We start from the raw sequence: 51111 nt of genomic DNA, 5'->3' as shown, positions 1-51111 counted from the left end.
TATAGCTAAACCATCTATTGAGGGACATTGCTGTTTATGCAGCTTAAATGGATAAAGTCGAGCTAAGGGCAAAAGAGCAAAAATCGTGTCACATGTTAGCTAACGGATAATTCTTTTAGCTAATTTTTGCTTTTTCGCTGTTTTTGATTTTACTCCACTCATTCAACCGTCACCCCTTCCAACTCTTCATCCGTCAAATCATACAAATCCCTTAACTGCTGCAATTTCTCCTCACTAGCTTGCCAAAAGCCCCTACCATGAGCCTCTAACATCCTGCCCACAATATTGCGAAAGGCTTCTGGATTAGCTTGACACAATTTTTTCGCCATCTCTACATCCAAAGCGTAAGTATCTGCTGCTTGGTCGTATACCCAATCATCAGTAAAATCCACAGTACCGCCCCAACCAATCAACGCTGTCATCCTTTGGGAAATTTCATAAGCACCCCCCGAACCTTGATTCGCCATCGCATCCGCCCATTTGGGATTTAATAACTTCGTGCGGTATTCCATCCGTAGCAAATCATCCAAATTCCGGGGTGTGGTGTCCTTGGAGAAACTTTCCACAAAACTAGCAGTTACCTTCTTCCCTCCTTGTTTTTCCGCCGCCTGCTTCAATCCCCCCGTATTGGCATAATATTCTTGGATATCCGTCAAACCATATTCCACGGAATCAATTTCCTGGACAATGCGATCGCTAGTTTGCAATAATTGTTTCAATACTTGCGGGCGTGCCTGACCCTTATCTTGCTTCCCATAACTGAAAACATTGCGACTTTCCCAAGTATTCGCCAACTCATCCCGAGATTCCCAATTTCCATCCACAACTTGGTCATTTACCAAAGAACCAAAATCACCCGCAGGATTAGAAAACAACCTCGCCGCCACATTCTCCACACCTTGGGACTTTAACGCCAAAGCGTGTTTGCGAATAAAATTCTCCTCTTCCGGCTCCTCCGCATCCGCCGCTCGTTGAAACAAATCATCCAACAACTCAATAATATTCACAAACGTATCGCGGAAAATTCCCGATAAGTTCCCCAACACATCAATCCGGGGATGTTCCACCTCACTGACGGGCTTCAACTCATAACGGACAATTCTTCCCGTCCCTTCCTTTACAGGTTCAGCCCCCACCAACTCCAACAGAATTCCTAGGGACTCACCCTTAGTCTTAATCGCATCCAAACCCCATAACAACACCGCCACCGTTTCCGGATATGTGCCATGCTCCTGTAAATGCTGCTGAATAATCTGCTTACCAATCTCCCTTCCCCGCTCATAAGCCCCTGCAGAAGGCATTCTATAGGGATCTAAAGCATGAATATTTCTGCCCGTAGGTAAAACTCCGGCTCCATCTCGTAATAAATCACCACCAGGAGCCGGGGGAATATACTCCCCATTCAAACCCCGTAACAGATTTGTCAATTCATCCGTACTCTGCATCAATAAATCTCTAATGACTCCCTCCTCTTCTCTCCTCTTCCTCTGCTTTTTCCTCTTCTTCCCCAAAATAAGCCTGCAAATATGAACTCATCTCCTCATCATCTGGGGCTGAACCTAAAACATGTAACCCGGAAGAAAACAATCGATTCTCCAACACCTGCAAATACTCATATACCTCCACCAAATAATCATCAAAAGCATGATTACTAAACATCCGCACATTCTCCGGACTAAAAGCAATCCCTAGCTTCCTCCCTTCCGCAAATGGACAATCAGCATCCAAACCTGTATCCACAATTTTCTTGCAAATCCCCTCCTTCAACAGATAATTCTTCTGGGTATCCTCCCGATATTCAGCAATCAAATCCCGTAGCGCCACCAACTCCTTATACAACCCCGCCCGTCCATAGGGAGGTACATTGTGAGAAATCAACAACCCATAACCACGACGCTTCGCCAAAATCGACTCAGACGGATTATTTGCTGCATATATATACAGGTTTGGTAAATCACCCAGTAAAATATCTGACCAAGAATAACCAGTATTTCCCAGAGGCGAACCGGGCAACCATTCCACCGTCCCATGCATCCCAAAATGCACCACAGCATCCGCCTCAAATTCATTCTGTAACCACTTATAGAAAGCAGCATATTGGGGATGGGGAGTCATGTCCCGTTCAAACATTAACCGCATGGGATCACCTTGTATACCTAAAGGTGGCTGTACCCCAATCCAAATATTTCCCAACTCCACACCACCAACATGAAATTCATTCCCGTAAGTCTTAATCCCACTCCCTGTCAAGGACTTCCACTGCTTCTCAATCCGGGATACTTGCAGATACCCCAACCACTTCTCTAGTTGACGCACATTCACAGTAGTTAGAGAATTTTCCTCATCCAGAGGTTCCCAGACATAGGAAGAAGAACTTTGCCCTTCTAAGTTTTGGGGTGAGATATCCTCATCCGCCTCTTTTACCCAGCGAATTAACTCTTCCCCATCTTCCGGTAACTCCCCAACGTCATAACCCTCAGCCTTTAAAGCCTCCAGGAAATTCATCAAACTACGAGGTACATTTAACAACGCCGCCGTCCCCACCGCACCATATCCAGGGGGAAACCCATACAAAATCACAGCAATCTTCCTCTGGGATGATGGTTTCCGCCGCAACTTAATCCAACTTTGTACCCTGCCAATTAACCGTTGTACCCTTTCTGGAACCAAATAAATATCCTCTCCCACCAAACCACCGAGAGGAACCGTATCAATTGCCCCATCCAACTCTGGTAAAGCGTATAAAACTACACTCTGCAAACCGCCAATTCCTTGGCGCGTCCAGGAGTAAATATCTTGAATTAATAGAGGTGCAGCGACGATATAAGGGACATTTTTCGCTGTCAGAATGCGTTTTGCTACTTCTACCTGTCTCCCGGCTTCCATAGAGCCTGCTGGGCCACCTACTAAAGGAAAACCGATGGTAGAGACAATCCCATCCACTTTTACTGCTGCTGGAGACAAAGAAGCAATTTCCACATTACCATCTTGACGTTGCTGGGTTTCATATTCAGTAGTCATCCAATCCCGCACAGCCACATGTCCTTCCACTCCATTGATAAAAATCGGTAGGGGAATTAAGTCAGCTTTTTCAAAATAGTGAATTAGTTGATTGATATATGGCTGTTTGGTAATTACGTGCTTGCGGTAGAGAATAATACCGACTACAGGGAGATGGGAAGAATTTGTGATTCTTGGTTGATACCACTCTAAATATTCTTTTGGCGATGTAAAATACCCTTGATAATCGGGATGCAGTAATCCCATATTCGGGGTTTCTACGGGTGGGGGAATGTCTCCAACCTGCAACCCCAAGTACTTTTCCCCTATTATCCAAAATAGGGCAGCGACATTATCAAAACCACCAGCATTCCAATAACCATAAATAATTAACCAATTACGTAAATCTTGAACCTTGCCAATGGGGATAAATTTTAATAACTTTGGCCCTACCTTTAAAAAACTCAAATAACCAGCAAGTTTATCTTCCTCCCTGCCATTACTGAACTTATCAAGTATAAATTTAACTGGTTTGGGCATTCCCTTGGGTTTATCCCCGATGGCAAAAGCACCCAACTTAGTCAAACTCATCAACTCCAAAGCCGACTCAAACACCAGACGGATAGGAATTTGAGAAATGCGATCGCGTAACCAAACCACTTGGTCATAATCAAACAGCAAACTACCAAAAAACACATCTGCACCATCTAGGGCGGCTTCCACCTCACTCTGGTGGCTGGTAATGGCGCGATCGCTAAACACCCGCACGTCTAAATTTTGACACCGGGTGGTTGCCAAGGAGGCGGCTTTCCTGTATAAATCAGCGTTGAAGGATTCAAACCCAGCAATCAAGACAATGCGTTTCATGCCCTTATTTTAAAAATATTTCTTTACTTCCATTTTAAAGGAATGTCACAAATGAATGATGATTACTGTTATTTATACAATCTAGTACATTCATATACTGAATTTATTCATGTATTCAGCAAACAATATCCCCTAGTCTGTTAAATCAGAAACATTCGTCAAAAATAACTGAGGTATAAATAATGGAATTAATGAAATTTGGCATTGACATCGGACATAATTCTTCCCCAGATATTGGAGCCCAAGGCATAAAGTTTGAAGACAATTTAACTTTAGATGTAGGGAATCGAGTTATGACCAAACTCAAAGCTTTAAACCATCAGGTGATAAACTGTAAACCACAAAGATCCAGGTCAATTACCGATTCTCTTTCTACTAGATGTAATATCGCTAATGCCAATAGAGTTGATGTATTTGTCTCTATTCATTTTAATGCTTTTAATGGTTTGGCAAACGGTACAGAAGTATATGCAATCAGTGATAATGCCAGGAAAAAAGGTCAGCCAGTCCTTGATGAAATCACCAAGTTAGGATTTTTTAGACGTGGTTTAAAAAATGGCTCCCATTTGTATGTCCTCAAAAATACCAATATGCCCGCCATTCTTGTAGAATGTTGCTTTTGTGATGCTCGTAAGGATATGAAGCTTTTTGATCCAGAAACAATGGCAAATGCAATTGTCAAAGGATTAGCTGGTAAATTACCTGATGAGAATGAGCCTATTATTCATATACCTGATGAAGAAGATAATCCTAGCACAGCCGTATTGCGATTACAAAAGGCTTTAAATCGATTGAAAATTCCCGGTAAAAATGGACGATCCTTAGTAGAAGATGGGATTATTGGTGCACAAACAAAAACAGCTGTACAAAATTTACAAAGAATTACAGCAATTCAACAAACAGGAATTGCTGGAGATACAACTTGGAAAGGAATTAACCAAATTTTATCAAAAAGAGTCCTCAGAAGAAATCATGCTGGAGGAATAGCAGTTAGATATATACAATATCGTCTCGGTGCTGAGAATGATAGTATTTATGGTCCACAAACAGAAGGCTTAGTCAAACGATTTCAACAACAAAATGGCTTAGTTGCTGATGGCATTATTGGTAATATGACTTGGACTAAATTCATTGGTTAATTGAGAAGTGAGCGTGAATTTATCGTTATTTTTGCAAGTGCGGGGAATGCATCATGGCTTTTAATGTGAGTGCTTTACGATTGCCACTAATTAGAAGAGGTTCTAATAATCCTTTTGTATTAGCTTGGCAAAGATTTTTACGGGATCAAAAATTACCAGTGGGTACTCCTGATGGGGACTTTGGCTGGAATACATATCGCGCCACTCGCACCTACCAACAAAACAATAATTTGGGTGCTGATGGTGTTGTTGGTAACAATACTTATAATGTAGCTCTCCAACAAGGACTTTTATCTTTACTTCCCAACATCAGTAGTAACAGTTTACTCAGTTATCTGAGATTTGGTGAAACAGAGGTTAAAGATATCCAACGCAGTTTAAACCAGATAGCACAATTACCCCCTCCCTTGACTGTAGATGGAGATTTTGGTCCTAGAAGTAGTAAAGGATTGGCAGAGGCGTATAAAAAGCGGGATGTGCGTCTACGTGGGGAATTAGAAGATGCCCTGAGTGATAATACTAAGAAAAAATTAGGGTCTGATTTGACTCCCGCGTTGGATATCTTTAATGACTATGCAAAAAAACAGAGATTTCGCCTGAGTGGAGAACATTGGCATAAACAGTTCCCCACAAGCATCTCTATTTCTTCCTTAACTCCTTCATTCCGTTGGCGGGTACAAGCTTTTGAAAAAGCACTACGGGATGCGGGTTGTAAAATTATAGTGACTACGACTGTCCGCCCCCGACAACGGGCTCACTTAATGCATTATGCAGCTAAAATAGACCGCAGACAAATTTCCCCTTGGCGCGTACCCCGTCTGAGGGGATTAGATATTGACTGGGTGCATTACACTAATGCGGGTTCCTTACGAGCTGCTCAGGATATGGTGGATGCTTATGGGCTTGGTGGTAATCCTGTATCCTTGCGTTCTAACCATATTGTAGGTAAGGCTGTGGATTGGATTATTACCTGGGAAGGGACAATTCAAGTCAAAGATGCTAGGGGTAGAATGATTCGTGTTAGTAGTCCTCAAGTGGGAGCATTTAATCGGCAATTGTGGAATGTAGGTAGATCCTATGGAGTCCTGAAGTTAGCTACAGATCCACCCCATTGGTCATTTAATGGCTATTAGGTTATCTAATTTTGGATTTTAGATTTTAGATTTTAGATTGTGGATTTCTCTTTATCTCCCTATCTCCTCATCTCCTCTGCATCCCGAATAGATTGATTATTTTTTATTTGGAAGTCCCTTACAGTCCTTCTGGAGTTTTATTTTTATAACTGAAAGAAGGACTAAATACATGGTAAAAATGCAGTAAAATCACGATTATTTTTTGCTCACAATGGGCAAACTTCGTCATATAGCACTACGCATATATTTTGAGACATTGTTGCAGTTCCAAACCCATGCTCAGTAAACTTATTATTTATGATTTATTACTTATTACTTGCGTGTATCCCTATAATCCTGTATGACTAAAAATATTTCTTCGTATTTTTAACAATGCCACTAAAACATATTAACAACGCCTGAATTAATGATTTTTGCGATAAATTGATATTTAACATTCCACCTGAGTTGGGATTGCAGCATAGCTACAAATTTGAGAATTGAAACAGTGACATAAATTACTGTAAATCCATGAGCAGGTCTTATATATTGACAATAACTACAGTGTGAATCTCTGAAATCCAGTGCTGGCTATATCACAGAATATCTGTAAATTAGCTAGCATTTGTGATCTACATTTTTACTGCAAATGAAAATATTTGAAGATTGACATTGGCAACAATTGCTAGATTCTATTTGATTCACAATTCATTTTGTGATCAGATTGTATCTTAATTTTGTTTTTATATACAATTGTCAACTAATTAATTTTTGGTGAATACCCCTCTGCAAAACTGTAGTTGGTAACCAGCAGTTTAGTGAGGGCTACCATCGTGATGTCAAGAAATTAACCATCAGTAAAATATTTAATTTTTTGCAATATTTCTATGATATGAGTTTAATTCTTTTCTGATGACTCAAATTTATTCAATACTAGCAACACCTGAATTAATTAACGATGACTCAAACTCTTGATTCACTGCCATTGGAGTATGGTCAACGAATCTTATGCGTTTACTCCAACCTTAGCAATCAAATCCTCATTGCTCGAATTTCTAACATTCCTGGTTGGTACTTTGAGCGAGTGGTATTCCCTGGAGAACAGCTACTATTTGAAGCTTTACCAGAAGCTGATTTGGAAATTCATATAGGTCAGAAGAATGAAGTTATTTTAGCAGAAAAACTTCCCTGTGCTCAATTGCAAGTTACTTGATCATTACAGGGTAATGTCATGTCCGCCTGATTACTTATGATATTGCCATCCATGCAAAAATAACCCAAACTCTTTCTCCCCCTGCTCCCCGCCCCCTGCTCTCCTGCATTCCAAGTGATTGATTATTTTTTTATTTGGAAGTCCTTTATGCTTGGGTATAATTCCTTCACAAAAATACATAATGAAGTAAGATTAGGTAATCATACTTTTGTATTTTAATCCGAAGGGTTCCCAGCAACTTATGCAACTTCCGCTTCGTGCATCCCAATTCCCATCAGCACCTTTACTGTTAATTGCACCCTTTTTCTTCTGGGGTACAGCAATGGTGGCAATGAAAGGAGTGATACCCCACACAACACCACTTTTTATGGCGGGAGTACGCTTGTTGCCAGCAGGAGTGTTGATTTTGATCGTAGCAGCATTTATGGGTAGACCACAGCCCCAAGGATGGAAAGCTTGGCTGTGGATTACCCTATTTGCTTTGGTCGATGGAACCTTATTTCAAGGCTTTCTCGGAGAAGGATTAGTCAAAACAGGTGCTGGTTTGGGTTCGGTGATGATTGATTCTCAACCCTTAGCAGTTGCTTTAATGTCTTGGTGGTTATTTCAGGAGAAGATTGGTTTATGGGGATGGCTAGGTTTGTTGCTGGGGGTAACTGGTATTAGTCTGATTGGCTTACCTGATGAATGGATTTTCAATAGTATTTCCGGTTTTATTCCCTTCCTCTCTCACTCATCTACGAATGATATACCCGTCTCCTTTTTCGCAACGGGTGAATGGTTGATGCTACTAGCGGCATTAAGTATGGCGCTAGGAACCATCTTAATTAAGTTTGTCTGTCGCTATGCCGATCCGGTCACTGCCACGGGATGGCATATGATTATTGGGGGTTTACCATTGTGGGGACTTTCATTCTTCACAGAAAGTGATCCTGTTGTTAATCTGATCCCTGCTGATTGGATTGCCCTAGGTTATGCTACCGTATTTGGCAGTGCGATCGCCTACGGCTTATTTTTCTATTTTGCTTCTGCGGGGAATCTGACTAGTCTTAGTTCTCTCACCTTTCTCACCCCTGTATTTGCTTTAATATTTGGTCATTTGTTGCTCAATGAAGTTCTTAGCCCCTTGCAGTGGATAGGGGTAGCTATCACCCTCATCAGTATTTATTTAATTAATCAGCGAGAAAAATTAGCTGGTGCTAGTCAGCAAGTGGTTGAGGTGGATACAAATACAACTCCACAGCCAGCAATATTGGCAACTTCCGAACGGGGTTTACAAACTGTAAATTTAACAGTCAGAGAATCGGAACCAGAAGTTTTGCCCTAAATTCTACGGAAGTCAACTAAGATACATGTAAAATAAGTTAACAGTCTGCAACAAAGCTACATTAGGGTGTATTGATAGCTATTTTTTCTAATTAAAATTTATTTGTGTACCTTGTTCACTGATTTCTTTACTGGGGAAAACCTTTTGTATGAAGCTTTGCACCCATCCTATTCCCATCTTTATCTATTTAACTAGCTGGATATTTTACCCAATTCCAGCCAGTGCATTTTTTTATGGTGTTACCCATAGTAATTTATTTGCTCAAAGTATTTCTGCGAATATTCTTTACCTTGGTAGTCAAGGCAAAGATGTAGAACAATTACAAATACAGTTGCAAAATTTGGGGTACTACAGTGGTGCGATCGATGGTAAATATGGTGTAGCTACGAGAAATGCTGTATCTAAATTTCAACAAAAACAAAATTTATCAGCAGATGGTAGTGTAGGTAATGCCACCAGAAAGCAATTGCAAGTACAGGTAAAAAAAGCTAGTAGCTTACTTACCACCGCAAACCCAAAATTAACCAAAAATCCACCCCAATCATCGGGTAATAATTTTGTGTGGTGGTCATTAATGGGGGTAGGTTTTTTAGGTAGTATTGGTGCATTCTTGTATTGTGTCCAATGGTTTTCTCAGAAAAGAAAGTTACACCATACAGATATTGACCAAACTGATAGTATCCATAATCAACAGTTGCTAAAACCATCAGTTACAACATTGGATTCTGCGGTAGAAAATCAAGCATTGTCAGTAACTACACCAAAAGAATTACAACTCTCGTCTCCCCAAACCCAGTTATTACCATCACAACCAACCTCCCAGTTAGCAAAAGTAAATATTGTGGACGAGTTAGTCACAGACTTAGGTAGTCAAGATGGGAGTCAACGACGCAAAGCAATCTGGAATTTAGGACAGCATGGAGATTCGCGAGCAATTCAACCCTTAGTTGACTTAATGGTAAATGTTGATTCCCAACAACGTAGTTTAATCTTGGCTGCTTTGGCAGAAATTAGTACCCGTAATCTCAAACCCATAAATCGGGCTTTAGCTATATCCTTACAAGATGAAAGTCCCCAAGTGCGACAAAACGCTATCCGGGACTTGACCCAGGTGTATGACATAATGGCTCAAGTAAGTCAGATGCTTTACCACGCTACGGAAGATGCTGATGGGGAAGTACAAGCCACAGCTAAATATGCTTTAGAAAAAATGAATCGGATGCGCTGTTTGCCGAATAATTTCTCTGCTTCATCACCCAAGTCGCTGGAATCAGAAATAAATTGAAGAGTATGATTTGAGACTCCCTAACCTCCATACCAGATTAGGGGCTTTTTATCAATTCAAATCATGCCTTGTTTAACAAAGGAAACCCTAACTGTTCTCTTTGTTCTACATACATATGGGCTACCTTTCTGGCTAAATGACGAATTCTACCAATATACCGCGTCCTCTCTGTGACAGAAATCACACCCCTTGCATCTAATAAGTTAAAAGCGTGGGAGCATTTAATTACATAATCCAAGCTGGGTAATACCAGACCTTTCTCTGTTAATTGTTTAGCTTCTTCCTCATACAGATTAAATAGTGTTAACAACATTTCTGGATTAGAAGCCTCAAAGTTGTAAGTACACTGTTCAATTTCACCTTGGAGATGTACATCTCCATAATTCAAATTGTCCGTCCATTGAATTTTTGTCATCGCCTCCACACCCTGGAGATACATTGCCAACCGTTCTAATCCATAGGTAATCTCAATGGATACTGGACGACAATCAATCCCACCACACTGCTGGAAATAGGTAAATTGGGTCACTTCCATTCCATCTAGCCATACTTCCCAACCAGTACCCCAAGCGCCAACTGTGGCATCTTCCCAATTATCTTCCACAAATCGCACATCGTGGTCTTCTGGACGAATACCTAAAGCCAGCAAGGAATCTAAATAAATTTCTTGAACATTATCTGGTGAGGGTTTAATCAAAACTTGATACTGATAATAATGTTGAAAGCGACTAGGATTTTCACCATAGCGCCCATCGGTGGGACGACGGCAAGGTTCTACATAGGCAACAGACCATGGTTCGGGTCCTAATGCTCTTAAAAAGGTATGTGGGTTTTTAGTGCCAGCTCCCTTTTCCATATCATAGGATTGGGCAATTAAACAACCGCGCTGACTCCAGAATTGATTTAATACAGCTATGACTGACTGAAAATTCACAATCAACTTTCCTTAACAACTATCAATTATATGACTACGGGTTTCGGTAGTCCTCTAGAGCAATCATCAATCCTGTGGGAGGTGTGGGGAGTGATGGAGTGAGAGAGTGATGGAGTGATGGAGTGATGGTTGATGGTTGCTAGTTGCTAGTTGCTAGTTGATGCTTGATATTTAGTTATTTCATCTCCCCACACTTCCCACACTTCTTTCACTCCTTCCCTCTTTCCCTCTTTCCCTCTTCCCCTCTTTCTCTCTTTCTCTCTTTCCCTCTAAAATTGTTGGACAGATTGTTGTGCTTCTCTGTATAAATGGTGGGCAATGCGAAACATTTCTAGTCCTGCGTGTAGGTAACTTTCATCGTAACTGAGGGGAAAATACTCCAACTCATTTAAACCGTCATTAATTTGATTGAGACAATAGTAAAAATGGGCTGCGGTTCTGGCTAGGCTGGGGGGATTGGGTAGGGAACGAAATGTGAATTGAGCCTGTTTAATTTTTTCTCGGCAATTTTGCAGATAATCCTGAAATTCTTCTAATAGTTGATCATCAAATGGATCAGCAGACAATTCGTTAATTTGTTGTTTCAGGGAATTGAGAATGGGGCTGAGGAGGCTATTTAAAGGGTGATAAACAAGACGTAACCATTCTTCAATTTTTTCATCAGTAGTTTTACCAGTACGTCTTTTAGTTTGGTGTTTTTTTTGAACTTCTACTGTACGCTCTTGCCTAGAAGAATAGCTAGAAGCATAGGATTTGTGGTACTGATAATGAATTTGTCGATCATAAGATTTGCGAGTGCTAGCATCCCCTAACACTTCATAGGCCGCATTAATACGGATAATATCCTCCCGATCCACAGTTTCCTGGTTACTGTCAGGATGATACTGTTTTACCAAGCGGCGATAGGCTTGTTTAATCTCCGCTTGGCTGGCATTGGGACTGACGTTTAAAGTTTGGTAATGATTAGAATCTGCCATGATTCTAATTTACCTTTAGTTGACCCCAGCTGTAACCTTGGGTTCTAAATCTTGAAACAAGGGTGTGCTTAAATATCTTTCTCCAAAGCTTGGTTGAATCATCACAATTAAGCGTCCTTGATTTTCTGGACGTTGGGCAATGCGAATAGCTGCACATAGGGCTGCACCAGTAGAAATACCTGATAGTAAGCCTTCTTCCTTGGCTAAACGACGACCATAAGCGATCGCTTCTTCGTCGGTAACACTAATTACATCATCGATTAATTCTACTTTCATCACTTGCGGAATAAATCCAGCACCAATACCTTGAATTTTATGGGGTCCTGGTTTGCCTCCGGATAATACTGGGCTGTTGGCTGGTTCCACTGCGATCGCTTTAAACCCTGGTTTGCGAGCTTTTAATACTTCTGCTACCCCAGTAATTGTACCTCCAGTACCGACCCCTGCCACAATCATATCTACTTTTCCGTCAGTATCCTCCCAAATTTCCTCGGCGGTGGTTTGCCGATGAATTTCAGCATTGGCAGGGTTGCGAAACTGTTGCAACATATAGGTATGTGCCGTCTTATCTACTATTTCTTGGGCACGGCGAATTGCTCCACTCATCCCTTCACTCCCAGGAGTCAGTTCTAATTCTGCCCCATAAGCCCGTAACATTGCCCTTCGTTCACTGCTCATGGTTTCTGGCATAGTTAAAACTAATCGATATCCCTTAGCAGCAGCAGCCATTGCTAGGGCGATACCCGTATTCCCAGAAGTTGGTTCTACTAATATGGTTTTCCCCGGAGTAATTAACCCTTCTTTCTCCGCAGCTTGAATCATATTTACCCCAATTCTGTCTTTGACTGAAGCGGCTGGATTCATACTTTCTAACTTGACCACTATCTGGGCTACACAACCTTCAGCTTGGGGAATCCGGTTTAATTGTACCAAGGGTGTACGACCAACAAGTTCTGTGATGTTATGGGCAATTTGCATAATTAATTCTCAATTCAAATTACTATCAAAAGTTTGCTGATTATATTAAATACTTACAGAATTTGGCGCAAAACCAACGAAAAGTCAGGGGCTTGTATTCTTTTACTCTTCTGTAAATCTAAAATCTAAAATTGAATGACTCACTTAAAATTAGATGTAATACATGATATTTAGATGGCGACGTGCATCTCTTTTTTCACACAAGTCAGCTAAGGTATAGGTTGCTAAAACAGAATTAGCAGCCTGACAGGCTTCTTGCCATATTTCCCCAATGACGCTGCCATCAGCTGTTTTAAATTGAGTTTCCCCTTCATTTTTGTTCACCTTATCCAACCCTTCTAAGCAAGCCAAAATCTCGAAAAGGTTGATTTTCCAAGGATCTCTAGTCAGCAGATAGCCACCTTTAGAACCTCGTTGGCTCTTAACTATGCCACCTCGCCTCAAAGTTGCCAGTAGTTGCTCCAGATAGCGATCTGGTATATTTTGTTGTGCGGCAATCTGTCGAATTTGCATAGGTTCTCCGCTTTGATAGTTGGTTGCTAGTTCTAGCAGAGCCAGTATTGCGTATTCAGATTTACAGGATAGTTCCACAAGCTGCTTTGATGAAAGTTAAGAGTGAAGAGTTAGGAGTTAGGAGTAAAAATTTCTAACTTATACTCTCAATCCATAACTGTTCTAGTATACTCCGGTTCTCCACTGGGGTTTGTTGATTTCAGATTAGGAAAATGAAAAAACCGCATATTGGCGGACTGAATATCAAACTATTTTGGATTTTGGATTTTGGATTTTGGATTGACTTCATGTCTAATACCAATTCAAATAATGTTTGCGACACATACATTTTTCGTAAGGGTACAGCATCCAAAATCTTTTGGTATGTATAAATTATCTTACTGGTGTTGTGCCCCTACCCATCTGTCCCATTATTTTTTCAAAATGGTATAAAGTCGCGAATCTTACCAATATTTTTGCGGACTACTGAAATTATTACCGCCTTGTGCCTATGCATGGCTGCACAATTATTGATTATTTGTCCATAAAGTAAATTTAGGAACTTGTATATTTTTATCCTTTGGTAAAATTTTTAACTTGTTTTTGGCAAATTACAAATCAAATAGGATTTTTGTATAATTGATCCTAGTCACCTATCCTACCAGGGATAAGAGCCATTATGAATTACGAGTTTTGGAATTATTATTCTCAGGCTGGGATTTTCCTTGTTGCTGTTCGCCTTGATGCAATTGTTGCCTTCCATTACGTATAATCCGCATCATATCTTGAAGCTGCTGTTCAATATTTACTAGAACCCCATCAGCATATTTATCGGCACCCTGTTCAATAGCTGTTGCTTCTGCAAAAGCTTGACGTTGCATTTCCTCTAATTCTTGTTGACAAGCCCGTCGTTGCCGATCGATTTCTGCCAGAGTTTCTTGCATCATTTCTTCACACTCTTGCTGTACTTGATGACGCAACTGAGCTGCTTCTTGCTGGGCTTGGTGAATGATATCGCTTTCATCTAAAATTTGTGCCCTTTTACCTTGTGCAGCATCAACAATTCGCTGACCATATTCTTCAGCTTCTAAAAAAATTTCTTCTTTTTGCTGGATAATCATCGCTGCTTCTGCAAAAGCTGACGGTAAAGCAACTCGAATAAAGTCTAGATGATCTAGTAACTTTTCTTCATCTATCAGAGTTTTAGCAAACAAAGGAATGCGAGTGCTTGTCAGGATCATTTCTTCCAAGCGGTTGAGTTCTTGCTGAATATCTATGCTTTCTGTTCCCCCTTCTTCTCCGGGGGAGACTCCGTTAGGGAACTCTGGTGAGGGAGGGGTTTTTCCGTTTGTATAGTTGGGTTCGATGTTGTATTCTTTTGGGCGTAGCATTGGTAAATCTCTAGAGCAACATGGGGGGGGACAAGATGATCGACGGAACCGCCAAATCTTGCAATCTCTTTTACCACACTACTACTTAAAAAACTATATTCATTTGACGTAGCCAAAAAAACAGTTTCTATTTGAGTAGATAGGGTTTTATTGGTGTGAGCCATTTGTAGTTCAACTTCAAAGTCAGAAATTGCCCTCAGACCTCTCAGCAAGACTCCTGCATGGCGTATTTTGGCATAATTCACGGTTAAGCCATCAAAACTATCTGCCTCAACATTAGATAAATTTTTGGTGGATAGACGAATTTGCTCTAATCTTTGTTGTACTGTAAATAATGGTGTTTTGTTGGGATTACGTAATACAGCTACTATCACATGGTCAAACAGCCTTGCGCTACGCTGAATAATATCGAGGTGTCCTAAGGTCACAGGGTCAAAACTACCTGGATAAACTGCAATCACAATCTTTTTGATACCTCGCTTGTTTTGGAAGAGATTATAGCTAACGCCGATTAGCTTGTCCTGAATTCAGGTTTTTGGGCGTTGCTGATCACAGCTATGATTTTGCCCTAATCCCCTATTCCGGTGGATTGAGGGGTTATTAATCGAACAATAAAAATAAATTCACACTGCAATTCAGCAACGCCGAATTTTGGTTGTTTTTATCTGGGAAGATAATTTCATTGCCTATTTTTCCTCACAGACAACTTAAAATCTATTCTATAACTTTTATTATCCCCCAGGCGATACATTACGTCTCTAAGCAACTGATAATTTTGTATACTACTTTCTTCTAGGTATTTTTGCATGGTGCTGGATCTTTCCACATTGCCCTTGGCTTTTCAGTTTACTTCTCCCGGTCCAATTCTGGTAAAATTGGGGGCAATTACTATTCGTTGGTATGGTTTATTAATTGCTACAGCCGTATTAATTGGTGTTAACCTGTCCCAATATTTGGCGAAACGCCGCCATGTAAATCCGGATTTGCTCAGTGATTTAGCTATTTGGTTGGTAATTGGGGCAATTCCTGGGGCAAGGCTATACTATGTAATCTTTGAATGGCAAAAATATGTTTCTCATCCAGAGCAAATCATTGCCATTTGGCAAGGAGGGATTGCCATTCATGGGGCGATTATTGGTGGTGCGATCGCGGCTCTAATTTTTGCTAAACTAAATCGGGTTTCTTTCTGGCAACTTGCTGATTTAGTTGCTCCTTCCCTAATTTTAGGACAAGCTATTGGTCGTTGGGGTAATTTCTTTAATTCTGAAGCTTTTGGCAGTCCCACTGATTTACCCTGGAAGTTATATATTCCCTTGGTTCGTCGTCCCCCAGAATTAGCTAATTTTGAATATTTTCATCCCACATTTCTCTATGAGTCTCTGTGGAATGTAATGGTATTCCTATTGTTAATGTTTATATTTCTGCGGGGTTTGCGGAATAAATCAAAGCTGAAGGTTGGAACATTAGCTCTACTTTATTTACCAACTTACAGCCTAGGAAGACTATGGATTGAAGGTTTGCGTACTGATAGCCTCATGCTAGGTCCTCTAAAAATGGCGCAAGTTATCAGTTTAGTGGGTATTGGTTTGGGTTTGGCTGGTTTGGCTTGGTTATATGTGGTTAAACGTCAATTACCTGACGTTGTTTCTCCCAACAAAAGTGATTAAGTACAAAAAATGCCCCAGAGTATTCTCTAGGGCTTAACCAGGGTGCATCTACCACTTCTATCTACTAGGAAAAGGGTTCCAATCCGGAAAGGTACTGAGAAAATCTCGAAAAAATTTTTTTCCGGTATTTCTTGCCCATTTCAGATAAAAAATAATACTTAAATCTATTGCTGTAAATAATACATGAAAAGTCTAAAATCATCTGTGTATATCGTGGGTGCTGGCCCTGGTAACCCAGACCTGTTAACAGTTAGAGCCCAAAAAATTTTGGAAAGCGCAGATGTTATTTTGTTTGCAGATTCTTTAGTACCCGCAGAGATTTTAGACTTGTGTAAATCTGATGCAGAAATTATTCGGACTGCCAATAAGACCTTAGAAGATATTCTGCCGATTATGATTAAGGAAGTGCGATCGCATAAATCAGTGGTTCGTCTTCATTCTGGGGATCCCAGTCTTTATAGTGCGATTCACGAACAAATGCAGCTCTTAGCAGAGGCAGATATCCCCTTTGAGGTTGTACCTGGGATCAGTGCTTTTCAAGCTGCTGCTGCGAATTTAAAAGTAGAATTAACTGTTCCTGGGTTGGTGCAGACTATTATCCTTACCCGCATTAGTGGGCGCACACAAGTCCCAGCGAGGGAAGAATTAACTAGCCTTGCTGCCCATCAAGCTAGTCTATGTCTGTATTTGGCGGCGCGTCATGTAGAAAATGCCCAAACACAGCTTTTAGAACATTATCCCCCAGATACCCCCGTTGCAATTTGTTATCGTCTAGGCTGGCATGATGAAAAAACTTTCATTGTCCCCCTCAATCAAATGGCAGATTGTACCCATCAAGAAAAATTGATTCGCACTACCCTATATGTGATTAGCCCTGCATTAAGGGAAGTTAAAGCACGCTCCCGTTTATATCATCCAGAGCATAGCCATTTATTTCGCCCTAGGGGAGGAGGGGAGGAGTGAGGGAGTGAGGGAGTGAAGGAGTGTGGGGAGTGTGGGGAGCAGGGGAGCAGGGAGCAGGGAGCAGGGAGCAGGGGAGCAGGGAGCAGGGAGCAGGGGGACAAGGAGAAGAAATTTTGATAGTTAACCATCAACCACCAACCAACAACTAACAACTAACAACCAACAACTAACAACTAACAACTAACAACTGTTACCTGAATAACTGAAATCCGATACACTTAAACATGTGAAATTAATTAGGGGAATTAACTGATGCTGGACGAGCAAGCTAAAAAAACCATGTTGCGGAAAATCCCCCACGGTTTGTATATCTGTGGTGTGAAGGATGGAGAAGAAGTCAATGGCTTTACAGCTAGCTGGTTAATGCAAGCTTCTTTTCAGCCTCCCTTAATAGTCAATTGTGTGAAGCAAGATTCTAAATCCCATCAAATGATTAAAAATAGTGGGGTGTTTGCTATCAGCTTTCTAGAAGATGGACAAAAGGATTTAGCACAAAAGTTCTTTAAGCCCATGCGCCGGGTGGGTGATAAATTTGAGGATGTGGAATTCTATCTCGGTGAAACTGGTTGTCCCATCATTTCTGACTCTTTAGGCTATGTAGAATGTACAGTTGTTGATGCTGTAGAAAAAGGCGATCATACTGTTTATGTCGGTGAAGTCATCGCTGCTGGAGTTCACCGTGAAGGAGAACAGTTACTATTGTCAACCACCGGTTGGAACTATGGTGGATAATTTCAGTTGACCAGAAGAAGCAGGGGTGGAAAAGTTGCAAGAGTAGGGGGAATGCCGTTTTCCCCTGCTGTGGAGCGTACCGAAAACTTGGTTTCAATGCTTACAATCTAAAATCCAAAATCTAAAATCTAAAATCCCAAATACCTACCATGCCTTTGATTAAAGTTCAAACATCTGTATCCACTCCATCACAACCTGAAGTTGAGGCAATGCTCAAAAGTTTATCAGCTAAGTTATCTAAACATACTGGTAAACCAGAATCCTATGTGATGACGGCATTTGAATCTGAAGTACCCATGACTTTTGCTGGTAATACTGATCCAGTTTGCTACTTGGAAATCAAAAGTGTGGGAACAATGAAGTCAGAACAAACTAAATCCATGAGTCAGGATTTTTGTCAAGAAATTAATCAAACCCTTGGTGTACCTAAAGATCGGATTTACATTGAATTTGCCGATGCGAGAGGTGCTATGTGGGGTTGGAATGGTAGAACTTTTGGCTAGTATAAGAGTTAGGATTTAAGAGCTTTTAACCCTTCCTTTCTTCCCTCTTTCCCTCCATCACTCCTCCCCTCCATCCCTCCTATGTCCATCACCATTCCTCAACTGTCCACAATTTCCCTTCCTCCCCTACTCGGTGCAAGTTTGGAGGAATTAAAGGCTTGGGTACAGGAACAAGGACAACCTGCTTACCGAGGTAAACAACTACATGATTGGATATATAATCAGGGAGTGCGATCGCTCGCTGATATTTCTGTATTTCCGAAAAAATGGCGATCGCAATTAGCAGAAATTCCCATTGGACGCTCTACTATAGATCACCGTTCTGTAGCTCCTGATGGCACGGTTAAGTATTTATTACGATTGACAGACGGACAAGTGATTGAAACTGTAGGTATCCCCACTTACAAATGGAAACAGAGAAGAGAAAATCCTAACTCCCTGGATAGACTTACTGTTTGTGTATCCACCCAAGTTGGTTGTCCAATGGCTTGTGATTTCTGCGCCACAGGTAAGGGAGGATATCAGCGCAATTTACAACGCCATGAAATTGTCGATCAAGTTTTAACTGTCCAAGAAGATTTTCAGCAACGGGTAAGTAATATTGTGTTTATGGGTTTAGGGGAACCATTGCTGAATACGGATAATGTTTTAGGTGCAATTAGATGTCTGAATCAAGATGTGGGTATTGGGCAGCGTAATATTACTGTTTCTACTGTAGGTATTCCTGGACGTATTCGCCAATTAGCCCAGCACCATCTACAAATTACCCTAGCTGTGAGTCTCCACGCACCCAATCAAGCTCTACGGGAAAAATTGATTCCCAGCGCCCATCATTATCAAATTGACGATTTGCTAGCTGAATGTCGGGAATATGTGGAAATTACTGGTAGAAGAGTATCTTTTGAATATATACTCCTAGCTGGTTTTAATGATTTACCCGAACATGCTGAGGAATTGGCAAAATGCTTGCGAGGATTCCAAAGCCATGTGAATTTAATTCCCTATAATCCCATTTCTGAAGTCGATTATCAACGTCCTAGCAGCGATCGCATCCAAGCATTTGAGCAAGTCCTTAAACAACATAATACCGCAGTCAGTATACGTTATTCCCGTGGATTGGAAGCAGATGCAGCTTGCGGACAGTTGCGAGCCAGTAAGTAAAGAAGCAGGGGAGCAGGGAGCAGGGGGCAGGGAGCAGCTATCAATGGGTATGGTGGCGAACTTAAGCCTAAATACCGCAAAGCAGTAACTGATAACTGTTAACTGTTAAAAGCTGTGCTCAGTTTTCTCATAAAACTCTTATCAAAGCCTCAGTTACCAATCACTAGTCCCTCAGAGTTGTGTTCGATATTAGTAATCAAGCAAAGGAACACAACTTTCTTGAGGTAATACACAATGAAACTTAACAAATTAGCGGCTTCCACAATCGCATCAGTTCTTTTATTCGGTGGCGTTGGACAATTCGCAATTAATGCACAACCAGCCCAAGCAATTAAATCAACACAAACTACTGTTGCAGCTAAACCCAGTTCACTACTAGCCTCTGGTAGCTTTGTGACTACAGAACAAGACCATCCCACGAAAGGTATAGCTAAGATTGTTAACATCAATGGTAAACGCTATCTGGAGTTTAACCGAGGTTTTACTACTGCTAGTGGTCCCAAGGTTAAGGTTGTTCTGCATCGTAGAAATACTGTACCCGTGAAATTGCGAGCTAGAGATTACATTACCTTGTCTGCTTTAAAAAGCTTCAATGGTGCCCAGCGTTATGCAATTCCTGACAATGTAAACTTGAATAATTATAAATCCGTTGCGATTTGGTGTCAGCGATTTAATGTTACTTTTGGTTACGCCAAGTTAAACAAAGCTTAAGTTGTGGAATTAGGGAGTTACACATATTTTTGCTGTTTGTTCTCCCATACCAATTTTCCGCACTTTATTTCATTTTTCCGAAATGTACCCCATAGGTGTTGTATTCATTATCAGATTACGTTTTTACGCTTATAAATAACTTTATAAATAGCCAGGGGATATAACCCACTAAGCTCAGTCAATTGTGACTGGGTTTTTGGCATAGGAAAGTAGTTGTATAATCTCAAGTAAAAAGCAATACATTATAAGTGGATTTATGAATTTTCATCGATATTAGCAATACATTTTGCATCTAGCACCACGTAATTTTGAACTCCTATCGCAGTACAATTAGGTATCATCTTTGATAAAGCTGGTACACTTCCTTTTTGCAAATCTTGAAAAATATTATTAGTTAATTTGACAAGTTCATCCTCCTTTAACTTACTTACCAGGTATTGCTTCAGCCATTTATTCTTTTTGATGTAATCTGGGGTAAATGTGTCATTCCTCAACAACCAGAAATTCACACCATACTTTTGCATCATATTTTTCACATCAGCTAAGTTGGGACTATACTCAGCTTGAATCAAGTCCCTAGTTCTCTGGCGAAACTTACTATAGTAACCAAAATGCCAAGGAATAGCGTATTCTCGTCCCGCTAAAATTGAACGTTGAGAAAATGTAGGTAAATTGTCAACTTCCCGATCTAGAGAAGCAATTAGGGTATCTTTTGGTTGTTTTTGAAAAAACTGATATAACTGGGGAAAACCACCTGTAACATAAGTAGGCTTAGGAAATTTTTTAATAAAAACAGGATAATAAAATAACAATGAAATGGCAAGCAGTGCTGTGAAACTTAAGGCAAAAAACTTGCGTGGGAGAGGGTTTACTCTACCTCTGAAAAAATTATTTGATAACACAGTATCCAAAATTGTAGTTAATACAATTGCAGATGATAAAGCTAAAACAATTCGGAAACTGTAACCAATATATCGACTAGGAAGATAAAGTCTAAATAACAGGACATGGGCAATAATAAACATTCCCATTGATATTATTAATATCTGCGGTAAAATGACAATTTCCTCAGTTAACTGCCCAAGTAAGGGATATTTAGCGCGAAATTGCCATAGCCGAGGTAGAAAAAAAGCGAAACAAAGGGTTATAGGTGAGAACAGCCACGGTGAAAAGATACCGCCACGAGTATCACCAAGATAATGGATAAAGGGATTATCAAAAAAGAAAGCGGAGCGTCCCCCTGACAATAATTCTGGCAATTGCTTTGCTTGAGCCACGGTGATTACTGGCGCAAAGTCAGAAGATTTGAGAGCATAAATTAACATGACTGAAAATGCTACCCCCGTCCCCACTACGCAGAAAATATAATTATGTCGTTGGCGTGACAAACGAAAATTTCCTGTTTGCCAGTCACATATTCGGAGTATTAAAATACCAACACTGATAAATACACACTGGGGATAAAATATTCCTAATAATACAATTGTTACTAAGCAAGGCAACAAAGATTTACGCAATAAATAGTACAAAAATGCTAAAAATAAAAAATATACAAATCCTCTTGCGGTTCCAGAAGCTAAATCATCCTTCATCCACAAATTTTGATTTAGCATCACAGTTGCCATAAACCCGGCAATAGGAATGGGTAAAATTTGTAGACAAACACCAAAACAATAACCAGTTGTTAGCAATCCTAATATGGATGGTAAGATTTTATTAAATAGTAATGGATGGACTCCCAAATTTGCTAGAGAATGATAAAGACTTGAGTAACCTAGGGGAGCTACTGATTGAAAATAATCCGCAATCAAGTCATTCGGGAATAAGTTTTCATCCACAAATCTTAGCATCCAAAATACATGTTGCCGTGCATCATCTTGCATAACATATTCAGCACTGAAAGCTTTTTGTAATGCTAAAAATCCATAAATAATAGAGACAGCCATGCTTAAGCTAAACCAAAAAATCATCTGCCAACGAGATGATTTGCCATTTGGAGCAATTAATAATCTGTGGATTTGATTAGTAAACATATATATATGTTGATTTTTTGGTAAATATCACAGCAGAGATGGGGGTATAAAGAGCAATAAATTATGCCTAAATGGAGTGTTTTATTGTACAATAGTTTGAGCTACCAATGTCTGTTTTTTGAGAGAAATCCGCGTTTTTTCCCCATCGCTGATAAATATTGTCCTAAAAAAGGTATACCTCCAATTGCTAGGAGTAAATAGCGAGAAGTACAGAGTAAACCTAATGCAGCAGCAGTAGGAGCATGTAAATATGGTTGATACAAGGCTATAAAAGCAGCATCACGAGTACCTATCCCCGCAAAAGTAAGTGGTATTAGTCCCGCCAAAATGGCTAATGGACATAGGGCGATATGATTTAAAAAAGGAGTCCAAGCATTGAGAGCAAGAATAAAAAGCCAAATTTGCAAAAAATGCCCAAAGGAAATAAATATGGAAATGGCTATAGTTCTCAAAAAAATAATTTTATTATGCCAAAAATAATTATGCATCTCTTGCCAAGAAGAGTGCATTCTTTTTAGTGTTTTTTTAAATTTATAAAAAGCGAAAAAACTGATAATATGAAAAAATAACTTGGCAAATTTATCAGAGCAAAGCACAAAAAATCCAATTAATATGCCAAATATCACACTAGTGAGAATTGTTAAAAAAAAACACCCTTTTTGGGGGTAGAGAATTAATCCGAAGGCACACCACAGTAGTATTGATAGTAAGTCGCAAATTTTTTCAAAAATGACCAAAGATAGAGAAAGGGAACCATTTAAATACTGCTTATCTTGAATAAAATAAGCCTTAGCTATATCCCCCATTTTTGAAGGTAAAATCATATTCAGCACGCTAGCTGATAAAATTAAGCGATTAGCTTCACCAAATCCCAAGCTCGCTGTTGGCATTAGCTGTTGTAACCGCCAAGCTGTTAGCATCGCTAAGGGTATAACCATGCTTAAACTAATTATTATCCACCATTTATGGCTATCTTCAAGCACTTGCACTAGCTGAAAAAAATCAATTTTTGAGTAGATGACTGCCAATAATATCGGACTAATGATAATAGAAATGACTTTTTTCATATGAATACATAAAACTAGTGCAGTTATTTGGAATCAGATATTTGGGATAGAAAAAATTATCAATTCTCACTTGTTTTAGATATACATTTTGCATCTAGCATCAAGTAATTTTGGATTTCAGCCACAGTACAACTGGGCACCACCTTTGATAAAGCTGGGATATTTCCTTGCTCCAAGCTTTGAACAATATCATTGGTTAATTTAACTAATTCATCCCCAGTCAATTTACTAGAAAGATATTGCTTTAGCCATCTATTATTTTTGATATAGTCTGCCGTAAATACTCCAGATTCCAACATCCATAAATCTATATCATATTTATTAATTAATTTAGTGACATCTTCTAAATTAGGACTGTAATGAGCCTGAAGTAAATCTATAATTCGCTGACGAAATTTATTGTAATAACCAAGGTGGTAAGGAATTGCATATTCTCTACCTACTAAAATGGAACGCTGGGAGAAGGTTGGTAAATTATTACTTTCTTCTGCAATAGAAGCAATTAGGGTATCTTTTGGTTGTTTTTGCACAAATTCATATAATAATGGAAAACGACCAATTTTATAAGCTGTTTTGGGAAATTTGTTTAACAATAATGGGTAATAAAATAGTAATAAAATAGTGAGAGAAAATGTAAAAACTAAGACAAATATTTTTTGTATATAGCCATAAATTCTGTTTTTTACAAAGCTAGTTGATAACACAGCATCGATAATTGTAGTTAATACAATTGCGGCAGATATAGCCACAATAATTCTCAAGCTATGTCCAGTGTAGCGGTTAGGAAGATGCAGCTTAAATAGTAAGATATGGGCTGCAAAAAACATGAAAAAAGATGCCAATAAAATCTGCAACAATAGCCCAATTTCTCTAGTTATTTTCCTCAATACAGGAAAACGAGGACGGATCAGTAATAGTATCGGTAACAAAAAAGAACTAAAAAGGGTAATTGGTGTCCAAAAAAATATCGGAAATATACCACTACGTCCACCTAAAAAATAGTACCAGGGATTCCCATTAAAAAATTGAGAACGCCCACCAGCGAAAAATTCAGGTAATTGTCTGGCTTGAGCTAAAGTAATTACTGGTCCAAATGCCGATGATTTTAGAGCATAGGGTAACAATACTAATATTCCTACTCCCACCCCAGTAGCACAGAACAAATAATCATGACGTTTGCGAGAAAACTGCAACTTTCCTCTCTCCCATGTCCACAATCGCAGAACTAAGATACCAGCACAGATAAACACCATCTGAGGATAAAATACTCCTAAAAGTGCGATCGCAATTAAACAAAAAAACAAAGAACGACGCAACAAATAGTACAAAAATGCGAAGAATAAAGGGTATACAAAAGCTCTAGGTGTAGCAGAAACTAAGTCATCTTTAACCCACAAATTTTGATTTAGCATTACTATTGCTATAAATCCAGTAAATGGAATTGGTAAAATTTGTAGGCAAATACCAAAACAGTATCCAGTGGTAATTAATGCCATGATGGATGGCAAAATTTTATTGAATAACAATGGATTAATTCCTATGGATGCTAGCAAATGGTAAAGACTAGAGTATCCCGCAGGAGCTACTGATTGAAAATAATTGGCAATCAAATCATTGGGAAACAAGTTTGGATCTAAAAATCGCAGCATCCAAAATACATGTTGTCGCGCATCATCCTGGACAACATATTCGCTACTAAATGCTTGTTGTAGTGCTAAATAACTATAAATAGCTGCGAATAACAAGCTCAGACTAAGCCAAAAAATTATGTGAGATTTAGGCGAATTAGATGAGGTAGTAGATACAGATTTACGATGGATATCTATCATACGATTATATTCAATTAAAAGATTGTATTATTAACATTCGTAGCTTTATATCCAGTCAAATCATATAAGTAAACAAATGCACCTTTTCTCGCAAAAAAATCTATTTTTTTACCTCTACGTTCTAGAGAAGATTTCATCATTTCATTCTCACTGTTAATATTTGCATGAGAGAAAAGTAGCCAGACCCTTTTATTCCCCATCAACTGATCTAAGTCTTTCTCATATCTTTCCCGCTCCTCATTTGACAGATTAGAACCATCATATTTATCTAAATCGTCAACTCCAATAATATAATCTCCTTCTTGATAACCATATTTTTTTGCATAGTATTTAAATTGATATTTTCCTCTTTGGTAAATATATAATATATCTCCAGGTTGTTGCCGTTCTTTAATATAACTAATAACTGGCTTAATTTCTTCTTTTAATTGTGGCATTACTATCAGATTACTAGCATTATATAATGGAGGTATAATCAAGAATAGTAACAGGGTGGTACTTAGGATTAACCTGAGTTTTGAACGAGATTTTTTCAGAATATAATATGTACCTTCAGCAATTATTAAAATTATTAAAGGAGTCAAGAATAATACCAATCGACCGCGAAAGGGATATTTATGTAAGTATGTTGCCAAAAAAGTAGCTAAAACTGGTGAAATCAAAATAAATAAAATTTCTTTTCTACGAATAAATAATGAAATACAGCCTATTACGAAGATAAGAATTGCTAGCCCATCAGTTTTTCCCAAAAATCCTAAGGGATCATAGAAAAATTTACCGAATGCATCAAACAGCCAAATAATATTAAAAATCGATGAAGGAAAAGCATTTTGCCAAGATTTTAATAGTTCAGTATTGCTACTTAAATTATTCAGAGAAACATAATAAAATATAGCAAAACTAATAAACCAACTTAAGTATATAAACCCAACTTTAAATATATTTTTTTTAAGCCCATTTTTAATACCAATTATGAAGTAACTTATTCCCAAACCTGCTAAAATCAGAATAGATGGATGGGAAAACCATATGGCCATGCTACCTACTATAGACAAAGTAAATATTTGCAGATTGCCAATTTTATTTTCCCCTATTTGTATTAATAACAAACACAAGATTAACGCCGTAGTTACATCAGATGAATACTGTTTTAACTCAGTGGAATAGTAAATTAATTTAGGTAAACTTACAAAAAGAATTAAAGCTATAGGAATTGCCCATTTTTGCAAATATATTTTTGCTAATTGGTAAAATAGAAATAAAGCCAATATTCCAGATACAAGAGGAAATAATCTTAAGGCATATTCATTGTTGCCAAATACTTGAACTGCTAATTTTTCTCCCATCAAAAATCCAATGGGAGCACCTTGTCCGTAATCTAAAGGTTGTAATAATTGTGAATAAGAACGATTGACTATATTTAATGCCAATGTTGCCTCATCAGCCCATAAAGAACGATTAGAGATATATTGAATAAGTCTGACACAGATTCCAAAAGAAAGAATCATAAATGCCAGTAAATCAGACATCAACCAATATTTTTTTGGGGGGCGATATTGATTGAGATGAGGATGGTGCAACATATTTTATTCGCTAACTATTATTGTTAAGCTCTTTCTGCTTTCCACGTATATTCTTAATAGCAGTCAGATATTGTCCCAGAAAAGGTAGTCCACCAATGGCTGGTAAGAGATATCTACAAGTGCAAAGTAGTCCCAAAGCAGCAGCAGTAGGAGCATGAAAGTACGGCTGATAAAATGCGATTAAGGCTGCATCACGAGTCCCAACTCCGGCAAAAGTCAGAGGTAGTAAACCAGCTAAAATTGCCAGGGGCGATAGTGCCAAATGAGCTAAAAAAGGTGCCCAAGCTTTGAGTGCCAAGATAAAAAACCAAATTTGTAATAGGTGCCCAAACCAGATAAAAATGGAAATACCAGCTATCTTGAAAAGACTATAATTATCTTGCCAAAAATATTTATGCATTTCCTCCCATGAAAGACGTAATTTGTTAATTTTAGGGCGGAATTTTGCGGATAAAATTTTCTGAGATAACTTAAAAAATAAATGGGTAAATTTAAGGGAAGTAAGCAGCAGTATGCCAATTATTAGTCCAAAAACTACCACAGTTGTCATTACCCAAAACAACCAATCTTTTTGGGGGTAAAGAATTAATCCAAAGGCACACCATAGCAGAAGAGAAAGCATATCACAGGCTTTTTCAAACACTACCAAAGATAGTGAAAGTAAGCCATGTAAATGTCCCTTTTCTTTCATAAAATAAGCTTTAGCAATATCGCCCATTTTTGATGGTAGTACCATATTCAGGACACTAGCCGCCAAAATTAACCGATTCGCTTCACCAAATCCCAAGCGATTACCACTAGGCATCAGCTGTTGCAAACGCCAAGCTGCAAGCATTGTCAGAGGGAATACCATTAGTAGACTGATTACCATCCACAAGCGATCGCAATTTTGGAATACCTCTACTAGTTTGGGAAAGTCAATTTTCCAGTAAATTATTGTTAGAATGACAAGACTAACAACAATAGAAATGAATTTTTTCATTCTATACTATGCGCTTGATTTCTAATGGCTGATGGGGAGCAAGTTTTTTGATTTCATCAGTCAAGTTTAGCCAAGGTTGTAATTGACCGATTTGGAATGTGCGACTCATGACAACATAAATTGAAGTTTGATCACAGCCAATTCCCGCAGCAATAACATTATGCCAAGACTGGGCATATATTTTATCAGTAATGTGCCATTGACCATTTTCCCAGGACAACTGGCGCTCAAACTGAAATGGAGCATTTTTTTTACCCGTAATTAGGATACTTTGCAAAAGCTTACGAATCAAGTTGGGAAAGAAACGTCCTCCACTGAGCATGACAATTCGCAAAATCAGTAAATTCAATGGGGTCATTTGTTTTTGTTTTGCCCAGCCTAATTCTCCAGAGATAGTAATTATATCGTCGCTGACATTGACTTGATAAGAGCCAATTAAGTGAGCGATCGCATTTTTTACTGTACCCTTTTGTTGTACCTGGAGGGAAATTTGCGTATCCGCAGCAATTAATTGATTATGGCGAAATAACTTGAAAACCCCACCTTTATTGAGTGCCAAATATAATTCTGTATTTTCCCGGCGGTCTATCAATATTTTGGCTTTTTTTAGCCAAATACGACCATGAGAGCGGGGAGCTATTGGGGAACGATTAGGGACAAAATCCCGCCAAGCCAATAAATAATTCCAAGTATGGTGTCCAATTATATGGTCATCGCCATAGCATGAACCCAATCCATTTGCCAAACCTTGTAAAAATCTATCATTAATTTGTAGGGATTCTGGCATCCAACGTCCCACCAATTCAAACCCGTGGGGAAAAAAATTATAGGTGTTACGACTAGTATATTCTCCACCATAGGAACCATCGGCATGGACGAATTCTGCGGCTAATTCTACCGCTTTAATCAACGCTTCCTTTAACCGTATATCAGGGTTGAGTTGGTAAATCCGGGCTAAACAGGAAATACTCAATGTATGATAACCAGGATCGCAACCCTCATATTCTTGAAACCAGCCCTCTGAACTTTGCCAAGACAAAACCCGTTCCAAACGTTGTACCTTTGCTTTATCCCATTTGCTAGTTTGTACTAGTTGAGATAAACGTGACAAACACAGAACAATTAGGGCTTGATGGTTAGTTAACTGTCCGCTTTCATGGTGATTTGCCAACCAGTCAGCTCGCCGGATAAAAAAATCCACCATCTCTTGATTTTGCAGTTGCAGTAATATGTAACTTTCGAGACAAGCTAAGAGGGAAAAAGCTGCTGCCCCTGATGCCCTTTCATAGGGGAAATAATCATCACAGGAACCATCACGGTGAGCACTACGGAGAGAATAGAGAATTCCAGCTTCTACCCAATCCCTCATGACTGCTTGGTGGTAGAAGGGATTATCTGGCACATCGGTATCATAAACCAAAGCTAGGGGCCAAACAAATTCCTGTGCCATGCCACTGGGAAAATCAATGATTTTGTAGTGCCAGAAATTGCGATCAAAGCAGCCATAGGTAGGGCTATGGGGATTTCGATCCAGCAAAGTAAGAATTTTGGGAATCTGGGCTAATGCTTCACGGGCGAACAGGTTTTTACTTGTCATTATCGGGAGTTACAATTCTTTTGTATTGAAAATAGGAAGTATAAAGTCTGGATTATGATAATGGGATGATGAGTTTAATAGGGCGATGGAAGGAAAAAATTAAAAAATTCTAACTTCCCACACTCCCCACACCTCCCACACTTCCCACACTCCTCCACTCCCTCACTCCCTCACTCCCCCACTCTTACTAGCTGCATCAGCTGACAGACGGCGCATTCGCAGTTGTGTATCTTCTAAAAGTCGGCGATTAGCTGCCATTAAATCTGCCACCAAACCGAACATCCACAATTGAAAACCAATTAAAATTAAAATGGCAGTCAAAATTAAGCTAGGTATACGAGTCCGTTCCGTACCCAGAAAGAAGAAAATTAACCAGCGTATCCCCAATATCACCCCCATAGTAAACGGCACACTACCCAAAGCTAAAAAGAAGCGTAGTGGCTTATACAGCATGAAAATGCGGAGAATTGTAAATAGCGATCGCACTACATAGGCAGTGTTACTTTTTACTAAGCGTGAAGGGCGTAAAACACCATTAGTCCGAATGGGTACAGAGATAACTGTCATGCCCTTTTGCCCAGCTTGAATTATAGTTTCCAGGGTATAGGTATAATTATTAAATACATTCATTTGTAAAGCAGCTTCCCGGCTGAAAGCCCGAAAACCACTGGGTGCATCAGGAATATCTGTGTTACTGGCAATCCGGACAACCAAACTACCAAGTTTTTGCAACAGTTTTTTTATCAGGGAAAAATGCTTGGTTTTCCAAATTGGTCTAGCACCAATCACTATATCTGCTTGTTCTCGAAGAATTGGCTCTATCAACTTGGGAATATCATCCGCACAATACTGATTATCAGCATCAGTATTAACTATAATATCTGCTCCAGCTGCCAAAGAAGCCTCTAAACCAGCCATAAAAGCTTTAGCAAGCCCCTGATTTCTAGGTAAATGAACAATATGGTCTACACCACAAGCTTTCGCTACCTCAACAGTCCTATCATGACTACCATCATTAATAATTAACCATTCCAAAGTGTCAATACCAGGCAATTGGCGAGGTAAAGCAGATAGTGCGATTGAGAGTGAATTTTCCTCGTTGTAACAAGGAATTTGGATAATTAATTTTGTCATCACACTCCTGGTTTTATCGTTTTTTACCTCAATTACTTTTTTGTTAGTCTATAGGTACGGAAACACCGCAAGCAATAGTTAGAGCAGAAAATATCAGAATGGTTGCACAAATGCAAGTAAAATCTTGTATTAAGCCCAATCTTACGACCTGCCGTTGGGGCATATTCGTGGAGAGGATGTAAAATTAAATTGGGTGGGAATCTATCTATATAAGTCAATCAAGACTTCATTGTTAGATTTATTTTTACCTCAGACCTTAGTTCTTGGCTAATCTGTATTTGTTTTTTCAGGATGAGCAGAAAATACCTGCGTATCTAAGTAAATATAAATACTGTGCTATAAAATACCTTGAAATACCTTTTCTGATGTTTCCACCCTTGAAGGAGTGATGTTGTGGAACGTGATAAATTTATTTGGTCAAAAGCTACATTAATTGCCCTAGTAACATTGGGTATTATCTTAGGTTTGGGCTTAATGATACCTGTCAGCTCAACCGTTTTTGGTAACAGAACTGGTAACAAAAACGCAAAAAATATTAGTAACGAAAATTCCATCCCTAAAGCCAAAAGTCAAAAGCGGATTGAGAAATTTCGGTCAGCCATGCTTAATACTTGGCAAAAGCAGGCAATAGAGAAGGGTCTATCCTACAAAATACCACCACGGTTTCGAGGAGTAACCATTAATCAAGCAAAAGTTCCGAAAGGGAAAAAGGTGATTGCTTTGACTTTTGATGATGGTCCTTGGAATATTTATACTGAGCAGATACTAGATATTTTAGAGAAACATGAGGTTAAAGCAACATTTTTTGTGCTTGCTCAGGTACTCCAAAGGAATGCTGACTTAGGAAGACGAATTGTGGATGATGGTCATACAATTGCCAACCATACTTGGCATCACTGGTATCATCGCCATAACCCCCAAACTGCTGCTAATGAGATTAATCGCAGTTCAGATTTAATTTATAAAATAACAGGAGCAAAAACTACTTTATTCCGTCCTCCAGGAGGAATATTACACAACGGTTTAGCTGCTTATGCCAAAAAGAAAAACTATACTGTAGTCATGTGGTCTGCTGATTCTAATGATTATAGGCGTCCTCCTGTGCCAACTTTAGTTAATAAGGTAGTGAAACAAGCAACACCGGGTGGTATTATCTTATTACATGATGGTGGCGGTAATCGTTCCAATACAGTGGCATCTTTAGTGCCCATCATTCAAAAATTAAAGCAGCAAGGTTATAAATTTGTAACTATCCCCGAGCTTTTAGAAGTTGAGGACAAGGCACTCAAATTAGCAGAAGCACGCAAGAAAAAAGCTGCAAAAACTAAAGCAAAATCAGCAAATCAACCAGTAAAAACTAAACAGCAATAAACGAAAAGTTATTTATCGTTAATGATTCGCATCCATTGTGTATTTAAATAATATTTATTATGCAAAATAGAGTTTGCATAGTAATTTTAGTGAAGTAAGTAGTAATTAAATTAATTATGATTAACTCTAGTCTGGTTCAGGCAACAAAGAGAAAATTAAATTTATTACTTAAACTCTTCTACCTTGATAACCTTAGCTTTTTTACATGAATTTGGGATTGCTTCTGAGCGTCGCAATGACACATCCAAATAATCAGAAACTCCAGGTTTCAACATGGACGAGGTTTATTACTTATTATTTATTATTTCTAGTTGATTAATCACATGAACATTACAATTATTGGTTGTGGTTATGTCGGTTATGCACTGGCTAAATATTGGCAGGATAGAATGTCTTTGATGATAACTGCGACTACAACAACAATTGAAAGGATACCTGAATTACAAGCAGTATCACACAAGGTTGTAGTGGTGAAAGGTGATGACTCAGCAGGACTAAAATCTATCTTAAAAGACCAGGATGTTGCCATTTTAAGCATTGGTTCCAAAAAATTTACTCCCTACGAAGAAACATATCTACAAACTGCTAAAAATCTAGTTCCGGTGTTGCAAGATAATTCCACACTCAAGCAATTAATATACACCAGTAGTTCTTCTATATATGGAAATCAAGATGGTGTTGTTGTAGATGAGCAAACTCCTCCTAACCCTACTAGTTCTACAGGTAAAGTCCTTAGGGAAACAGAGGAAGTACTAATGACAGCATCTAATGAGCGACTTCGCGTTTGTATATTACGTTTAGGTGGTATTTATGGTCCAGGAAGAGAATTGGTGAAAATATATAGTAGAGTCGCAGGTAAAACCCGTCCTGGAAATGGACAACAGCCAGCCAATTGGATTCATTTAGATGATATTGTTGGTGGAATTGAATTGGCTCGTCATCAACATTTACAAGGTATATACAACTTGGTTGATGATGCCAATTTAACCAATAGGGAAGTAATTGACAGGGTTTGCGAGCAACATAATTTACCAAAGGTAATTTGGGATTCCAGCCAAAGTAGTCAGCGACAATATAATGCCAATATCTCTAATCAAAAAATTAAAGATGCTGGCTATAAGTTGTTGCATCCAAACATGATCTTTTAATACTCAAACTTTTCTGATTTTTCCGGATGAGCGATCGCCATGTTACCAGTAATTTATAGTGATGAGTTCTTAGAGCATAAAACAGGATATTCCCATCCAGAAAAACCAGAACGGTTAACTGCTATTGTCAATGCCCTGCAATCAGCCCCATTTGCTAGCCAAATTCAATGGCGATCGCCCACACCTATTATACAGCGACCCGTCCAATCTTTTGTAGAAGCAGTACATGACCAAGGTTATATTCATAAGGTAAAACAGGTTGCTGAAACTGGTGGAGGCTATCTAGATGCAGATACACCCGTTTCTCCTCATAGTTACGACGTTGCTTTGTTAGCTGTTAGTGCTTGGTTAGATGGGGTGGATATTGTCCGAGAAACTGGTAAACCCATCTTTGTATTGGCTCGTCCACCGGGACATCACGCTGAAAGCAATACAGGTATGGGTTTTTGTCTATTTTCTAATGCCGCGATCGCAGCATTTTATGCTCTCCAACAATCAGGAATCAACCGAGTTGCTATTTTAGATTGGGATGTGCATCATGGCAATGGCACCCAAGCAATCGTGGAAACCAATCCCCAAATCGCCTACTGTTCCCTGCATCAATTCCCATGTTATCCCGGTACTGGTAAAGCTACAGAGACAGGTCTATATAATAATGTATTAAATTTACCAGTAACTCCTGGTAGTGATGGAAGTATATATCAGTCATTATTTGCACAACAAGTAGTGCCTTTTTTATCTAATTTTCAGCCTGATTTACTGATTATAAGTACAGGTTATGATGCTAATGCCACAGACCCTTTGGCAAGTATTAATCTTCAACCACAGGACTATGGTTTATTTACAAATTATTGCCTGAAAATAACTGATAAAATTCTATTTGGTTTGGAAGGTGGCTACGAACTAAATGCACTCGCAGAATCAGTTCTAGTAACTATAGGTAGTTGTTTGCAATCGGGTTAAGCTATTTTAACTGCATGGAATCTAATATCCTCCAAGTATCAAGTAATATTTATCACTAAAAGTTGATAAAAATAGTCGTAAAAATATGGTAGATACTTGTGGGAAATACATTGTGTACCACTAAATTTTATTTGCAAAAATTTTGCAAAAACATTATCTAATTTTTAAAAAAACCAATTTATTCTTCTCGCCAAAATTCTAAAGTTTTGTTAAGATGCAATTGTTGGTAATTTCTCAAGCATCATTTCTTAATAGCTGGAGAAAGTAAATATTGCCAGAAGAATAGAGTTGAGAAGCAAGCTATGACCACCTATATCTTTTTCGACGAAGCCCTACAGATGTTTGTTAATGCCTTTCTAGGCTCAATATTTTTGCTAATTACGCTCTCTGGTATTGGTTTAGCAGTTGTAGAATCTGTGGAAAAAACCAATATTCGCTCCACTTCACCAAAGCAGTTTCGTTAGCCTCCAGCAAAAAAATTAACCGGAAACGAAAAAGATACAAGCCCCCAAATTTATTTGTGGAAGCTCCCCTATTCCCTACTCCCTGCTCCCTGCTCCCCTCTCCCCTGCCTCTTCCTGACCTACAATCGAAAACCCTTTAGCTCTTGTGTTCACTAGCGCATAATCCTGGGAACACTAGGTTATGTGCCCTCAATGAGTTGTTTATTTAACACAAAAGTAATTTTTTGTAAGTAATTTTACGGTCATAGAGGGAATAATCAATGGAGTAAATATTAAGAATGGGTTTATTCGATAAAAATGTCTTAAATTCTGGGAATCAAGTAAAGGATTCCTTAAGTCCACCGGAAGCCGTTGCTGCTATTACCTTGGCTGCAATCGCCTCAGATGGTTATATGTCTGAAGAAGAAGTAAATTCTATTTGTGTTATCTTGCCTAGAATGAAACTTTTCCAGTCATATACCAAGGACAAGATCATGGGGATGATTGAGAAACTCCTCAATTTCTTGCAGCAAGAAGGTATAGACGCTTTATTTAATGCAGCACAAGCATCTTTGCCTGAAAATTTAAGAGAATCCGCCTTTGCATTAGCTACGGATATGGTACTTGCAGATGGAGTTGTTACTAAAGAAGAGCAAGGGTTCTTAAATGATCTCTATCATTCTTTGGGTATTGCCAATGATGTCGCCAACCAAATCGTGCAAGTAATGCTAATCAAAAACCGGGGATAATCTCTGTGGACAATCAAAGAATCCTTTTTCTGAGAGAACAGGGCAAAAAGAAGGAAGAAGACGGAAAGCTACTCCTTCCCTGCTTTGTTCCCCTGTGAAGATTTAATAATGTAGATTGAGATTTGATAAATCCTCTTTGATTCCCCTATAAATTAACCGTGCCGAAGGAGTTTTAACTTCTTTGGCACTGTTTGTATGGGTGATGAAGATTCTGATTTAACAAGTCTGTGTAACAATATTAACTTTGGAACTTTATTTTGTCTACAAAAAAATCATAAAATTGATAAGATTTTGCTCTCTATACCCTTGAAGGATAAGGTATATACCCGAATTTCTCTCATTCATTGATTTATTGCGAAATGTAAATATACCATAGGGTTTAAGATATTTAAAATCCGCAAAAATACTGTAAATATCATGCCTTGCTCTGCGAATCTCAACCAATTCATAGATGTTCTTGATGCCAAGTCTGCCAATTTATCGGCAGCAGCTTTAACACAACTTTGTAATGGGATACAAACAGATACCCGTATCCTCAAGCCAGGTGAGGTATTTTTGGCTTTACGGGGGGAAAAATTTGATGGACATGAGTTTGTCCCTATGGCGATCGCTAAAGGGGCAATAGCTGCCATAATTGATTTTGAATATCAATATGGGGACATTCCAGTTTTACAAGTTGCAAATACTTTAGAAGCATATCAGCGAATTGCTAGGTGGTGGCGTGATTGTTTTTCGATACCAGTAATTGGGGTAACGGGTTCGGTGGGGAAAACTACCACAAAAGAGTTAATTGCGGCGGTTTTGGCTACTCAAGGTACTGTTCATAAAACCTATGGCAATTTTAATAATGAGATTGGAGTACCAAAAACCCTACTGGAATTGGATGCAGACCATGATTATGCCGTTGTTGAGATGGCAATGCGGGGAGTAGGACAAATTGCGGAGTTAACAAATATAGTCCATCCAACTATTGGGGTGATTACTAATGTTGGTACAGCGCATATTGAGTTACTTGGTTCAGAAACAGCAATTGCTGCTGCCAAATGTGAGTTATTAGCCCAAATGCCAGGGGATGCTGTGGCAATTCTCAATTATGATAATCCCTTATTAATGGAAACAGCAGGGCAAATATGGCAAGGTAAAGTAATTTCCTTTGGTTTTAGTGGTGGAGATATTCAAGGTCAATTAATCGATATGCAAACCTTGGAAATAGAAGGGATGAGGTTTCATTTACCTATGCCCGGTGGTCACATTGCTGCTAATTATATGGCTGCTTTAGCTGTAGCCAAGGTTCTAGGTATTGATTGGGGTAGTCTGCAAACTGGTGTGATGGTGGATATGCCAGGAGGGCGATCGCAACGGTTTGAATTACCCAATGATGTGGTAATCTTAGATGAAACTTACAATGCTGCACCAGAAGCAATGGCAGCATCATTAAATTTATTAGCAAATACACCAGGTAAAAGAAGAATTGCCGTATTGGGGGCAATGAAAGAATTAGGTGAGCGATCGCACCAGTTACATCAACAAGTAGGTAAAACAGTGCAGGATTTGCAATTAGATGGGTTGTTGGTATTAGTTGATTGTGAAGACGCTGCTACTATTGCCAGAAATGTAGTCGGTGTACCCATAGAATGCTTTAGCAGCCACGTGGAATTATTGAATGGATTGAAAGAGTATATTCAACCAGGCGATCGGATTTTGTTTAAAGCAGCTCATTCTGTGGGTCTATATCGGGTTGTTAGTCAGTTGCGTGATGATTTCTGCGTCAATGCTAGTCATGAATCTAGATAATTAGGGCTTGCTGCGGAGCGTGCCGTTAGGCATAAAAGCTTTTGGTGGGAGTAAGGAGTCGAGAGTAGTTCCAGCCTCTTTATTTCTATTCTTTTTGCCAGAAAAAATAACAGATGCAAGGATTTTACACCTAAAATCATAATTTCCTTGCACTTAGTCTCCAATAAAATAGCCTCAAAGCATTGATAAATCAATATTTTTCAGTTATTCAGCAGACCCTAAATATGCGTCAACCAAAACCCTTGTAGAGACGCGATATAGCCTCCCTCCGGGAGGAGCTACGCTAACCCGTCTCTACATTCTTCTAAGGATTGACACTCCTCGACCTAAAGGTGCGAGGATTCTTGCTTCATCCGTCCTCGTCCTCCCTAGAACCTAAATGCAAGCACTTAAATCCCCCGTTTGGATACGTCCACAAGCTAACACGGACTGCCCGACCGTGCTTGGAATGGTTTATCGATTTTTCGTTTTGTCCCCACATTTAGTACAAGATTTAGGATTTATACTACCTTTTTTTCCGGATCAGGGACTGTCCGCTTGACCTACTGCGTCTTTTATATGTGCGCTTTACCGCTAAGCCGTGCTAGAAGCACGGGGCTTTAAACCCAATTTTTCGGTAAAAATTCAAAAAGCTGATGGAGTAGGCTTTTTAATGATTTGAAATTGTTAGTTTAATTTACACCAATGTGTACTAGATTTAACCCCACATCAAATGTTACACTGGTACTGACTCAGCCTTTACTTTAGTTTTCCGCCAAGTAGAAGTACAAGGAATTTTGGTGCGATCGCAATTAGCAGCATATTTTTTGGCAATTTCAGTTACTTCCATCATTAGACCAACATCAAGTTTAGTTGGTCTCAGACCCATATCTAAAAAGCATTTGTTTTCAACATATAATTCATTTTCAGCAGCTTCATTGCGGGGATTTTCTATATATTGAATATCAACCCCTGTTAATTCCGAAATTAATTTAGCTAAATCCCTCACCTTATGAGTTTCAGTCATTTGATTGAGGATTTTCACTCTTTCACCAGCTTGGGGAGGATTATTGATAGCTAACTCGACACACTTAACTGTATCTTGAATATGTATAAAAGCGCGAGTTTGTCCCCCGGTTCCGTGAACAGTCAAAGGATAATTAATCGCAGCTTGCATGAGGAACCGATTGAGTATAGTCCCATAGTCACCATCATAATCAAAGCGATTAATTAGGCGTTCGTCCAATTTTGTTTCAGCAGTATTTGTCCCCCAAACTATGCCTTGGTGCAAGTCTGTGATTCTAATTTGGTCGTTTTTATTGTAGTAAGAAAAGAACAGCTGATCCTGGGTTTTTGTCATATGATATACACTGCCAGGGTTAGCAGGGTGCAGGATTTGTTTTTTAATTACTTCTCCAGTATCATTCACAACTTGGATATCCATATAGCCTTCAGGAATTTTCATCCCGGCTGTCCCATATCCGTAAACGCCCATGGTTCCTAAATGTACCACATGTATATCTAAACCTGATTCGACAATAGCGCAGAGAACATTATGGGTTGCATTTAAATTGTTATTAACTGTGTAGCGTTTTTGGACACCAGATTTCATCGAGTAAGGAGCTGCTCGTTGTTCTGCAAAATGAACTACAACATCAGGACGATAGGTGCAAAATAAATTCAGCAGGCGATCGTATTCTGTGGCAACATTTAATCTATAGAACTGAATTAATTTTCCAGTGACTTCCTTCCAAGCCTGAATTCGTATAGATATCGGACTAATAGGAGTCAAGGAATTGGTTTCTAGTTCATTGTCGATATTACGGCGAGATAAATTATCGACTATGACAATATCGTGACCTTTGTTGGAGAGATGTAATGCTGTTGGCCAGCCACAAAAACCGTCTCCACCTAGGATCATAATTTTCATTTGTTACCTCACAGAATATTTAGTATGTTCCACTGCTTTAATTGTGATTGTACAGAATAGTAAGGCTTTCTATCAAAATTTGTTAATTTAGTCCTGTTACTAATCCTTGGAACCAAATATCCTTGGGCTATGTTTCTGGTTTTACCTTGCAATCTGGATTATTGGCTAAAAGCTGGGTATCTGGTCAGGAAGCTGGGTGGATTCGGAGCTACTTTCAATTCCAAACAGCTATTGTTCTTATTTAGGTTATAATCCATCTTAATCTCAAGATATCTTGGACATAACTTTTCACATCCTGTGAAAAAGAAAAATTATTTTGCTATAAGTCACTCGCTGAAAATAGAAGAAATAACTCGCAAGCGAGACTGACCTGAAGTCCTTATAGATGTACCAACCTCATCTGTTGAAGTTAGTAACTTTGCTCTGTTTCACAATCTAAGGGACTTGACTGGCTGATGATATGGGTAAATACTGAACATTCAAATAGTTAACAACCACACTAATGCGTTAGTGAAGACAAACAAGTGTTATGCAATAATTATTAATCGGAGCGGCGGGATTTGAACCCACGACCTCCACTACCCCAAAGTGGCGCGCTACCAAGCTGCGCTACGCCCCGTCACAGATAATTTTGAGTTTCTTGTAGGAAAGTTCAAAATTTAATTGCGGCTTTAATATATTAACATGAGTTTAATAATAAGCAACCACAAGGCTTAAAAAACTTGCAGCATCCCGGCAGCTTGTTGTAAACCTGGTAAGGCGGAGGCATTCCAACTGCCTTCTACACAGCGCCCTGAATTGAGGATAAATCGCAAACTATATTCATGGGGATAGCCAGTTACTTCCATCCACAGTAAATCACTTTCCGCTTCACAGGTAATTTTTTCTTCATCCATGATTTCTGTGGCGATTTGCCTCATTGTGTCACTGAGTTGTAACAGTAGACGGCAGAAATCATTCAATTCTACTTCCGTGAGCTCAATTGCCCAATCATCTGTACCAACTAAACCTTTAAATTCATTTGCTTGTGGGTTCCAGCCAATACGCCAGCCGTTACCACTTTTGATTACACGTTCCATTTAGGAGTGAAGGAGTGAAGGAGTCCCGATGAAAAATAATTTGCACCATCAATTATCTAAGTGTAATTTTTCCTTCCCCCTGCTCCCTGCCCCCTGCCCCCTGCTTATAAGTCAGGAGAGAAGGAGTGAGGAAAGAGGCTAATTACTGCTAAAAGAATCAACTAGGGCTTGTACCAAGGCATTTCGCTGGCGGCGGTTGAGTTTTTTAATGGCTGCGCGATCGCCTTTTAAGGGATTTTTCTTTAAGGTATCATTACCAGGATAGAATTTCTCGTACATCATTTCATTAGCACCCAGATAGTCGGCTAAAGTCAATTTCCAATCTAGTCGATAGTTTGGCGGTCGTCTTTTAACGTAATTGTGATAGCTAATAATTCGACTAACTAGGGTGTTGTTAGTAGCAACTTTCTTAGTCTCTTTGCTGATGTACTGATTCTCCCGTGGTAAGTCGGGTATTTTTTGATAAATTATTTGGTCAATATCGCCAGAGTTTGGGAATTGAGCGATCGCTGGTTGGATACCAATTATCCCAGTAAATTTTAATTCAGTTGTTGCAAAACTAGTTATTACACCCACCACCGTGAAGATAGTGAGTGCAGGCAAAGTTTTGAACAGTGGTTGAATGAATAATGATTTTTTTCTCATTCCCCCTACCAAAAGCTAGATACCTATAATTCTCCAATAATTTCTGGCTGAGTTAGTTCGTCAGACATTTCGATAATCGCTCTGAGTACAGGCTTCATCAGCATATCTTCCCCACTGTCAAAGTCTTCATAACGCCGACGTTTGGCACGATGGGCTACCTGTACCGTAATTCGGTAACGGTTAGATGCAGCACCAATCAAGTCTTCAGCGCGGTGCATAATTTGAGACTGGGTGGTATCGAATTTAGAACGTCTTAACATAGTCAGCATATTGGGGGTCAACTCCCAGTTTAGCAGCACTATATTTATGCATGGCAAGAACTTGAATTTTTGCTCCAGCGACAATATTTTTATTAGCTCTTCGAGTAAGGCAGCCCCAATGAAAAAAATGGGCACTACCAATTATCGAAGTAGAATTTTTCCTTCCCCCTGCTCCCTGCCTCTGCCCTCTGCCTTCTTCAAGCCACCTCCCGCAATTGGGGCTTATCTTTCATCTCTGACATATTTAAGGATAATTGTTCTGTTTGAGGCACATTAGTTTGTTTTAATACTTTTATCTCAATATTTACACTCACTAAATAATTACCTGCATTTGCCCCTATCGCTTCTGCTACCAGTTTAGCCAGGTCTGGACGTTGTCCAGTAAGAGGATCACGTAATATACATCTATCCCATTCATGTTTGGCTGTGGGATTCAGGTTAAGAATATAGTGTTCGATCATAGGATAAACCTCTGCATCCACATAACTAAATAATTGAAGCTTTGGGAGTATTACAGAACCAATGCATCATCACCCCTTTATTATAGTACATTAGTACTAAAAGGTAAAGAAGATTATTGTCAGCTTTGCTAAAGTTCGCCGACTTCTGCAAAACAATGAATTTGGTAGAATACCAGTACTGTTTATCAACAATCCGATTCACTGATAAGGTTTACGGATAAACGGATAATATGAATTAGAGCAAACAAAATCTTTATAGAACAAGCAAACTCATTCCATGCGTATTTCTCTAAATTGGCTGCGGGAACTAGTCGAAATTAAACTTAGCCCTGAAGAATTAGCCGAAACCCTCACCATGGCTGGGTTTGAGGTCGAAGAAATTGAAGATCGCCGCACTTGGGCAGATGGTGTGGTCATAGGAAAGGTAGTAGAACGCCAACCCCACCCTAATGCTGACAAGTTAAGTGTTTGCCAAGTTGATATTGGTAAGGGAGAACCTTTAAACATTGTTTGTGGTGCATCAAATGTATGTGCAGATATTTATGTACCCGTGGCAACCGTTGGTACATACCTCCCCAATATTGATTTAAAAATTAAGCCCACCAAGCTCCGTGGTGAACCTTCTAATGGCATGATTTGCTCCTTAAAAGAACTAGGTTTACCCACGGATATTAATGGTATTCATATTTTCAACCAAGAAAATTTACAATTAGGTAGTGATGTTCGCCCCTTCTTGGGTTTGGATGATATTATTCTAGATTTAACTTCTACTGCTAATCGTGCTGATGCTTTGAGTATGGTCGGAGTAGCAAGGGAAGTCGCCGCCCTGACTGGTGGAAAGTTAAGTATTCCCGAAGTTGATACTATTTCCTTACCCCAAGGTGTAGGTAATTTAACTTTAAAAATTAGTGAATCCCAAGCTTGTCCGGCCTATTTCGGTACAGTAGTTGCAGGTATAAAAATTGCTCCCTCCCCCGACTGGTTGCAACAGCGATTGCACAGTGCGGGAATGCGTCCCATTAATAATATTGTTGATATTACTAACTATATATTGTTGGAATGGGGACAACCACTCCACGCCTTTGATGGTGACCGCTTGCAGTCTGTGACTGGTGGTGAAAAACTAACTATTGGGGTTCGCTTTGCCTATGCCGAGGAAACTTTGAAAACTCTGGATGGACAAACCCGTAACCTAGCTACTCAAAACTTACTAATTACTGCTAATGAGAAACCTGTGGCTTTGGCAGGTGTAATGGGAGGAGCAGAAACAGAAGTCCATTCTGGAACTGAAAACATCGTCTTAGAAGCAGCTTTGTTTGATTCCGTTGCCATTCGCCGTTCTTCCCGCAGTGTTGGTTTGAGAAGTGAATCTTCTGGGAGATACGAACGGGGTGTAAATAGTGTTGGCTTGGAAATCGCTTGTCGCCGCGCCCTCTCCTTAATTACCGAATTAGCTGGTGGTAAAATTATTACCCAAGAGAAAGCTGATAGTCGTCCCGATCCAGCAACTTGGACTCGTTCCATCGAATTGCGTTTAGAGCGGGTGAATCAAGTTCTGGGCCCTGTGGAACTTGGTAATGATGAGATGGGTGAGTTAGAAAGCGCAGATGTGGAAGGTATTCTCACTGCCTTGGGGTGTCAACTAACACCTACAGAGGATAAAAATTGGACGGTGACAGTTCCCCCCTACCGCTATCTTGACTTAGAACGGGAAATTGACTTAATTGAAGAAATTGCTCGCCTTTACGGTTACGATCGCTTTAGTGATACTCTCCCCGAAAAATCTGAAGCTGGTTATTTACCCCTTGACCAAGAATTAACCCGCAAATTGCGAGCTAGTTTCCGAGCAGAAGGGTTAACAGAATTAATGCATTACTCCTTAGTCAAACCAGGAGAAAATAACCAAATACAGCTCAGCAATCCTCTATTCACCGAATATTCTGCCCTGAGAACTGATTTAATTTCTGGATTGATTGATGCTTTTCAATACAACTTGGAGCAGGGAAATGGCTCCTTAAATGGCTTTGAAATTGGCCGGATTTTTTGGCAAGAAGAAGGATTACAAGAAGCCGATGCAGTGGCGGGAATCATCGGAGGTGACATTACCTCTAGCCATTGGCATAACAGTGGTAGAGAACAACCAATGGATTGGTTTGCAGCTAAAGGCATTTTAGAAAGTGTATTTAGCCAAATGGGTTTGCAAGTTGAATACCAACCAGATCGCCAAGATAACCGCCTCCATCCAGGACGTACTGCTTCCTTATGGGTGGGAGGTAATAAACTGGGAGTATTCGGGCAATTACATCCCCAATTACGAAAAGATAAAGACTTGCCGGATTCAGTCTATGTATTTCAACTGGATTTAGATGTATTATTAGATGCCTTAGATGAAGATGAAATTCTGATTCCCACATTCAAATCTTACTCAACCTATCCTGCATCAGACCGCGATATTGCCTTCTTTGCACCTGTGGATGTTACCGTTGCTGAAATTCAAAAAGCCATTAATAAAGCAGGTAAAAGTTTGCTGGATTCAGTGGAATTGTTTGATGAATACCGTGGTGAAAATGTACCCTCAGGACAGCGTAGTTTAGCATTTCGCCTCATTTATCGAGCCAGCGATCGCACCCTTAAGGATAAGGAGGTGGAAACCGTACATGATAAAGTCCGGGAAGCTTTGGTAGAGAAATTTGGTGTTAGTCTCAGAAGCTAGGGAGAAGAGGAGTGATGGAGTGATGGAGTGATGGAGGGATGGAATACAAAATCCCTAACTCCTAACTCCTAACTTCTAACTCCTAATCAAGGCGCTGGTATTGGTATTTTCCCCTAATTTTACTGTTAAAGAATTTACCAATGGAGTCAGTTTTGTACAAGCCATCCCATATCTGATCATCAACATCTTGATACTGGTATATGGCTCCATTATTAAACTCGACTTGTAAGACTTCTTCATCACTGTCATAACCTACAGCATTTGCCATAGATGATTCCACTGGCAACATTGCGATCGCTTCGTCTATTGTAGGTAATGCCAGGGAATCTGTAACAATCTGATTTAATTCCTCTAATCCTTCGTAAGCTTCCACTGGTGCAGGAATTTCCAACAATTCCAATTCATTCCCCCTATCTATCAGCAATTGTAAGTATTCCCCAGAATGAGCGATCGCCACAATATTACTTAAATACAACCTAGATAGCTTCATCAGTCATGCTCTCCCGTTACCGAATTGACTAAATACCTATGAAGATTTTGAGTTTAAATATTTAATTTATAGTACAAGTATACTATAAATTATCAATAGGTGCAAAGCCAAAAAACAGGCTGAATTCAGCAACGCCGATCGCTTAATGGGGCGTGGGTGGGATGAAAAATATTGTAAATTGACACTCTGTACCCTACAAGGGCGAAGATTCTTCATTCATAGACCCAACTTGCTCATGCAGGATTTCTCCAGCACAAGTAGAGGTAGAATCTCCTGAAGCGTTGGGATCGTTGATCCAAGTTCCGGTATGCCCTACCGTACTCAAGGCTAATTTGAGAATATTAATAGCAGCATTCCAGTCTCGATCCAGCACAAATCCACATTTACAAATATGGGTTCTTGTGGATAGAGATTTTTTGACTACTGCCCCACAGTTAGAGCATTCTTGGGATGTGTAGGCAGGATTGACTGCAACAGTTACCCTACCAAACTTCACCCCAAAATACTCTAACCATTTTCTGAATTGATACCAACCAGCATCATTAATAGACTTAGCAAGACAATGATTTTTAACTAAATTTTTAATCCTCAAATCTTCATAGGCTACCAAATCGTGAGATTGGATTACGCAACGCGCCACTGTTTTGGCGTGTTCTTCACGTTGCCTACTTATTTTCAGGTGTACTCGACCTAATCTATTAATAGCTTTTTTCCGGTTGATAGAGCCTTTTTTCTTGCGATAAACACGTCTTTGTCGCAACTTCAGACGCTTTTCTCCTGTGCGATAAAATCTTGGGTTAGGTTCACTATATCCATTACTGTCTGTATAGAACTGTTTCAGCCCAACGTCCAAACCTATAGTTTTGCCCGTTGGTTGTGCTTCTATTTTATTCTCTACACTTATAAGAAATTGAACATAGTATCCATCAGCACGACGGACTAACCTAACCCGTTTTATCTGTTCTAATGGGTAGAAGTTTAAATCCCACGTTCCTTTGAGATTAAGTTTGCCAATTCCCTTTTTGTCTGTGAAGGTTATCTGTTTTCTCGTTTCTGATAGTTTCCACCCAGAGGTCTTGTATTCCAGCGAACGGTTATTTTTCTTGAACTTGGGATATCCCTTTTTACCAGAGATTTGTTTTTTGCAATTGTGGTAGAACCTAGCTATAGAGCTATATGCTCTTTCTACTCCTACCTGACAGGCATGAGAGTTTAAGTCTTTTACGAAGGAGTATTGGGCTCTTAACACAGTGTTGTAGCGATATAGCTGTTTCTGCCCTACACCTGGGTTATCCATCCAAAAACGAATGCACTTGTTGCGGACAAATTGAGCAGTTTTGATCGCTTCGTTGATAGCTGCATATTGAGTTGTTTTCCCTTTTGCCTTAAACTCGAAAACGACCATTTGACGTGGAAAACTTCTACGGCAATTAGTATAACATAAACAAAGCTGTCCTAGAAGGACGGGGCTTGTATCCCATTAGTTTCGGTCAATAAAAGCTCTCACACTACCTAACTCATCCTATGACTACCCTACCCTTAAGTTGGCAAGAACTAGAAACCCTGACGAACTATCAAATAGACACCATTAATGGTCCTACCAACTCTAGAGCCAGGTTACGTTTATTTGGAAAACCCGAATCTGAAGTGCGGGTAACACTGTATCGTGACAACCATGCTTGGTGTCCTTACTGTCAAAAAGTTTGGTTATGGCTGGAAGAAAAACAGATACCCTACCGCATCCAAAAAGTGACAATGTTCTGTTATGGGGAGAAAGAAAGTTGGTATAAACGTAAGGTTCCCTCGGGAATGCTACCTGTGATCGAGCTAGATAGACGAATCATTAAGGAAAGCGATGATATCTTAATTGCTTTGGAAAAGGTTTTTGGTCCATTGAACCAAAGTATGAAAGATCCCAAGGTGTTTTCTTTGCGTCAACTAGAACGACTGTTATTTAGAGCCTGGTGTAATTGGCTGTGTTACCCGGTAATTTCCTCTCAACAAGAACGACGCAACCGAGAACAGTTTATTGGGGTAGTGGCTAAGGTTGAGAAGGCTTTGGCTAGTACCTCAGGACCGTACTTTCTGGATACATTCGGTACTGTTGATGTTATCTTTACCCCCTATGTGGAGCGAATGAACGCCAGCCTTTACTACTACAAGGGCTATTCCTTGCGGGAAGAAAATCCGCACTTGAGGGAATGGTTTACAGGGATGGAAAGCCGACCTACCTATCGTGGTACCCAGAGTGACTTTCACACCCACGCCCATGATTTACCTCCCCAAATGGGAGGCTGCTGGGAAAATGGCGAACCCCAAATGCTGATCAATAAAGTACGGGTGGATAATGGTCCTTGGTTTGGACTACCAGATGTGAGTTATCCAGAACCAGAAAATTCCCGTATGGAAGCTTTGCGACGAGTTATCGACCACCACACCAATATTATTCGAGTTAACCCTGCTGAGGATAAATTGTTTGATCAAGCCCTACGTTGTGCTTTAACGTACATGATGACTGGTGAAGAATGCGTACCTCCATCCGGTTCTGATGTCCCTTTACGATATTTGCGCGATCGCATTAATGTACCCCGCGATATGTCCATTTATGCAGCCAAGGAATTGAGGTCAGCTTTAGAGAAAACCGCCGCTCTTGTAGGTGATGGACAGCCAGAAACAATTCCCATCAAGCATCGATATGACCAAGACCCATCTAATTTTTCCAGCAAGGAGAATGTAGCCTAAGTAATTTCAAATAAAAAAACAGATATTTCGTATTAGAGGGAGAATCCCAAACAAACTTTGTAGTGTAGGCATGTTATACCATTTCTCTAAATCCTGGCTACAGATATTTCTCCCCCTGCTCCCTGCTGTCCATGTGTAGCTTTATTTTGGAGAATTGGTATTACCTGTATTAAGAGATGAGGGGGCTTTCCGGCTCCCACTACGGAAATTAATTGGAACAACTATATATTTCCTCCAACGGAGAGGGTGGGATTCGAACCCACGGATGCTTTCACATCACTCGATTTCAAGTCGAGCGCATTCGACCACTCTGCCACCTCTCCAAAAAAGCTGCTGGCTTTTAACCATCAGCTGTCAGCAAAAAGGCTGACCAATTACATAATATAACCCATAATCTACGCAGTTTGCACTAGGGGACGGGGTTGTTGATACAAAATTTCCTCAGATACAAGGCTGAAACCATTACCAACCCAGACTTGGGCAATTTGTGAAACTGTTCCCTCTTCTAAGGAAACAATGGCAAAGGTACGCTGTTTATCCCTACCATTCTCTTTAATTCTAGGCACACTGGCAGCATTCAGATAGATTGTCCCCTCTGGACTCTTAAATACTCGCTTACGTAGCATTTTTTTAGTATGCCGTAGGGTATGATGCATATGACCAAATGTTACTAAAGGGATTATTTTTCCTGCTGTCAGACTTTGGGAAATTGCCGATGCTAAATCAGGGTCGCCATAGTCACCACCTATGGGATACCAATCTTTACCACAAGGATCTTCCGCGCGATCACCTAATCCAGAAGGACCATTATGCCCCAGAAAAATTACTGTCTCATAAGTAGCTTTTTTTGCTTCTGCTGATATGCGTGCGGCAGATTCCTCCAAATCATTCACCCCATATCGTTCTCGGCAAATATCAGCAAATTTCCATTCAGGTCCCCCCCAGCTAAAAGGACGACCCCCTACCACAGTTAAATTGAAACTGGGTAAATCCAACTTGCCATAACCAACATGAGCTTCACCCAATAAGTCTAGCTGTTTCTGTACCCAGTCCTCCTTAGTGCGGTCATAGGGGCACTTCCTCCGCCCCCATTCCGTCGCAGTGTACCAGGCATCGTGATTGCCCATTACCGCCGCTTTGGGAATATCCAAAGATGCAATCTTTCTTACCAATTCCACCGATTCATTGCCAAAGTCTCCCACAAACAGCACCAGGTCAACACCCAAATGCTTTAATGCTATGCCATCATCCTCTTCCCATTGGTCGTGAATATCGCCAACTACAGCTATTTTGAGGGTTCTTAATAAAGTTTTTTGACTGGTCATGCCTGTTTCAAAAGCCGTCTACTTCCAGGATATGAGAATCAAAGACATTTGGCACAAATTCCTCTAATTGGTATTCTCCATAGCAATCCTATTTATTTTATATCCCTTGGGAAATTATCTTTACCCACTTTTTTTAAATAATTAGCGATCGCTATGCTATTTTTGGTAATATCTACTATAATTAATTACACAACCTATAATCAGCAACTCCTAATTGTGTTTACGACTGCTCTTGCTCAACGAGACAATACCCAAGTGGGTGCATTACCACTGGATTTATTTGTAGCTATTGAGACTCTGAAACAAGAACTCAATGCCGTTATCCTAGCTCATTACTATCAAGAGCCAGATATTCAAGATATTGCCGACTTTATTGGAGATTCCCTGCAATTGGCAAAAGCTGCGGCAAATACAAATGCGGATGTAATTGTTTTTGCTGGGGTTCACTTCATGGCAGAAACGGCGAAAATTCTCAATCCTGACAAATTGGTGCTCTTACCAGATTTAGATGCTGGTTGTTCTCTAGCAGATAGTTGTCCACCAGATGAATTTGCAGCTTTTAAAGCCGCTCACCCAGATCATTTGGTTGTTTCTTACATCAACTGCTCTGCGGAAATTAAAGCCATGAGCGACATTATTTGCACTAGTTCTAATGCAGTGAAGATTGTCCAGCAAATACCAGCAGAACAGCCGATTATTTTCGCTCCAGACAGAAATTTAGGACGGTATGTTATGCAACAGACTGGGCGCGAAATGTTGCTGTGGCAAGGTAGCTGTATTGTCCATGAAACATTTTCAGAAAAGAAGATTGTCCAGTTAAAAATTACCCATCCACAGGCTGAGGTAATTGCTCATCCGGAGTGCGAAGAACCAGTATTATTTCATGCTAATTACATTGGTTCGACAGCAGCTTTACTCAAGCATTGTCAACAAAGTTCAGCACAAGAATTTATTGTTGCCACAGAACCAGGAATTATCCACCAAATGCAAAAAGCTGCACCAGATAAAACTTTTATACCTGCACCACCTACGAATAATTGCAATTGTAATGAGTGCCCATTTATGCGGTTAAATACTTTAGAAAAGCTGTATTTAGCGATGAGTAACCGGACGCCGGAAATTAATATGTCAGAGGATACTCGGTTAGCAGCTTCGCTCCCAATTCAACGGATGTTAGAGATGAGTATTTAATTTGCATTAGCGAATATATAGTTTGTAGAGATGCGGCATTATCGCGTCTCTACTGGCTTTATTATTATTATGTCAAAATTATGTCAAATAATACAATGACTAATTGGGCTACTTCCATCACTAAGAATCAGACGTTTTATTTGCCTCTTTCTGGGCTGCTTCACTATACTTCTTATACAATTTAATCCGGATTTGAGCTTCTTGATAACGACTATGATTGGGTGATACTAAACTCATTAAGTAAGATGCTCTTTGCCAATTCGCAGCTAATTCTAGCCACTGAGTATCTGTTTTAGCTATTTTCCCTTTATCTGAAGTTATGTTAGCAATTCTGACTGCCGCAGCAAAAGGATCTTCTTCTGAGTTGAAAGAATTTTGACGAGAATAATCTTGAATTCGTGTTTGGTTAATATTCTTTTCTAAAGATTTTATGGTTGTAGTGAAATATTTAGATGTTTCTCCAGAAAGGGGATTTTTAAATTTATTTCCTAACAGATAATAAGTAGTCCACCCTCCTAATAATAAGAATAAGCATAGGCTTAAACCAGTTTTTACCCAACCCCAACCTATTTTTTTCGTTTGATTATTGTGAGCAAGAACCACATGTTGATAAGCTTGACTATCTTCCTGTTGACGCTCTTGAAAATCTTGAACAATCTTACGCAAGATATTAGGTTTATCTAACTCTATTTCTTCTGACCATAGTAGTTGATTTTCTGCATCACGACTAATTTCCTCTAGCCAAAGTAACTGCTGTTCTCGGACAATACGGCTATTTATACTGATTCGATTAATATTGCGTGGTGCTATTGACTCCAAAACTTGTTGGATGTGCTGAATAAGATTGCTTTGTTCTAATTGCTCTACTGTTTGAGCCTCACATAAAAGCTGTAAGACACCGTTAGAAAAAACAGCCCTAGTTCTCACACCTAAGTGAGCCAGATTCTCATTTAACAACTGAATAATCGCTGCAACGCTACCTTGATGTGCTTGCCAAGCGATATCATTAATTCGGTCTACCATTATTTGTGGTCTAGCGAACGCTTTATAAACCTTGAACTTTTATATTAATTAGATTTTACGAGTAAATATCAGAGAAAGACAAATAAATTCTTGATATCACATTCTCATTCTAAATAATAGCCTACAAG

Annotated in this window: 46 protein-coding genes and 2 tRNA genes; 21 read left to right on the top strand and 27 right to left on the bottom strand. The window is 39.5% G+C overall.

Annotated features, from left to right (window positions below; translation table 11 throughout):
- Positions 1-158: 158 nt before the first annotated feature.
- Both CALSC_RS28130 and bchH read right to left on the bottom strand, forming a co-directional pair.
- Positions 159-1445: a cobaltochelatase subunit CobN gene (locus CALSC_RS28130; protein ID WP_407641879.1), complete on the bottom strand. Its 1287-nt coding sequence runs from the start codon at positions 1443-1445 to the stop codon at positions 159-161.
- A gap of 10 nt (positions 1446-1455) precedes the next feature.
- Positions 1456-3867, bottom strand: coding sequence for a magnesium chelatase subunit H (gene bchH / locus CALSC_RS03720; protein ID WP_407641878.1), 2412 nt, complete (start codon positions 3865-3867; stop codon positions 1456-1458).
- Between the two features lie 191 nt (positions 3868-4058).
- Between bchH and CALSC_RS03715 the strand changes: the two genes are divergently transcribed.
- The 5 genes from CALSC_RS03715 to CALSC_RS03695 all read left to right on the top strand — a co-directional run bounded on the left by CALSC_RS03715 (position 4059) and on the right by CALSC_RS03695 (position 9943).
- Entirely contained in the window at positions 4059-5006 is a 948-nt protein-coding gene (locus tag CALSC_RS03715) for an N-acetylmuramoyl-L-alanine amidase (protein WP_088240073.1), read from the top strand.
- Positions 5007-5059: 53 nt separating this feature from the next.
- On the top strand, positions 5060-6139 hold the full coding sequence (locus tag CALSC_RS03710; RefSeq protein WP_088240070.1) for a peptidoglycan-binding domain-containing protein: 1080 nt from the start codon (positions 5060-5062) through the stop codon (positions 6137-6139).
- Positions 6140-7076: 937 nt separating this feature from the next.
- The gene (locus CALSC_RS03705; RefSeq protein WP_088240069.1) at positions 7077-7331 is read left to right on the top strand and encodes a DUF1830 domain-containing protein; all 255 of its coding nucleotides are present in this window, start codon (positions 7077-7079) and stop codon (positions 7329-7331) included.
- Between the two features lie 241 nt (positions 7332-7572).
- Positions 7573-8658 carry a DMT family transporter gene (locus tag CALSC_RS03700; protein WP_088240068.1) on the top strand — a complete coding sequence of 362 codons (1086 nt, stop codon included), beginning with the start codon at positions 7573-7575 and terminating at the stop codon, positions 8656-8658.
- Between the two features lie 148 nt (positions 8659-8806).
- Positions 8807-9943 carry a peptidoglycan-binding protein gene (locus tag CALSC_RS03695; protein WP_088240067.1) on the top strand — a complete coding sequence of 379 codons (1137 nt, stop codon included), beginning with the start codon at positions 8807-8809 and terminating at the stop codon, positions 9941-9943.
- A gap of 61 nt (positions 9944-10004) precedes the next feature.
- Here CALSC_RS03695 and glyQ read toward each other — a convergent pair whose 3' ends face one another.
- From glyQ to coaD, 6 genes are all read right to left on the bottom strand, one after another.
- Entirely contained in the window at positions 10005-10877 is an 873-nt protein-coding gene (gene glyQ, locus CALSC_RS03690; RefSeq protein ID WP_088240066.1) for a glycine--tRNA ligase subunit alpha, read from the bottom strand.
- A gap of 269 nt (positions 10878-11146) precedes the next feature.
- Positions 11147-11854 (bottom strand): J domain-containing protein, encoded by a 708-nt coding sequence (locus tag CALSC_RS03685; protein ID WP_088240065.1) that lies wholly within the window; start codon positions 11852-11854, stop codon positions 11147-11149.
- Positions 11855-11869: 15 nt separating this feature from the next.
- The gene (gene cysK, locus CALSC_RS03680; protein ID WP_088240064.1) at positions 11870-12832 is read right to left on the bottom strand and encodes a cysteine synthase A; all 963 of its coding nucleotides are present in this window, start codon (positions 12830-12832) and stop codon (positions 11870-11872) included.
- Between the two features lie 150 nt (positions 12833-12982).
- Positions 12983-13423, bottom strand: a complete 441-nt coding sequence (locus CALSC_RS03675; RefSeq protein ID WP_088240063.1) for an RrF2 family transcriptional regulator — start codon at positions 13421-13423, stop codon at positions 12983-12985.
- A 578-nt stretch (positions 13424-14001) separates the two neighbouring features.
- The gene (locus CALSC_RS03670; RefSeq protein WP_143288138.1) at positions 14002-14715 is read right to left on the bottom strand and encodes an ATP synthase subunit B family protein; all 714 of its coding nucleotides are present in this window, start codon (positions 14713-14715) and stop codon (positions 14002-14004) included.
- Complete coding sequence (gene coaD / locus CALSC_RS03665; RefSeq protein ID WP_088240061.1) at positions 14598-15176, bottom strand: pantetheine-phosphate adenylyltransferase; 579 nt, start codon at positions 15174-15176, stop codon at positions 14598-14600. The genes CALSC_RS03670 and coaD overlap by 118 nt, the downstream gene beginning before the upstream one ends.
- A 345-nt stretch (positions 15177-15521) precedes the next feature.
- On the opposite strand from coaD, the gene lgt reads away from it, so the two are divergent.
- The 7 genes from lgt (at position 15522) to CALSC_RS03635 (ending at position 20452) form a co-directional block, all read left to right on the top strand.
- Complete coding sequence (gene lgt, locus CALSC_RS03660) at positions 15522-16382, top strand: prolipoprotein diacylglyceryl transferase (RefSeq protein WP_088240060.1); 861 nt, start codon at positions 15522-15524, stop codon at positions 16380-16382.
- Between the two features lie 183 nt (positions 16383-16565).
- Complete coding sequence (gene cobM, locus CALSC_RS03655; protein WP_088240059.1) at positions 16566-17345, top strand: precorrin-4 C(11)-methyltransferase; 780 nt, start codon at positions 16566-16568, stop codon at positions 17343-17345.
- Positions 17346-17365: 20 nt separating this feature from the next.
- Positions 17366-17494 carry a hypothetical protein gene (locus tag CALSC_RS27780; protein ID WP_268807179.1) on the top strand — a complete coding sequence of 43 codons (129 nt, stop codon included), beginning with the start codon at positions 17366-17368 and terminating at the stop codon, positions 17492-17494.
- A 103-nt stretch (positions 17495-17597) separates the two neighbouring features.
- A complete protein-coding gene (locus CALSC_RS03650) occupies positions 17598-18077 on the top strand; it encodes a flavin reductase family protein (RefSeq protein WP_088240058.1) in 480 nt (159 codons plus the stop codon).
- A gap of 149 nt (positions 18078-18226) precedes the next feature.
- Positions 18227-18580 carry a phenylpyruvate tautomerase MIF-related protein gene (locus tag CALSC_RS03645; RefSeq protein WP_088240057.1) on the top strand — a complete coding sequence of 118 codons (354 nt, stop codon included), beginning with the start codon at positions 18227-18229 and terminating at the stop codon, positions 18578-18580.
- Positions 18581-18661: 81 nt separating this feature from the next.
- Complete coding sequence (gene rlmN / locus CALSC_RS03640) at positions 18662-19741, top strand: 23S rRNA (adenine(2503)-C(2))-methyltransferase RlmN (RefSeq protein ID WP_088240056.1); 1080 nt, start codon at positions 18662-18664, stop codon at positions 19739-19741.
- 234 nt (positions 19742-19975) lie between these two features.
- A complete protein-coding gene (locus tag CALSC_RS03635; RefSeq protein WP_088240055.1) occupies positions 19976-20452 on the top strand; it encodes a DM13 domain-containing protein in 477 nt (158 codons plus the stop codon).
- A gap of 254 nt (positions 20453-20706) precedes the next feature.
- Here the strand turns inward: CALSC_RS03635 and CALSC_RS03630 are convergent, their stop codons facing one another.
- The 7 genes from CALSC_RS03630 to CALSC_RS03600 form a co-directional block, all read right to left on the bottom strand.
- A complete protein-coding gene (locus CALSC_RS03630; RefSeq protein WP_088240054.1) occupies positions 20707-22485 on the bottom strand; it encodes a hypothetical protein in 1779 nt (592 codons plus the stop codon).
- 101 nt (positions 22486-22586) lie between these two features.
- The gene (locus CALSC_RS03625; protein ID WP_088240053.1) at positions 22587-23552 is read right to left on the bottom strand and encodes a lysylphosphatidylglycerol synthase transmembrane domain-containing protein; all 966 of its coding nucleotides are present in this window, start codon (positions 23550-23552) and stop codon (positions 22587-22589) included.
- 59 nt (positions 23553-23611) lie between these two features.
- Positions 23612-25381, bottom strand: coding sequence for a hypothetical protein (locus tag CALSC_RS03620; RefSeq protein ID WP_088240052.1), 1770 nt, complete (start codon positions 25379-25381; stop codon positions 23612-23614).
- A 14-nt stretch (positions 25382-25395) separates the two neighbouring features.
- A complete protein-coding gene (locus tag CALSC_RS03615; protein ID WP_088240051.1) occupies positions 25396-26964 on the bottom strand; it encodes a glycosyltransferase family 39 protein in 1569 nt (522 codons plus the stop codon).
- 10 nt (positions 26965-26974) lie between these two features.
- Entirely contained in the window at positions 26975-27946 is a 972-nt protein-coding gene (locus CALSC_RS03610; protein ID WP_088240050.1) for a lysylphosphatidylglycerol synthase transmembrane domain-containing protein, read from the bottom strand.
- Position 27947: 1 nt separating this feature from the next.
- Entirely contained in the window at positions 27948-29543 is a 1596-nt protein-coding gene (locus tag CALSC_RS03605; RefSeq protein WP_088240049.1) for a hypothetical protein, read from the bottom strand.
- 162 nt (positions 29544-29705) lie between these two features.
- Positions 29706-30677 (bottom strand): glycosyltransferase family 2 protein, encoded by a 972-nt coding sequence (locus tag CALSC_RS03600; protein ID WP_088240048.1) that lies wholly within the window; start codon positions 30675-30677, stop codon positions 29706-29708.
- 393 nt (positions 30678-31070) lie between these two features.
- Here CALSC_RS03600 and CALSC_RS03595 point away from each other — a divergent pair, with 393 nt between their 5' ends.
- The 6 genes from CALSC_RS03595 (at position 31071) to CALSC_RS03575 (ending at position 37145) form a co-directional block, all read left to right on the top strand.
- Entirely contained in the window at positions 31071-32048 is a 978-nt protein-coding gene (locus tag CALSC_RS03595) for a polysaccharide deacetylase family protein (protein ID WP_088240047.1), read from the top strand.
- Positions 32049-32371: 323 nt separating this feature from the next.
- Entirely contained in the window at positions 32372-33196 is an 825-nt protein-coding gene (locus tag CALSC_RS03590; RefSeq protein ID WP_088240046.1) for an SDR family oxidoreductase, read from the top strand.
- Positions 33197-33235: 39 nt separating this feature from the next.
- On the top strand, positions 33236-34159 hold the full coding sequence (locus CALSC_RS03585) for a histone deacetylase family protein (RefSeq protein WP_088240045.1): 924 nt from the start codon (positions 33236-33238) through the stop codon (positions 34157-34159).
- A 302-nt stretch (positions 34160-34461) separates the two neighbouring features.
- Positions 34462-34623 carry a hypothetical protein gene (locus tag CALSC_RS26895; RefSeq protein ID WP_200817551.1) on the top strand — a complete coding sequence of 54 codons (162 nt, stop codon included), beginning with the start codon at positions 34462-34464 and terminating at the stop codon, positions 34621-34623.
- Between the two features lie 278 nt (positions 34624-34901).
- On the top strand, positions 34902-35351 hold the full coding sequence (locus CALSC_RS03580) for a tellurite resistance TerB family protein (protein WP_088240044.1): 450 nt from the start codon (positions 34902-34904) through the stop codon (positions 35349-35351).
- 417 nt (positions 35352-35768) lie between these two features.
- The gene (locus CALSC_RS03575; protein ID WP_088240043.1) at positions 35769-37145 is read left to right on the top strand and encodes a UDP-N-acetylmuramoyl-tripeptide--D-alanyl-D-alanine ligase; all 1377 of its coding nucleotides are present in this window, start codon (positions 35769-35771) and stop codon (positions 37143-37145) included.
- A 715-nt stretch (positions 37146-37860) separates the two neighbouring features.
- On the opposite strand, the gene CALSC_RS03570 is transcribed toward CALSC_RS03575, so the two are convergent.
- The 6 genes from CALSC_RS03570 to CALSC_RS03545 form a co-directional block, all read right to left on the bottom strand.
- Positions 37861-39054: an NAD-dependent epimerase/dehydratase family protein gene (locus CALSC_RS03570; protein WP_088240042.1), complete on the bottom strand. Its 1194-nt coding sequence runs from the start codon at positions 39052-39054 to the stop codon at positions 37861-37863.
- A gap of 545 nt (positions 39055-39599) precedes the next feature.
- Positions 39600-39673, bottom strand: a tRNA-Pro gene (locus CALSC_RS03565).
- A 94-nt stretch (positions 39674-39767) separates the two neighbouring features.
- On the bottom strand, positions 39768-40133 hold the full coding sequence (locus CALSC_RS03560; protein ID WP_088240041.1) for a DUF1818 family protein: 366 nt from the start codon (positions 40131-40133) through the stop codon (positions 39768-39770).
- Positions 40134-40271: 138 nt separating this feature from the next.
- Positions 40272-40778 carry a hypothetical protein gene (locus CALSC_RS03555; RefSeq protein ID WP_088240040.1) on the bottom strand — a complete coding sequence of 169 codons (507 nt, stop codon included), beginning with the start codon at positions 40776-40778 and terminating at the stop codon, positions 40272-40274.
- Positions 40779-40801: 23 nt separating this feature from the next.
- Complete coding sequence (locus CALSC_RS03550) at positions 40802-41038, bottom strand: DNA-directed RNA polymerase subunit omega (protein ID WP_088240072.1); 237 nt, start codon at positions 41036-41038, stop codon at positions 40802-40804.
- Between the two features lie 197 nt (positions 41039-41235).
- On the bottom strand, positions 41236-41499 hold the full coding sequence (locus CALSC_RS03545) for a hypothetical protein (protein WP_088240039.1): 264 nt from the start codon (positions 41497-41499) through the stop codon (positions 41236-41238).
- Positions 41500-41776: 277 nt separating this feature from the next.
- On the opposite strand from CALSC_RS03545, the gene pheT reads away from it, so the two are divergent.
- Entirely contained in the window at positions 41777-44212 is a 2436-nt protein-coding gene (gene pheT / locus CALSC_RS03540) for a phenylalanine--tRNA ligase subunit beta (RefSeq protein ID WP_088240038.1), read from the top strand.
- Positions 44213-44294: 82 nt separating this feature from the next.
- On the opposite strand, the gene CALSC_RS03535 is transcribed toward pheT, so the two are convergent.
- Together CALSC_RS03535 and CALSC_RS03530 are read right to left on the bottom strand one after the other, a co-directional pair.
- Complete coding sequence (locus CALSC_RS03535; RefSeq protein WP_088240037.1) at positions 44295-44702, bottom strand: KTSC domain-containing protein; 408 nt, start codon at positions 44700-44702, stop codon at positions 44295-44297.
- 193 nt (positions 44703-44895) lie between these two features.
- Positions 44896-46107 carry an RNA-guided endonuclease InsQ/TnpB family protein gene (locus tag CALSC_RS03530; protein ID WP_088240036.1) on the bottom strand — a complete coding sequence of 404 codons (1212 nt, stop codon included), beginning with the start codon at positions 46105-46107 and terminating at the stop codon, positions 44896-44898.
- 119 nt (positions 46108-46226) lie between these two features.
- On the opposite strand from CALSC_RS03530, the gene CALSC_RS03525 reads away from it, so the two are divergent.
- A complete protein-coding gene (locus tag CALSC_RS03525) occupies positions 46227-47444 on the top strand; it encodes a glutathione S-transferase family protein (RefSeq protein WP_088240035.1) in 1218 nt (405 codons plus the stop codon).
- Positions 47445-47530: 86 nt separating this feature from the next.
- Here the strand turns inward: CALSC_RS03525 and CALSC_RS27775 are convergent, their stop codons facing one another.
- The 3 genes from CALSC_RS27775 to CALSC_RS03515 form a co-directional block, all read right to left on the bottom strand.
- Positions 47531-47665 carry a hypothetical protein gene (locus CALSC_RS27775; protein ID WP_268807178.1) on the bottom strand — a complete coding sequence of 45 codons (135 nt, stop codon included), beginning with the start codon at positions 47663-47665 and terminating at the stop codon, positions 47531-47533.
- 17 nt (positions 47666-47682) lie between these two features.
- A tRNA-Ser gene (locus CALSC_RS03520) sits at positions 47683-47767 on the bottom strand.
- A 72-nt stretch (positions 47768-47839) separates the two neighbouring features.
- Positions 47840-48769 carry a TIGR04168 family protein gene (locus CALSC_RS03515; RefSeq protein ID WP_088240034.1) on the bottom strand — a complete coding sequence of 310 codons (930 nt, stop codon included), beginning with the start codon at positions 48767-48769 and terminating at the stop codon, positions 47840-47842.
- A 216-nt stretch (positions 48770-48985) separates the two neighbouring features.
- Here CALSC_RS03515 and nadA point away from each other — a divergent pair, with 216 nt between their 5' ends.
- Positions 48986-49960, top strand: a complete 975-nt coding sequence (gene nadA, locus CALSC_RS03510; RefSeq protein ID WP_088240071.1) for a quinolinate synthase NadA — start codon at positions 48986-48988, stop codon at positions 49958-49960.
- Between the two features lie 120 nt (positions 49961-50080).
- Here nadA and CALSC_RS03505 read toward each other — a convergent pair whose 3' ends face one another.
- Positions 50081-50983, bottom strand: coding sequence for a hypothetical protein (locus CALSC_RS03505; protein WP_088240033.1), 903 nt, complete (start codon positions 50981-50983; stop codon positions 50081-50083).
- Positions 50984-51111 lie beyond the last annotated feature (128 nt).

Origin of the sequence: Calothrix rhizosoleniae SC01, from assembly GCF_900185595.1 — a bacterium.
Lineage (GTDB): Bacteria > Cyanobacteriota > Cyanobacteriia > Cyanobacteriales > Nostocaceae > Calothrix_A > Calothrix_A rhizosoleniae.
Note: the sequence above shows the minus strand (reverse complement) of the source record. Positions and strands in the feature narration are given on the sequence as shown.

Coding starts and splice junctions, on each gene's coding strand:
- CALSC_RS03615 (WP_088240051.1), bottom strand. CDS start 26,964: ATGTTGCACCATCCTCATCTCAATCAATATCGCCCCCCAAAAAAATAT.
- CALSC_RS03710 (WP_088240070.1), top strand. CDS start 5,060: ATGGCTTTTAATGTGAGTGCTTTACGATTGCCACTAATTAGAAGAGGT.
- CALSC_RS03715 (WP_088240073.1), top strand. CDS start 4,059: ATGAAATTTGGCATTGACATCGGACATAATTCTTCCCCAGATATTGGA.
- CALSC_RS03610 (WP_088240050.1), bottom strand. CDS start 27,946: ATGAAAAAATTCATTTCTATTGTTGTTAGTCTTGTCATTCTAACAATA.
- CALSC_RS03560 (WP_088240041.1), bottom strand. CDS start 40,133: ATGGAACGTGTAATCAAAAGTGGTAACGGCTGGCGTATTGGCTGGAAC.
- CALSC_RS03685 (WP_088240065.1), bottom strand. CDS start 11,854: ATGGCAGATTCTAATCATTACCAAACTTTAAACGTCAGTCCCAATGCC.
- CALSC_RS03605 (WP_088240049.1), bottom strand. CDS start 29,543: ATGACAAGTAAAAACCTGTTCGCCCGTGAAGCATTAGCCCAGATTCCC.
- CALSC_RS03550 (WP_088240072.1), bottom strand. CDS start 41,038: ATGTTAAGACGTTCTAAATTCGATACCACCCAGTCTCAAATTATGCAC.
- CALSC_RS03585 (WP_088240045.1), top strand. CDS start 33,236: ATGTTACCAGTAATTTATAGTGATGAGTTCTTAGAGCATAAAACAGGA.
- CALSC_RS03705 (WP_088240069.1), top strand. CDS start 7,077: ATGACTCAAACTCTTGATTCACTGCCATTGGAGTATGGTCAACGAATC.
- cobM (WP_088240059.1), top strand. CDS start 16,566: ATGAAAAGTCTAAAATCATCTGTGTATATCGTGGGTGCTGGCCCTGGT.
- CALSC_RS03580 (WP_088240044.1), top strand. CDS start 34,902: ATGGGTTTATTCGATAAAAATGTCTTAAATTCTGGGAATCAAGTAAAG.
- CALSC_RS03530 (WP_088240036.1), bottom strand. CDS start 46,107: ATGGTCGTTTTCGAGTTTAAGGCAAAAGGGAAAACAACTCAATATGCA.
- CALSC_RS03670 (WP_143288138.1), bottom strand. CDS start 14,715: ATGCTACGCCCAAAAGAATACAACATCGAACCCAACTATACAAACGGA.
- CALSC_RS03600 (WP_088240048.1), bottom strand. CDS start 30,677: ATGACAAAATTAATTATCCAAATTCCTTGTTACAACGAGGAAAATTCA.
- CALSC_RS03700 (WP_088240068.1), top strand. CDS start 7,573: ATGCAACTTCCGCTTCGTGCATCCCAATTCCCATCAGCACCTTTACTG.
- CALSC_RS26895 (WP_200817551.1), top strand. CDS start 34,462: ATGACCACCTATATCTTTTTCGACGAAGCCCTACAGATGTTTGTTAAT.
- CALSC_RS03515 (WP_088240034.1), bottom strand. CDS start 48,769: ATGACCAGTCAAAAAACTTTATTAAGAACCCTCAAAATAGCTGTAGTT.
- CALSC_RS03575 (WP_088240043.1), top strand. CDS start 35,769: ATGCCTTGCTCTGCGAATCTCAACCAATTCATAGATGTTCTTGATGCC.
- CALSC_RS03650 (WP_088240058.1), top strand. CDS start 17,598: ATGCTGGACGAGCAAGCTAAAAAAACCATGTTGCGGAAAATCCCCCAC.
- CALSC_RS03590 (WP_088240046.1), top strand. CDS start 32,372: ATGAACATTACAATTATTGGTTGTGGTTATGTCGGTTATGCACTGGCT.
- CALSC_RS03695 (WP_088240067.1), top strand. CDS start 8,807: ATGAAGCTTTGCACCCATCCTATTCCCATCTTTATCTATTTAACTAGC.
- CALSC_RS03555 (WP_088240040.1), bottom strand. CDS start 40,778: ATGAGAAAAAAATCATTATTCATTCAACCACTGTTCAAAACTTTGCCT.
- CALSC_RS03630 (WP_088240054.1), bottom strand. CDS start 22,485: ATGTTTACTAATCAAATCCACAGATTATTAATTGCTCCAAATGGCAAA.
- CALSC_RS03505 (WP_088240033.1), bottom strand. CDS start 50,983: ATGGTAGACCGAATTAATGATATCGCTTGGCAAGCACATCAAGGTAGC.
- lgt (WP_088240060.1), top strand. CDS start 15,522: ATGGTGCTGGATCTTTCCACATTGCCCTTGGCTTTTCAGTTTACTTCT.
- CALSC_RS03620 (WP_088240052.1), bottom strand. CDS start 25,381: ATGATAGATATCCATCGTAAATCTGTATCTACTACCTCATCTAATTCG.
- CALSC_RS03525 (WP_088240035.1), top strand. CDS start 46,227: ATGACTACCCTACCCTTAAGTTGGCAAGAACTAGAAACCCTGACGAAC.
- rlmN (WP_088240056.1), top strand. CDS start 18,662: ATGTCCATCACCATTCCTCAACTGTCCACAATTTCCCTTCCTCCCCTA.
- bchH (WP_407641878.1), bottom strand. CDS start 3,867: ATGAAACGCATTGTCTTGATTGCTGGGTTTGAATCCTTCAACGCTGAT.
- cysK (WP_088240064.1), bottom strand. CDS start 12,832: ATGCAAATTGCCCATAACATCACAGAACTTGTTGGTCGTACACCCTTG.
- CALSC_RS03570 (WP_088240042.1), bottom strand. CDS start 39,054: ATGAAAATTATGATCCTAGGTGGAGACGGTTTTTGTGGCTGGCCAACA.
- CALSC_RS03645 (WP_088240057.1), top strand. CDS start 18,227: ATGCCTTTGATTAAAGTTCAAACATCTGTATCCACTCCATCACAACCT.
- CALSC_RS28130 (WP_407641879.1), bottom strand. CDS start 1,445: ATGCAGAGTACGGATGAATTGACAAATCTGTTACGGGGTTTGAATGGG.
- CALSC_RS03535 (WP_088240037.1), bottom strand. CDS start 44,702: ATGAAGCTATCTAGGTTGTATTTAAGTAATATTGTGGCGATCGCTCAT.
- CALSC_RS03625 (WP_088240053.1), bottom strand. CDS start 23,552: ATGAAAAAAGTCATTTCTATTATCATTAGTCCGATATTATTGGCAGTC.
- CALSC_RS03635 (WP_088240055.1), top strand. CDS start 19,976: ATGAAACTTAACAAATTAGCGGCTTCCACAATCGCATCAGTTCTTTTA.
- pheT (WP_088240038.1), top strand. CDS start 41,777: ATGCGTATTTCTCTAAATTGGCTGCGGGAACTAGTCGAAATTAAACTT.
- CALSC_RS03545 (WP_088240039.1), bottom strand. CDS start 41,499: ATGATCGAACACTATATTCTTAACCTGAATCCCACAGCCAAACATGAA.